This window comes from Brevundimonas viscosa, from assembly GCF_900116065.1.
Taxonomy (GTDB): domain Bacteria; phylum Pseudomonadota; class Alphaproteobacteria; order Caulobacterales; family Caulobacteraceae; genus Brevundimonas; species Brevundimonas viscosa.
This window is the reverse complement of sequence record NZ_FOZV01000001.1, coordinates 329771-385860: the sequence shown is the minus strand read 5'-3', so window position 1 is coordinate 385860 and position 56090 is coordinate 329771. Positions and strand designations below refer to the sequence as shown.

Sequence of the window (56090 nt, the reverse complement as noted above, 5' to 3'; positions counted from 1 at the left end):
GCCAGAAGTTGTCGATCGTGCCGTCGCGGTTGAACCCCGGCGACGGGATGCGGTCGCGCGACTCGACGATCTCCAGCGCCTGCCGGTGCAGGGTGTCGAAGCGGGGATCGCCGCGCAGCACGCCGAGCGAGCGCTCGTTGTGCGCCTCGACCCAGGCCATGGCCCGCTCGCCCTCGATGTCCTCCAGCCAGATGTACGGGTCGGTCGCCTCGGAGCTGGCGAAGCCGCCGGCGGGCGCGGCCGACGAGGCCGGGGACGAAGTCTGGGCCATGGCGACGCTCGACAGGCAGGTGGTGGCGAGAAGCGCGGCGAGCGCGGCGGCGGTGCGGTTCATGCGGAGGTCCCCGACGGAAGGTCGGCCGGCACCTTACCCGGGGGCGGCAGGGCGGCAAGCCGGCCGCGGCGCAGGTTACGGTTTTGTCATCTCGGGCGCGCCGGGCGAGGGCGGAAGGGCGGGTCTGCGCCCTCAGTTTCCCTCGTCCGGAATGCACAGCGTCTCGCCGCAGGCCTTGCAGTGCACCGCGTCCGGGTCGTGCTTCTGGAGGCCGCACACGGGGCAGGGGAAGCGCACCTTGTGCGGCCGGACGAGAGTCTGGGCCAGCCGCACGAACAGGGTGATGCCCGACAGCATGATCACGATCGACAGCACCCGCCCCCAGGCGCCCGGCAGGGTGATGTCGCCGTAGCCGGTCGTGGTCAGGCTGGAGACGGTGAAGTAAAGCGCGTCGAGGTAGCCGTGCACCTCGGTGTGGTAGCCCCGGAAGGTGGTGTAGACGAAGCCGGTGGCCACGAAGACGAAGGTCACCAGCGCCGCCAGCGCCCGGGTGATCTCCTCCACCCGGGTGTCGTCGTACTTCCGCCCTACCGTTCGCCAGAAGAAGTCGGAACTCAGCAGGGTCCACAGGCGCAGCATGCGCAGGAAGCCGAAATTGTAGAGCCAGGCCGGGAACAGCAGGGTGGCGAGGATGAACAGGTCGATCCACGTCGACGGGCGCTTCAGCCAGTCGCGGATGTTGGTCCACGCCAGGGCCCGCGCCGCCATATCGGCGGCGAGGAAGGCGGCCACCAGATAGTCCAACACATAGAAGGCCCAGCCGGCCTCGCGCAGGATCGGGGCGGCGAGGAAGAAGGCGATGATGATGAAGTCGACGACGATCACCGCCAGTCGGAAGCGCACCGCCGCCGGCGAGCCGCCGTGGTAGAGGTAGCGCATGCGGGCGCGCAGGCGCAGGCCTTCCGGCTTGTCCGGCGTCCCGTTCTGCATGGCTTTCGGTCGACCCATGGCGCAGCGATAACGCGCGTCGCTCGCCCGAGGAACCGGCAAACGCTATATCGGCCCGGATGACCCGTCCCTTCCTCAAGATGAACGGCGCCGGCAACGACTTCGTCGTGGTCAATGCGCTGGAGACGCCGTTCACGCCGACGGCGGAGCAGGCGCGCGCCATTGCGGACCGCGCCACAGGCCAGGGCTGCGACCAGCTGATCGCCATCGAGCCGTCCGACCGCGCGGACGCCTTCATGCGGGTGTGGAACGCCGACGGCGGCGTGGTCGAGACCTGCGGCAACGCCCTGCGCTGCGTCGGTCAGGTGCTGATGCAGGCGACCGGAAAGGACCGCGTGATCATCGACACCGCCGCCGGCCCGACGGTCGCCGCGCGCGCCGCCGACGGACAGGTTCGCGTGGATATGGGTCCACCCCGCCTGGGCTGGGACGAGATCCCGCTGGCCGAGGAGATGGACACGCGCGGCATCGAGCTTCAGGTCGGCCCCATCGACGCGCCCTTGGTGCACACGCCCGGCGCCGTCTCCATGGGCAATCCGCACGTGGTCTTCTTCACCGACCGCCTCGACGACGGCTTCGTGCGCGCGACCGGCTCGCTGATCGAACACCACCCGCTGTTCCCCGAGGGGGTCAACGTCGGCTTCGCCCACGTGCTGGCTCCCGACCACATCCGGCTGCGGGTGTGGGAGCGCGGGGCCGGCCTGACCCGGGCCTGCGGCACCGGGGCCTGCGCCGCCCTCGTCGCCTGCGCCCGCCGCGGCCTGACCGGCCGTTCGGCTGCGGTGGACGTCGACGGCGGCCGCCTGTTCATCGACTGGGACGAGGCGACGGGTCACGTCCTGATGACCGGCCCGGTGGAGCTGGAGCGCACCGGCTCCCTCGAGCTGTGAGCCTCGAGGTCCTCACCTTCGGCTGTCGTCTCAACGCGGTGGAGAGCGAGGCCATGCGGGCGCAGGCCGAGGTCGACGGTCTGGCCGACGCCGTGCTGGTCAACACCTGCGCCGTCACCGCCGAGGCGGTGCGTCAGGCGCGGCAGGCCATCCGCCGGGCCCGTCGCGAGCGCCCCGGCGCCCCGATCCTCGTCACCGGCTGCGCCGCCCAGACCGAGCCGCAGACCTTCGCCGCCATGCCCGAGGTGACGCGGGTGATCGGCAACGCCGCCAAGGCCGCCCCGGGCGTCTACCGCCCCGACCCCGCCGCGCCTCGCGCCGCGGTCGGCGACATCTTCCTGACCCCCGCCGCGCCCGCCGCGGCCCGCCCGCTGAAGGACCGGGTTCGCGCCCACGTCGCCGTGCAGACCGGCTGCGACCACCGCTGCACCTTCTGCGTCATCCCTTACGGCCGCGGGAACAGCAGGTCCGTGCCCGCCGGAGCGGTCGTGTCGCAGGTTCGGGACATGGCCGCGCAGGGTGTGAAGGAGGTCGTCCTCACCGGCGTCGACCTGACCAGCTGGGGCGCCGACCTGCCGGGCCGCCCGCCGCTCGGCCGGCTGGTGCGCCGCATCCTGACCCACGTGCCGGAACTGCCCCGCCTGCGCCTGTCGTCGATCGACGCGGCCGAGATCGACGACGAGTTGCTGGCCTGCTTCGCCGCCCACGAGCGGCTGACGCCCTACCTTCACCTGTCGCTGCAGCACGGCGACGACCTGATGCTCAAGCGTATGAAACGCCGCCACCTGCGCGCCGACGCCCTGCGGCTGGTCGAGCGGGTCCGGGCGGCTCGCCCGGACGTCGCCTTCGGCGCCGATCTGATCGCCGGCTTCCCCACCGAGAGCGAGGCGGCCTTCGACAATCTGGTTTCGCTGGTGGAGGCCGCGGATCTCGCCTTCGTCCACGTCTTCCCGTTCAGCTCCCGCCCCGGCACGCCGGCGGCCCGCATGCCCCAGCTGCCCCGGCCGGAGATCAAGGCCCGGGCCGCGGCGCTGCGCGAGGCCGCCGACCGCGCCCTCGTCCGCCACCTCGACCGCCGCCTCGGCGTCGAGGTCGAGGCCCTCGTCGAGAACGGCGGCCTCGCCCGCAGCCCCGACCACACCCCGGTCGCCTTCGCGGGCGACCCGGGCACCCTCGTCCGCCTCGCTCCCGCCGCCCACGACGGTCGCCGCCTGCTCGCTTGACGCCGTCCCCGTTACGGCCGGCATCGTTGGTTCATCACGAAGGACACGAAGGAATCACGAAGAACACCAAGAGAGCGCGACCCTTTCCGCCGCCCGCGGGCCGCAGGCCCGCAATCGGATTCGATGGCGTCGTCCTGCGGCCGCCGCAGATCCAACCGGCCCCTTCGTGTCCTTTGTGATTCCTTCGTGTCCTTCGTGATGAACCCGCGGCGCCAGACCGTCTCCCGGCGCCGGGAGTTAATGTTTAAGTCCCCTATCTCACGCGCATCGCCCCCTGTTTTCTCTCAGAAAACACCGGCAGGCAGCGTCATTTCCCCGCCATGGGAAGAACCGCCCCCACACTGCTCCCATCCCGTCGGTGGGGAGGGCGTCGGATCCACGACCTCGACGACGGCGGGCTGTGGTCGAGCGATGAAGCCGGGGCGAAGGGCAGTCCCGGGGTCCTCGTCGGCAGGGAGTGGATCCTGCCGCTTGCTCGCCGCGCGCCAATGGATTGCGGACTGCTGTCGGCGTCTCAAGAGCGCCGTCATGTCCGCCCCGCGTCGGGCCCGGCAACGGTCCCGGCGGAGATCCGGCTAGGCTCGAATAGCAGGGCCGCCAACCGGAGAGCGCGCGATCCAACGACTGCGCGGGGCGTCAGTCTCGTCGAAACGGTAACCAACTCACAGACCGGGCGAGGCCCGGCGCCCCGCGCCCTTCCCACCCTCACCGCTTCCCTTCGGAAGCGGCGACGCCCCATGCCTTCCCCTCGCCGGGAAGGCGCGAGACGGTCTTTGACAATCAAAGGAAGCTGTACGGATCGACGTCGACGTTCAGCCGCACCGAAGCGGGGATCCTCACCCGACCCAGCCAGGTCCGCAGGAAGGCCTGCAGGTCGACGTCCCGGTCGGCGCGGACCAGCAGACGTTTCCGGCGGCGGCCCCGCACCAGGGCCAACGGCGCGTCGGCGGGCCCGTACACTTCCAGCCGTTCGGCGTTGGGGATGGCCTCGGCCAGATCGCGCGCCGCCTTCTCCACCGCCTGCGGGTTCTCGCTGGACAGGATCAGCGCCGCCAGACGGCCGTGCGGCGGCAGGGCGGCCGCCTCGCGCTCTGCCATCTCGGCCTCGACGAAGGCGTCGCGATCGCCGGCGGCCAGCGCCTGCAGCACCGGATGCTCGGGCGTCCACGTCTGCAGCAGGGCGCGGCCCGGCCGCTCCGCCCGCCCCGCCCGGCCGGTCGCCTGGGTGAGCAGCTGGAAGGTGCGCTCGGCCGCCCGCAGGTCGCCGCCCCTCAGCCCGAGGTCGGCGTCGACCACCCCGACGAGGGTCAGGTGGGGGAAGTTGTGGCCCTTGGCCGCCGCCTGGGTGGCGACGAGGATGTCGATCTCCCCCCCGGCCATGCGCTGGATCAGCTCGCGCGCCGACCGTCCGTCCGGCACGGTGTCCGAGCTGAACACGGCGGTGCGCGCCTCGGGGAACAGCTGGCGCACCTCCTCCTCGACCCGCTCGACGCCGGGCCCCACCGAGACCAGCGAATCCTCCGCCCCGCAGGACGGACACGTCTTCGGCCGCGGCATGGAGAAGCCGGTCAGGTGGCAGACCAGCCGGCCGGTGTAGCGATGCTCGACCAGCCAACTGTCGGTGTCCGGCGCGGTCAGCCGGTGGCCGCACGCCCGGCACAGAACCACGGGGGCGTAGCCGCGCCGGTTGAGGAACAGCAGGGTCTGCTCCCCCTTCAGCAGGGCCTCGCCGATCGCCTCGCGCAGCGGCTGCGACAGCCAGGTCTGCGGATCGGGCGGGCATTCGCGCAGGTCCACCAGGCGGATCTCGGGCAGCACCGCCGCCCCGTGCCGAGCCCCCAGCTTCAGCCAGCCGTAGCGACCGTGCCGCGCGTTCCACAGCGTCTCCAGCGAGGGGGTCGCGGAGGCGAGGACGACGGTCGCCTCCTCGATCCGCGCCCGCGCCACGGCGAGGTCGCGCCCATGGTAGACCAGTCCCTCCTCCTGCTTGAACGAGCCGTCGTGCTCCTCGTCGACGACGATCATCCGCAAGCGGACGAACGGCAGGAACAGGGCCGAGCGGGCCCCGACCACGATGTTGCAGCGCCCGGCCCGCACCGCCTCCCACACCTGCCGCCGGCGCGGCGGGGCGACGCCGGAGTGCCATTCGGCCGGCGCGGCGCCGAAACGGGCGGCGATGCGTTCGATCACCGCCTGGGTCAGGGCGATCTCGGGCAGCAGGATCAGGATCTGGGCCTCGGGATCGGCCTTCAGCGCCCGCGCCGCCGCCTCCAGATACGCCTCCGTCTTGCCCGAGCCGGTGACCCCGTCGAGCAGGAAGGGGGCGAAGCGGCCCGTGGAGATCGCCTCGGCCAGCGCCGTCGCCGCCGCCGCCTGGTCGGGATTCAGCGCCGCCGGGGCATGGTCCGGGTCCGGACGATCGAAGGCCGCGGCCGCCGCGATCTCGACGACCTCCAGCACGCCTTCGTCGACCAGTCCCTTGACCACACCCGCCGAGACGCCAGCAGCGCGGGCCAGCTCGGCCGCCGCAAGGGACCGCTCCCCCAGCGCCTCGAGCGCCGCCGTGCGGGCCGCCGTGGGCCGCGCCGGCGAGCGCTCGCCGACCCGTCGCACCCGTCGCTCGGGACGGGGCCGGGGCGCGCGCAGGCCCTTCAGCGCCGCCGCCGCCATCTCGCCCGGGGCGCTCAGCGTCCAGCGCGCCGCCCATTCGACGAAATCCACGGTCCGGCCGGGCAGGGCCGGCTCGTCCAGCCGCTCGGCCACCGCCTTCAGCCGCCGGTTCGATCCTGTGGTCTCGCGCACCTCCGAGACGATGCCGCGCACCAGCCGCGGCCCCAGGGGCACGGCCGCCTGGTCGCCGCGGGCCAGATCGAGGCCCTCCGGGACCTCGTAGTCGAAAGCCTCGGGCACCGGCAGGGGGATCAGGACGGAGGCGACTTTCACCGGCGGCTCCGAAGGGCTAGAAGCCCGCGCATGAAACTCTTCCTCGACACCGCCGACGTCGCCGTCATCCGGGACATGGTTCCCACCGGAATGGTGGACGGCGTCACCACCAATCCGTCGCTGATCGCCAAGTCGGGCCGGAACATCGCCGAGGTCATCGCCGAGATTTGCGCCCTCGTCGAGGGCCCGATCTCCGCCGAGGCCGTGGCGACCGATTTCGAGACCATGGTCCGGGAAGGCGACAAGCTCGCCGCCATCGCCCCCAACGTGGTGGTCAAGCTGCCCCTGACCTGGGATGGCCTGCGCGCCGCCCGCGCCTTCGCCGACAAGGGCATCCGGACCAACGTCACCCTGTGCTTCTCCGCCGCCCAGGCCATGCTGGCCGCCAAGGCCGGGGCCACCTTCATCTCGCCCTTCGTCGGCCGGCTGGAGGACCACGGCGCCGACGGCGTGGCGCTGCTGGAGGAGATCCGCACCCTCTACGACATCCACGGTTTCGAGACCGAGGTGCTGGCCGCCTCGCTGCGCAACCCCTCGCACGTCTCCGCCGCGGCGCTGGCCGGCGCCGACGCCGCCACCATCCCGGCCGACGTTTTCAAGGCCCTGGTCAAGCACCCGTTAACCGACAAGGGGCTTGATGCCTTCCTGGCGGACTGGGGCAAGACCGGTCAGTCCATCCTGTAAAGCCGCCTCGGGGAGAGGTCTTCGTGAGCGCATCGCCTGACCTCTCCGCCGACGCCCCGGCCGAACCGCACTGGCCGGAGATCCGGGCCTGGCTGCAGGCCAATCCGCAGACCCTGCTCGACGACCGCTCCCTGCTGGAGGAGATCGGCCTGAAGCCGCACGGCCGCAACGTGGTCGACTTCGGCCGCGCCGCCCTGACCCGGCTCGAGGCGGCCGCCGAGCGCGAGGCCGACGCCCGCAAGCGCATCGAGGCCATCGCCCGCGCCAACTTCGCCGCCCAGACCCAGACCCACGTCGCCGCCCTGGACCTGATGGAGGCGCGCAACCTCTCGGACCTCGCCCGCCGCCTCGACGCCGTCGCCCAGGGCCGCTTCGGCCTCGCCGGCGCGGCCGTGGCGCTGGAGAAGCCGGGCCCGGCCCCGTTCGGCTGGAAGGCGCTGGAACCGGGGCGGGTCGACGCCCTGCTCGGCGAGCACGGCCTGGCCTGGCTCGGGCCGCATTTCGACGGGCTCAACCTGTTCGCCGGCGCTGCGGACGAGGTCCGCTCCGTCGCCCTGATCCGCATGACCCCGCACTTCCCGGGCTCGGAGCCCGCCGCCCGCGCCGGCCTGTGCGCCTTCGGCTCGACCGAAGAGGACGGCTTCACCCCGACCATGGGCTGCGAACTGGTCGCCTTCATCGCCCGGGTGGTCGAGCGCACGGCCGAGCGATGGCCGATCCTCAACTGACCGCCGACGAGGCGCTGGCCGCCTGGCTGGCGCACCTCGCCCACGAGCGCCGGCTGTCGCCGCGCACGCTCGAGGCCTACGGCCACATCGGCCGGCTCTACCTCGCCTTCCTCCAGCAGCACCGCGGAGAGGCGCTGCGGCTCGCCGACCTCGGAACGGTGACGGCGGCCGAGGTGCGGGCGCATCTCGCCGCCCGGCGCTCCGGCGACCGCCCGCTGAGCCCTCGCTCGCTCGGCCAGACCCTGTCGGCGATCCGCACCTTCCACGGCTTCCTCGACCGTCGTCTCGGCGTCTCCGCGCCCCAGCTGGCCCTCGTCCGGGGCCCGCGGCCCAGGGCCACCCTGCCGCGGCCGGTCAGCGAGGACCAGGCCCGAGGTTTGCTGCAGGAGACGGAGGCCGACCCGGACGTCGAACCGTGGGAGGCCGCCCGCGACCGGGCCGTGCTGACCCTGCTCTACGGCTGCGGCCTGCGCATCTCGGAAGGCCTGTCGCTGATCCGCGCCGACGCGCCCTTGCCTGAGAGCCTGCGCATCACCGGCAAGGGCGGGAAGACCCGGCTCGTCCCTGTGCTGCCGGCGGTGCGCGAGGCGGTCGACGCCTACCTCGCCCTGCAGCCGTTCCCGCTGGCGCCCGGCGACGCCCTGTTCCGCGCCCGCCGCGGCGGGCCCTTGGGCCCGCGCCAGGTGCAGGCGGCGATGCAGCGGCTGCGCGGCCGCCTCGGCCTGCCCGCCGGCGTCACCCCCCACGCCCTGCGCCACAGCTTCGCCACCCATCTGCTCGGGGCGGGGGCCGACCTGCGCTCGATCCAGCAACTGCTCGGCCACGCCAGCCTGTCGACCACCCAGAAGTACACCGCGGTCGACGCCGCCCGCCTGCTCGACGCCTACGTGGCCGCCCACCCCCGGGCCTGAACGCCGGACTCGCCAGCCGGATCGATCCGCGCTTACAGTGTTCTCCGGAGCGCGCTGGGGGCGGCGTCGCTGGAGTCGAAACCGCATGCGCGGACTGGATCGTCGCCTGCTGCTGGCGGGTCTCGGAGCCGGAGCGGCCGCATCCGCCTGGCCGGCCCGGGCGCAGGATCCCGAGCCGTCCGCCGACGCGGTCCAGCCGGTCCAGCTGCTCGCCAACCTGTTCACCCGCGTCGGCGCCGCCGTGACCATCAACGGACGCGGTCCGTTCGTCTTCGTCATCGACACCGGCGCCGGCGCGACGGCGATCAGCGACACGCTCGCGGCCCAGCTCGAACTGCCGGCGCGGGAGCCCGTGCTGGTGCACGGCATCACCACCGCCACCCGAACCGAAAGCGTCGCCGTCGACCGGCTGTTGCTCAGCGGGCTGAGCTTCCGCGATCTGCGCTGCCCGGTGCTGCCTGCCGCCAACCTGGGCGCCGACGGTCTGCTCGGGCTCGACGTTCTCGGGCGCTTCCGCCTCAGCTTCGACGTGATGCGCCGTTCCGCCAGCCTCACCATTCGTGGCGTGCGCATCCTGATGGGCGGGGCGGACATGACCACCGGCACCCGGCTCCGGCGCGGCGGTCTCCGGTCGGCGCGCGGCCGCTTCGGCCAGCTGATCCTCACCCAGGTCACCGTGGAGGGCGTGCCCACGGCGGCCTTCATCGACAGCGGCGCCCAGTACTCGATCGGCAACACCGCGCTTCAGCGGGCGGTCGCCAGCCTGCGCAACGCCGACGGGCGACTCGCCCGCGTCGTGCCGCTCTATGGCGTCACCGGGCAGAGCCTCTCCGCCGATCTCGCCCGGGTGTCCGACCTTCGTCTCGGCGCCACCCGGCTCGGATCCACGCCGCTGCTCTTCGCAGACCTGCACTGCTTCCGGACCCTCGAGCTGGCCGACCGCCCGGCGCTTCTGATCGGCGCGGACCTGCTCGGGCGGTTCCGGCACGTGGTGCTCGACTTTTCCGACGGCACGGTCAGCTTCGAGGGCCTGCGCCGCCAAACCACCCGCACCATCGAGGACGAGCTGCGGCGCTGACCGGACGTCAGGCCTGCATGGTCCAGCCTTCGACCCCCATCGCCGCCTGGCGGACGGCTTCCGAGCGGGTCGGGTGCGGATGGCAGATGCGGGCGATGTCCTCCGAGGCGCCGCCGAAGGCCATGGCCACGCAGGCCTCGCCGATCATCTCGCCGGCCTGCGGGCCGAGGATGTGGACTCCGAGGATGCGGTCGGTCGCGGCGTCGGCCAGCACCTTCACGAAACCGTCGGTCTCGTGGTTGATCTTGGCCCGGCTGTTGGCGCTGAACGGGAACTTGCCGGTCTTGTAGGCGACGCCCGCCGCCTTCAGCTGTTCCTCGGTCTTGCCGACCCAGGCCACCTCGGGGGCGGTGTAGACGACGCTCGGGACCAGATCATAGTCGACGTGGCCCGCCTTGCCGGCGATCAGCTCGATGGCCGCGACGCCGTCCTCCTCGGCCTTGTGCGCCAGCATCGGGCCGTGGGTCACGTCGCCGATGACCCAGACGCCGCCGGCGTTGGTGCGGAAATGGTCGTTGTCGATGAAGCCGCGCTTGTCCGGCTCGATGCCCACGGTCTCGAGGCCCAGGCCTTCGGTGTAGGGGCGGCGGCCGATGGCGACCAGCACCACGTCGCCCTTCAGGGTCTCGGCCGCGCCGCCGGCCGCCGGTTCGACGGTCAGCTCGACGCCGTCCTTGCCGGACTTCGCGCCGGTGACCTTCGCGCCGAGCCTGAAGCTCATGCCCTGCTTGGTCAGGGCGCGCTGGAAGGCCTTGGCGACGTCGCTGTCCATGCCGGGGGTGATGCGGTCCAGATATTCCACCACCGTCACCTGCGCCCCCAGCCGGCGCCACACCGAGCCCAGCTCCAGCCCGATGATCCCGGCCCCGACCACGATCAGATGCTTCGGCACGGCCGGCAGCGACAGGGCGCCGGTGGAATCCACCACCTTGCCGTCCTCGAAGGCCACGCCCGGCAGCGGCGTCGGCTCCGAGCCGGTGGCGATGACGATGTTCTTCGCCGACAGGGTCGACTTCGAGCCGTCGGCGGCGGTCACCTCGACCTGGCCCGGCCCGGCGATCCGCCCGCGGCCCTTCACCCACTCGACCTTGTTCTTCTTGAACAGGAACTCGATGCCCTTGGTCAGGGCCCCGACGCTGTCCGCCTTCTGGCTCATCATCTGGGCGAGGTTCAGCTTCGGCGCGCCGACCTCGATGCCCAGCTTCGGAAACTCCTTCGCCGCCGCCTCGAACAGCTCCGAGGCGTGCAGCAGAGCCTTCGAGGGCATGCAGCCGACGTTCAGGCAGGTCCCGCCCAAGGTGTCCCGCATCTCGATGCAGGCGACCTTCAGGCCCAGCTGCCCGGCGCGGATGGCGGCGTTGTAGCCGCCGGGCCCGGCGCCGATGATGACGACGTCGTAGGGAGCGGCTTCGGCCATGGCTGTCTCTGGGCTGCGCATAGGGGGAAAGGCGGGCGGAACCTAACGGTCCCGCCGCGCCGGTCAACCGCGCGCGACGCCGCGCTCTTTCAGTAGGCGAACTGACCCGGCAGGCGCTTGCGGCGAATGCGCCGGCCCGCGACGATCACCAACAGGCCGAGCACCAGCAGGCCGCCGATCGTCAGCCACAGCGGGTCGAGCGGCAGGCCCGCCGTTTCACCGGCGGCCGACGCCACGGTCGCCTCGGGCGCGGTGAACAGGTCCGCCGGCGCGCGGCCGTCGATCGCCAGGCGCAGGGCGGCGTCGGCGAGGAAGCCGAGGAAATAGGCCACGGCCGCCTTCGAGCTGCCGGACCCGAGCATCAGGGCCGCCACAACGTAGAGGGCGATGGCGGCGACCAGTAGCGTCCACCACGGGACCACCCCGAACAGCGGCGCGCCGGCCTCGGCCGAGCTGCGCATCGCCTCGGCGTCGGCGGGGGCGCCCGTCCCCAGCAGCGGCGCGATCCACGGCCAGGCGAGCCAGCCGGCATAGGCCAGGACCGCCGTCACGACGACAAACCGAAGCAGTTTCATCACCACACTCCCCTTTCCCTCGTTAACCAACCTACACCGGGATCGGGGAGAGGCGATAGGCGCCTCAGGTCGCGTCAGGCAGGGTGATTGACACCTCGGCGCCCCCGCCCGGCGCGGCGTCGATCGAGAGCGTCCCACCCGACTGGCGGGCGAAGGCGTAGGCCTGCGACAGGCCGAGGCCGGCAGCGCCTTCGCGGGTCGTGAAGAAGGGCTCCAGGGCCCGCGCTGCGAGGTCCCGATCCATCCCGGGGCCGGTGTCCCGTACGCTGAGACGCAGGCCCCCTTCCAGCTGACGCTCGAGACGCACCGCGACGGAGCCGCGACCTTCCACCGCCTCGACGGCGTTCTGCGTCAGCGCCCGCACGGCGCCCTCGAAGGTGACCGGATCGATCCGCGCCATGGCGGGCTGGGCCGGCCCCTCGATCATCAGGTCGATCTCCGGACCGGCCAGGGCGCGGAGGCGGCTTTCCATCCCCCGCAGCAGCACCCCCGCATCGAGGACCTGCGACACAGGCTGGTCGTCGCCCTGGGCGAAGGCCGTCAGCCGCCGCGTCAGGACCTCTCCGCGCTGTCCGGCGGCCAGCGCGGCCTGTCCGAGGCGACGGACGCGCGCCGGGTCGTCCGCCTGCCGCAGCATCATGTCGAGGGCTCCGGTCATGACGCCCAGCAGGGCGTTGAAATCATGGGCGAGACCGCCGGTCAGCCGGCCCACGCTCTCGAGGCGGCGGCCGCCCTGCAGTTCCGCCTCGGCGTCGGCCTGCGCCCGAAGCGCGGCGGCCTGCGCCGCCTCCGCCTGCGCCCGGGCGGCGGCGGCTTCGGCCAACGCCGCGTCGGCCGTTCGGCGGGCGTCCTCGACCGCGGCCTCGAGTTCCGCCACGTCGGGGGACGGGGCGGCGACCGACGACGGCTCGGACGACGCTTCGCCGGAGACGATATCCACAGCCGCAGCCGTCGCTTCCGCCCGCTCGCCGGCCAGCAGCAGGGCGTCCGCCTCGCCGTCCGGAGCGGCGAGGGGCAGCATGGTCCAGCGGATGCGGCCATGAGGTCCGCTGTCCGACACGAAAGGATCGGCGTCTCCCGCAGGCGCGGCGAAGGCGGCGCGAAGCGCCTGACGGCCTTCCGCCCGCTCCTCCTCGGCGAGGAACAGATCTGCGAAGTCGCCCGCCGCCGCGTCGCGGCCGAGAACCGCAAGGGCGGTGCGGTTGGCGTCGCGCACTGCGCCGTCCCGCCCGACCACGACCAGAGCGCTGGAAGCGGCGTCGAACACCCGTCGCACGAGCTCGTCGGTGGGGTCGGCGCTCACCGCCTGCGGCGACGGTTCGGGCGTGCGCAGACCGTCGGCCTCGACGATCGCTGCGGTCGAGCCGGTGATCTCGCCCCATTCGTTCTCGATCGGCATGGCGGTGACCGCGACCAGCATCTTCTTCCGGGTCGCGGGGTTCGCCAGCAGGTGTTGGAAGCCCTTCACCGTCTGGCCCCGGAGGGCCCGCGCGCTGGGCAGCAGGTCGGGCGGGACAGGGCGTCCGTCGGGGAAGGTGATGCCCCACGTGGCGGAGTGGAAGCGCAGGCCGATCAGCTCGGCGTCGCGCCGGCCGAGCAACTGGTGGGCGGCGCGGTTGGCGAACACGAACTTGCCCTGCTTGTCGGTCTCCACGAGCGCCACCGGAATTGCATTCAGCGTCTCGAACAGCCGCTTCTGGGAGTCTTCGGCGACCCGCTGCACCAGATCCAGTTGTCCGGTGGCGTCGACGTGCCGGGAGCGGTTCTTCCACGCCAGCCACAGGGCTGTCAGGCCCACCAGCCAGCCGGCGGCCGCCAGACCTCCCAGAACCCACTCCCAGTTGATCTGGCCCTCGAGAAACATCCGACCTGACTGTCCCGTTCTGGCGCCCCGCGCCCCCGTGCGAAGGACATCCTGCAAGGGGCGAACCGGTCACCCCCGCTTTCGCCCCTCGCGCGACCTGCCGTGCGGCCCCGGCTCGCGTCCAGTGCGACCCGGCGACGCGCTCAGTGCCCGCCGGACGGGTACGGCGTGGTGGCGATCGAGCTGAACATGCCCGGGATGGCCTCGGCCAGTCCCGCCAGGATGAACTGGATCGCCAGGGCGCAGAGGATCAGGCCGAGCACCCGGACCACGATGGCCATGCCGACGTCCCCGAGAATCCGGCTGATCGGCCCGGTCAGCGAGAAGCAGACGAAGGACACCAGACCGGCGGCCGTGATGGCGACCAGCGAGGCCACCGTCGCGGCGGGTCCGATGCGCTCGGCCTCGCCGGCTTGGATGATGACCGCCGAGATGGCTCCGGGGCCGATCATCAGCGGGATGGCGAAGGGCACGATCAGGCGCTGGAAGCGCCGCTTGGCGTAGCCCCTGACGTCGCCCGCATCCGCCACGGCGTCGGCGTCGGCGAACATCTTGAGGAAGTCCTCGCGGGCCATGTCCAGACCGAGGAACAGCAGCAGGATGCCGCCGGCGATGCGGAAGGCGGCCAGCGAGATGCCGAAGAACTGCAGCAGCCCCAGGCCGGTGAAGAAGAAGAAGCCGAGGAACAGGACCGCAAACAGGCAGATCAGGGCCGAGACCGAGATCCGCTGCCGCAGGGTGGCCCCCGCCGTGGCGGCGGCGAAGATCGGCAGGTTGCCGATCGGGTCGACCAGCGCGAACAGGGCCACGAACAGGTTGACCCCCAGATCGACCGCGTCCATGTCCTGACCTCGCCCCCAATTCAGCTGCGCCCATAAGGGCCGAGGCGCGTCCGCGCGTCCACCCCAAAGGCGAATGGAGACCGCCGATGACGCCCGTGACCGCCGACCCGCGCCTGATCGTCGGCCTCGACCTGCCGTCGATCGACGCCGCCCGCGAGATGGTCGAGCGGCTCGACAGGGCGGTCAGCGCCTACAAGATCGGCCTGACCCTGCTGGCGCGGCCCGGCGGGGTGGCTTTCGCCCACGAGCTCCGCGCCCGGGGCAAGACGGTGTTCCAGGACTGGAAGCTCCACGACATCGGCGCCCAGGTCGAAGGCGCCGCCCGCGCCGTCGCCGAGGGCGGCTGCGACCTTCTCACCGTGCACGCCGAGCCGCAGGTGATGCGCGGCGCTGTCCGGGGGCGGGACGCCGCCGGCTCCGACACGAAGCTCCTCGCGGTGACGGTGCTGACCAGCCTGTCCGACGCCGACCTGACGGAGATCGGCTACGGGGCCGGTGCGGCGGACCTCGTCGCGCGACGCGTGCGACAGGCGCTGGACTGCGGCATGGACGGCGTGGTCTCCAGTCCGCTGGAGGCGGAGAAGGTCCGCGCGATGGCCGTCTCCGCCGGCCGGCCCGGTTTCCTCGTGGTCACGCCGGGGGTCCGGCCTGTCGGGGCCGAGCTCGGCGATCAGCAACGGGTGGCGACCCCGGAGGCCGCCCTGCGCGCCGGAGCCAGCCACCTGGTCGTGGCCCGCCCCGTCGTCGCGGCCGCAGACCCCCGGCTGGCGGCTGCGGCGATCACAGCCTCGATCAGCGGCGTTTCCGTCTGACGTCAGCCGCGTTCGCCGGGCTCCTGACGGTACTGTTGCCGCGGCGGATGGCTGCGACGCGGACGATCCGGCCGGTGCGAGCGCGGACGCTCGTGCCGGGGCGGTTCGTAGCGCGGCGGCTCCGGCAGGTAGGGCGGCGGGTAGGGCGCCGGCGGCCGATCGCCATCGCAGCCGCAACCTCCGCGCCGGTCGTAGCCCTCGACCCGATAGCCTTCCTCCCACGCGCCGTAGGCCTCGGAGGATTCGTAGGTCTCAAGGGATTCGTAGGCGGTGGATTCGCGTCGCGCGCTGTAGCCGTAGCGGCCCCCGCGGTCGTGGTCCTCGAAGCGGTAACCGCACCATGAAGGCCGGAGTTCGTCGCGCCCGAAGCCGGTGACGACGTAGCCGAACGGCGCCGAGGGGCAGGCCGGGCCCAGCGTCTCGATCGGTCCGTAGTACACGGGCCCGCCGACGTAGCCGCCGAAGTCTCCCCCGTAGCCGCCGCCGACGTAGACGACCCCGCCCCCGGCATGGCCCCGTCGGACCGTCCCGACATCGAAGGTCCGGGCGCTGACGAAGGAGCGCGCGGAGGCAGCGGCGACGGCGCGGGCGCTCGCATTGGCGTTGAGGTTGACGTTGATGTTGGCGCCGCCGTGGCAGCAGGGCGCCGGCGGTGGAGGCGGAGGCCGGTGACCGCACCCGCCGCCGCAACCGCCGCGAGGGTCGCCCGCGAAGGCCGACCCGGCGAAGAGCACGAGGAAGGCGGCGCCGGCCGCGGCGGTGAGCGTACGCATGTCACGGACTCCGTTTCAGGAGCCGTTATCCGCCTCTCGCTCCGGAAGGCGCGGCCTTGCACCGAGGGCGGGAGACGCCGGCGCAGGTTTCGCCTCTCAGCGTCCAAATTGACCGCGCCGAGCTCAGCGGTCGTAGAGGTACACGTCGCCGCAGTCGCAGCCGCGACGTCCGTCGGCCCGCCAGCCGCGCCGGGCCGAGGGGTGACGGTCGTCGTCGTAGCCCCATTCGTCGCGGTAGCCCGGCCACGGCCGTTCGGTCCCGCGGCCGGTCGGCCCGCGGTAGCCGCCGTGCCGTCGCCAGTCATGCCCGTAAGCGCGGCCGTAGCCGTAGCCCGGGCCGTAGCTGTAACCGTGGCCCGGGGCGCGGCCCGGCACGAAGACCCGCGGGCGCTCGTGGCGGCCGTCAGCCCAGCGACCGGTCCCGACATAGGCGCGGGTTTCCACCTCGGACAGCGGAGTCCCGCCGACCGGCCGGCCCCAGGCGTCGAGATAGACGGGCTGTCCCCAGGACGGCGCGAAACTCTGGGCCCGGGCGGCGCCCGCCGGGTCCAGCAACGCCAAGGCGAGGGCGGCCAGGCCGGCTGCGGTGAGCGAACGGTTCATCGGCGAGCTCCTGGAAACGGACAGGGTTAACGCCGTTCGCCCGCCTTCGTTCGCTCAGAAGTCGACGGCCAGTCCCTTCTTCTCCCAGTCGCCGTAGCGCGTCGGCTCCGGACCGCGCGGGCCGCCGTGCTCGACCGGCAGGGGCGCGCGCCCGGCCGCCGCCCGCCGCTCGGCGGCCTCCAGCAGCGCGCGGCGCGCGGCGTCGCTCAACGGTCGCTCGGGCGTGGCGTGCGGCACGTCGGGGTTCAGGCGCGCCGCAGGCGGTTCGGTCGGGGTGGGATGATCGGTCACAGCGTCCTCCGCTTGAGCCGCAGCGTTGTGAATCACAAATTGGGCCTTCGCCAGCCCGGCGCCAGTGCTTTCGACCCGAGCGACGATGAACCACCTGAAGACTTTCGCCCTTCTCGCCGTCCTGACCGCCCTGTTCATGGGGATCGGCTACATGATCGGGCGGGTGCCCGGCATGCTGATCGCCCTTCTGTTCGCGGGCGGCATGAACCTGTTCAGCTACTGGAACGCCGACAAGATCGTGCTGCGCATGTACCGCGCCCAGCCGGTCGACGAGAGGCATCCGAACGCGGTTGTCCGCACCTATGTCGCCGACGTTCTGCAGATGGCCCGCGACGCCGGCCTGCCGCGGCCGAAGATCGCCATAATCCCAAGCGATCAGCCCAACGCCTTCGCCACCGGCCGAAATCCGGAGAACGCCGCTGTCTGCGCCACCACCGGCCTGCTCGACATGCTGACGCGCGAGGAGGTTCGCGGGGTGATGGCGCACGAGCTGGCGCACGTGAAGAACCGCGACACCCTGACCATGACGGTGACCGCGACCATCGCCGGCGCCATCGCGGCGCTCGCCAATTTCGCGCTGTTCTTCGGCGGCGGCGACGACCGCGAGCGGCCGGGCGGGCTGATCGGAACGCTGGCGCTGATGATCCTGGCCCCGATGGCCGCCGGCCTGGTGCAGATGGCGATCAGCCGGACGCGGGAATACGACGCCGACCGGGTCGGGGCCGAGATCGCCCGCGATCCGCACGCCCTGGCCTCCGCCCTGCAGAAGATCGAGGCCTACGCCAGGCGGATCCACAACCCGACCGCCGAGCGCAATCCGGCCTCGGGCCAGCTGTTCATCATCAATCCGCTGGCGGGGCGCGGCGCCGACAACCTGTTCTCGACCCATCCGAACACCGGAAACCGGGTGCGGGCGCTGACGGAACTGGCGATGAAGATGGGCGGCGGCGCACGTCCCGCTCCGTCCCCCGCGGCCCCGACCTTCGCCGCGGCCACCTCGGTCCCGAGCGCCGGCCACCCCCGCGGCCCCTGGGGCTAGGCGGCGGTCGAGAGCGCCGCGAGAACGGCCTTGCCGTAGCGGTCCAGCTTGGTCTGTCCGACGCCGGGGATGTGGCCGAGCGCGTCGAGCGTGCCGGGCTCGGCCATCGCGATCTCCAGCAAGGTCCGGTCCTGGAAGATGACGTAGGGCGGCACGCGCTGTTCGACCGCCCGTTCGCGGCGCCAGGCGCGCAGCGCCTCGAAGCGGGCGCGGACGTCGGCGTCGAGGGTCTCCAGCGCGGCGTTGCGGCCGGTGCGGGCGCGCGGGGCCGAGACCCGCGCCGGCGTCAGGCGCACCTCCACGGTCCGCTCGCCGCGATAGACGGCGCGCACCGCGGACGGGTCGCCCAGCCTCACCAGCGGCTTGCCTTCGTTCGGGTCCTCGACCAGCAGTCCCTCGAACATCAGGTGGTCGAGCACGTCGCGCCAGGTGTGCAGCGGGGCCTCGGCGCCGATCCCCCAGGTCGACAGCGCCGTCTCCCACGGCTGGACGTCCCTGGTCTTGCCCAGCAGGTGATCGATCACCCGACCACGGCCGAAGCGTTCACCCAGCCGCTGCACCGCGGCCAGCGCCTTCTGGGCGTGGACGGTGGCGTCGAACATGGCCGGCGGGTCCTGGCAGATGTCGCAGACGCCGCACGGTTGCGCCTCCGCCTCGCCGAAGTAGCGGCGCACCGCCTGCGGGCGGCAGACGGCCCCGTCCAGCATGGCGAACAGCTGGCGCACCTTGCGCACCTGCGCCGCCTTGACCTCCTCGGCCATCGGCCGCCCCTCGAGCCGGCGCAGGCTCCAGGCGATATCCGACGGGCCGTAGAGGGTGATCCCTTCCGCCGTTTCGCCGTCCCGACCGGCGCGGCCGATCTCCTGCCAGTAGGTCTCCAGCGAGCCCGGCGGGTCGGCGTGGATGACGAAGCGCACATCGGCCTTGTCGACCCCCATGCCGAAGGCGATGGTCGCCACCATCACCGCCCCGTCCTCGGCCAGGAACCGCTCGAGCCGCCGGTCGCGTTCGCGGGCGTCCATACCGGCGTGGTAGGCGATGGCGTTGGTCCCGGCCTCCTGCAGCGCCTGCGCCACCCGCTCGCAGCCGTCGCGGCTGCCGCAATAAACCACACCGGACTTGCCGCGCCGCTCGCGCACCAGGGCGATCACCGCCGCGTCGGTCTTCGCGCGCGAGCCGCTCTCCTTGCGCACCGCCGAAAGCTGCAGGTTCGGCCGGGCGAAGCTGTCGACCAGCACCTCCGCCCCCTCCAGCCGCAGCGAGCGGACGATGTCCTCGCGCGTGCGGGCGTCGGCGGTGGCCGTCACCGCGATGCGAGGCGTGCCCGGAAAGACCTCGGCCAGTCGCCCGAGGGTGCGGTAGTCGGGGCGGAAGTCGTGGCCCCACTGGCTGACGCAGTGCGCCTCGTCGATGGCGATGAGGCTGAGCGGCAGCTCGGCCAGACGGTCCAGCATGGCGCCGGAGGCGAGCCCTTCCGGCGAGACGTAGAGCAGGTCCAGGTCGCCGGCCCGCGCGGCGCGCCAGATGGCCGAGCGATCCTCGAGCGAGACGCCGGAGTCGAGCCGGGCCGCGCGCACGCCCTGCTGCTTCAGCGCCTCGACCTGGTCCGTCATCAGGGCGATCAGCGGCGAGATCACCAGGCCGAGGCCGGGTCGCAGGAGGGCGGGAACCTGGTAGCAGACCGACTTGCCGCCGCCGGTGGGCAGCACCGCCAGCACGTCGCGGCCGGCGAGCACCTCCGCCACGACCGCCGCCTGCAGTCCGCGGAAGTCGGGGTGGCCCCAGACCCGCTCCAGCGTCGCCCGCGCCTCGGCCAGGGTCGGCTGCGGCGGGGCGAGGGTCGAGTCGGCGAACATGCGGGCCTTGTGCCTCATTTGTTCCCGGGTGTCAGCCGCTGGCCGGTTGTCCCCCTTCGCGGCGGGCACTAGGAACGGAGCCGAACCCCCGGATACCCGCATGCCCGACATCACCGACAAGCAGACCTTCTCCGACGACGACGCCCGCGACTTCCACCGCGTGCCGACGCCGGGAAAGATCTCCATGGCTCCGACCAAGCCGATGGCGACCCAGCGCGACCTGTCGCTGGCCTATTCGCCGGGCGTGGCCGTGCCGGTGCTCGACATCGCCGTCGATCCCGACAAGGCCTATGACTTCACCTCCAAGGGCAACCTGGTGGCGGTGATCTCGAACGGCACCGCCATCCTCGGGCTCGGCAACCTCGGCCACATGGCGTCCAAGCCGGTGATGGAAGGCAAGTCGGTGCTGTTCAAGCGCTTCGCCGACGTCGACAGCTTCGACATCGAGGTCAAGACCACCGATCCGGCCGAGTTCATCACCGTGGTGAAGAACATCGGCGACACTTGGGGCGGCATCAATCTGGAGGACATCAAGTCCCCGGAATGCTTCGAGATCGAGAGCCAGCTCCAGGACCTGCTCGACATCCCGGTCTTCCATGACGACCAGCACGGCACGGCGATCATCTCCACCGCCGGCCTGATCAACGCCTGCGAGATCGCGGGCAAGAAGCTCGAGGACATCAAGGTCGTGCTCAGCGGCGCCGGGGCGGCCGGCCTGTCGTCGATCGGTCTGATGAAGGCCGCCGGGGTGCGCCACGAGAACACGGTCATCGTCGACCGCGACGGGGTCGTCTATCGCGGCCGTCCGGGCGTCGACCAGTGGAAGGCGGCCCACGCCACCGATACGCCGCTCCGGACCCTGGCCGAGGCCATGGTCGGCGCCGACGTCGTCATCGGCCTGTCGGCCAAGGGCGCCATCACGAAGGAGATGGTCGCCTCCATGGCGCCCAATCCGATCATCTTCGCCATGGCCAATCCGGACCCCGAGATCACCCCGGAGGACGTGCAGTCGGTCCGCTCCGACGCCATCATCGCCACGGGCCGGTCGGACTATCCCAACCAGGTCAACAATGTGCTGGCCTTCCCCTACCTGTTCCGCGGCGCGCTGGACGTGCGCGCCCGGCAGGTCAACCACGAGATGAAGGTCGCCTGCGCCCAGGCCCTGGCCGCCCTGGCCCGCGAGGACGTGCCCGACGAGGTCGCCGCCGCCTATCGGGGTCGCAAGCTGAGGTTCGGCCGCGACTACATCATCCCGACGCCGTTCGATCCGCGGCTGATCTGGTACATCCCGCCCTTCGTGGCGAAGGCCGCCATGGACACCGGCGTGGCGCGCAAGCCGATCGAGGACATGGACGCCTACCGCGCCTCGCTGCGTCGCCGCCTCGACCCTTCGGCCGCCCTGATGCAGAACATCTCGGCCGCGGTGCGCGCCGCCCCGAACAAGCGGGTGGTCTTCGCGGAGGGCGAGGAGACCTCGGTGATCCGCGCCGCCTGGGCCTTCAAGCAGGCCGAGCTCGGCACGCCGATCCTGATCGGCCGCGAGGAGCTGATCCGCCAGAACGCCGCCGAGGCCGGGCTGAACTTCGACGACCTCGGCATGGAGATCGTCAACGCCCGGGTCTCCGAGCACAACGCCGAATACACCGACTGGCTGTACGAGCGCCTGCAGCGTCGCGGTTACCTGCGCCGCGACGTGCAGCGGATGATCAACCAGGACCGCAACTATTTCGCCGCTACGATGTGCGCGCGCGGCGACGCGGACTGCATGGTCACCGGCGTGACCCGCAACTTCAACATGGCCCTGCGCGAGGTGCGTCGGGTTCTGGACGTGAAGGAGCGGATGATCGGCCTGTCGGTGCTGCTCGCAAAGGGGCGGACCCTGTTCGTCGCCGACACCTCGATCCACGAGCTGCCGAACGCCGCCGAGCTGGCCGAGATCGCGGTGCAGGCCGCCGAAACGGTGCGCAAGCTGGGCAAGACGCCGCGCGTCGCCTTCCTCAGCTACTCAAGCTTCGGCAACCCGCCCGGCGACCGCGCCGAGAAGGTGCGCGAGGCGATCCGCATCCTCGACCAGCGCGGCGTCAGCTTCGAATACGAGGGCGAGATGCCGCCGGAGCTGGCCCTCGATCCCGACGCCCGGGCCGCCTATCCGTTCATGCGCCTGACCGGCCACGCCAATGTGCTGGTCATGCCGGCGATCCACTCGGCGGCGATCTCCACCCGACTGGTGCAGGCCCTGGGCGGCGCCACGGTGATCGGCCCGCTGCTGGTCGGGCTGGAGAAGTCGGTGCAGATCGTCTCGTTGGGGGCCTCGGTCAACGAGATCCTCACCGCCGCCACCTTCGCCGCCTACGAGGAGGGCGCGGCGGCGGACGAGTGAGGGATCAGGAGGGCCGGGCCTCGGTCGCTTCGGCGTCCAGCTCCCCCTTGCGGGCCTCGGCCCGGGCGTCGATCTCCGGCTGGCGCCGGGCGATCATGAAGGCGAGCGCGATGGCGATCACCCCGATCACCACCGAATAGACGAAGAAGGTGGCATAGCCGGCGCCCAGCGATACCGGAGCCACCCCGGCGATCTCGGCGCCCTTCGCCAACGCCCCCTCGGGCAGGCCGGCGAACATCGGGCGGAACAGGGCTGTGAAGCCACCGGCCTCGGCCATGCGGGCCGAGCCTTCGACGATACGCCCGCTCTGCGAGGCGATGATCTTGCCGAAGATGGCGTAGAGCGAGCTGAACAGGGCGTACTGGGTGGCGGTGAAGCCCGCCGCCGTCAGGCTGGACATGTAGACGATCAGCGCCGTGCCCGCGAAACCGGTCGCGAAATTGTCGATGGTGATCGCCCCGTACAGCGCCGCCATGCTCGCGCCCTGGGTGGCCAGCCAGATGAAAACGAGGTTCGACAGCGGGCTGGCGAAGACGCCGATGACCATGGTCCGCAGGATGCCGAGCCGGCTGACCGCCCACGCGCCGGCCGAGATGCCGGCCAGCGACGCCACCACGCCGTAGACCTTTCGCACCTCGGCGATCTGGGTCAGCGAGAAGCCCAGGTCGATGTAGAACGGGTTCATCAGGTTGAGGACGAAGTCCGACAGCCGGTACATGCAGATCAGAGCGAGGATCAGCAGGCCGAACCTGACCCCGAACCGGCCGAAGAACTCCCCCAGCGGCTGGCCGTACGCGCGCCGCAGATAGACCCCGGGCCGGGTCGGGGCGCCCGGGAGGGGCACGCAGGCGAGGGCGATCAGCCCGAGGCCGGCGATGACCGCCGGAAACTGGATAAAGATGCCGGTCTCCCGGGCCTCCCAAGTCGCCTTGAACGCTTCGGCGGCCTCCGCGGACTGGCCGAACCAGCCCATGACCGCGTTCAGGAAGGTCGCATTGGCGGCGAGGCCGGATCCCGCCAGCAGGGCTCCCAGCAGGATCAGCAGCAGTCGCCCAATCCATTCGGCCGTCTCCAGCGCCGGCCGGGCGGCCATGTCTTCCGTGTAGCGAAGCGGCGGGCGGGCGGCCTTCTCGCGCGGGGCCAGAAGGGTGGCGCCGACCGCGATGATCATGCAGCCAGCCATGATGGCATAGGAGAAGTTCCAGCCGTAGTGGTCCGCCAGCACCAGCGGCAGGGCGCCGGAGGTAATCATGGCGATGCGGTAGCCCCATTGGTACGCCGCGGCCATGGTGCCGTAGAAGGTCTCGTCGACCACCTCGATGCGCCAGGCGTCGATGGCCACGTCCTGGGTGGCGCCGAAGAAGCCGACCATCACCGCCAGCAGCGCGACCTGGCCCAGATTGAGGGCGGGGTCGGAGCCGGCGATCAGCCAGAGTCCGAGCACGATCAGCACCTGCATCAGCGCCATCCACGAGCGGCGCTGGCCGAGAAGCGGCTCCAGGAAGGGAATCTTCACCCGGTCGACGACCGGCGCCCAGACGAACTTCAGCGCATAGGACAGGGTGGCCAGGGCGAAGACGCCGATGGTTTGCAGCGACAGTTCGGACTGGCGCAGCCAGGCGGACAGCGTGTCGAAGATCAGGAAGAAGGGCAGGCCCGCACCCGCGCCCAGAAACAGCATCACCAGCACGCGCCGGTCGCGCAGCGACTTGATGAAGTCCCAGGTCGTCTGCTTCTTCGCGGCGGCTTCAGCCATGGACGCGTCCCTTGGCGGCGACGCCCCCTGCGCCCCGCTATCCGGCGGCGACCTTGGCGCGGACTTCGCGGTTCGTCCAGCGGGTCAGGGCCGCGCGCAGGGCGGCCAGCTCCAGCGGCTTGACCAGATGGTCGTCCATCCCCGCCTCGAGGCAGGCCTTGCGATCCTCGGCGAAGGCGTTGGCGGTGAGCGCGACGATGGGGGTCGTGTCGCCGCGGCCGCGCAGCTGGCGGGCGGCGGTCGGGCCGTCCATGCCGGGCATGCGCATGTCCATGAACACGAGGTCGTAGCGGGCCCGTTTCATGGCCTCGAGCGCCTCGTGGCCGCTGGCGGCGGTTTCGACGGCGCAGCCCTCGCGCTTGAGCAGGGTGGAGGCCAGCAGGGCCCCGACGGGATTGTCCTCGACCAGCAGCACCCGGGTGCCGGAGAAGCGGCCGGCGACAACGCGGTCGTCGTCCGGCGGCGGCGGCGGCGGCGCGCCGGGCCGCTCGCTTCGCAGCGCGCCGGCGGCGGCCAGCACCCGCTCGGCGAGGGAGGCCCGCCGCAGCGGCTTGATCAGGTAACCATGGAACCCGGCCGACCGGTAGCGGGCGATCAGGTCGCGCTCGGAGGGCTTGAGCAGGATGATGGCGCGCCGGCCGGCGGGCGCGGCGGCGAGCCCGCAGCCCGGCGCGCGAGCGGCGTGGTCGACAAGCGCCACGGGAGCGCCCCGCGCGATCCGGCCCCCCGAGGCTTCGACCTGGGCCACGGCGGCCGCGGCGACGAACGGGTCCGGGGAGATCACCTCGACCGTATGACCCTCGAGAGAGGCGTCCCGCACCGCGCCCGGCGCGGCGGGGAAGGCCGCCTCGAAGCGGAAGCGGGCTCCCGGTCCGTCGGGCCGGCCGCCCACCGAGACCTTGCCGCCCATCGCCACGGCCAGCTTGCGGACGACCGCCAGGCCCAGACCGGCGCCCCCGAAGCGGCCGGCGTCCGAGGCGTCGACGTGGCCGAACTCCTCGAAAATGCGCTCGCGGGCCTCGGCGGGCACGCCGGGGCCGGTGTCGTCGACGATGAAGGCCAGCTTTGGCCGCCGGGCGGCGCCGTTGACGCGCTCGACGCTGATCCGCACCCCGCCGGATTCGGTGAACTTCACCGCGTTGCCGGCAAGGTTGAACAGCACCTGACGCAGGCGGCCCTCGTCGGCCAGCACGTCGGGCGCGTCGGCGGCCACCGACCAGGCGATCTCCAGCCCCTTGTCGTGCGCCTTCGGGCTGAGCAGTTCGGCCACGCCCCGGACCAGCGACTCGAGGCAGACGGGTGCGGCGTCGAACTCCAGCTTGCCGGCTTCCAGCCGCGCGTAGTCGAGCAGATCGTTGACCAGTCCCAGCAGGTGTTCGGCCGAGGTGCGGGCGCTGTCGAGGTAGGCGCGCTGGGCGCCGTCGAGACGGGTGCGCTGGAGCAGGCCGAGCATGCCGATGACGCCGTTCAGCGGCGTTCGCATCTCATGGCTCATCAGGCGCAGGAACTGCTGCTCCGCCGAGGGCTCCGTCGCCCGATCCGTCGTGTCTTCGCCCGTCTGACGTCGCGCCATGCCCACCTCCGGACGCGCAAGGTGCCGGGCGATCCCTTAAGGCCGGTTCAACCGGTCCGGTTAACCAAAGGTCGACGGCCGCCGCCTTCACCAGGCGGGGACGGACGCGGCCCGCCCGGGCGTGGTCTCCCCCTCTGCCGCCAGCGGCGGCCGGTAGATGAGGGCCTCGGCGACGTGGCGGCGCAGCACGCCGTCCGAACCGTCGAGATCGGCGATGGTGCGCGCCAGCCTGAGGGTGCGGGTCCAGCCGCGGGCGGTCAGGCCGCCGGCCTCGCCGGCCCGCATCAGCAGGGCGCGGCCGGGCTCGTCCGGCGTGGCGAAGCGCTCCAGCGCCTCGCCGGAGGCGCGGGCGTTGACGGTCTGGTCCCAGCCGGCCTCCGGGTCCAGCCCGGCCCCGCGCAGCCGCTCGGCCTGCATCGCCCGCGCGGTCGCCACCCGGGCGGCGGCCTCGGCCGTGCCCTCGGCGGGCGGCGGGAGGGCCATGTCCGAGGCGGTGACCGGCGGCGTCTCCACGGTCAGGTCGATGCGGTCGAACATCGGGCCGGAGATGCGGTTGCGATAGTCGCGCTGGCAGCGCGGAGCCTTGCCGCAGGCGCCCTTGCCCGGCCCGCCGACGCCGCAGCGGCACGGATTCATCGCCGCCACCAGCTGGAAACGGGCGGGGTAGCGCACATGGGCGTTGGCGCGGGCGACGACGATCTCGCCGGTTTCCAGCGGCTGGCGCAGCGAGTCGAGCGCCTGGGCCGAGTACTCGGGCAGCTCGTCGAGGAACAGCACGCCGTTGTGCGCCAGCGAGGCCTCGCCCGGTCGGGCGCGCAGACCGCCGCCGGTCAGGGCGGCCATGGAGGCGGAATGGTGCGGGCTGCGAAAGGGCCGGTCGCGGGTCAGGGCCCCGCGCTCGATCAGTCCGGCCACCGACCAGACCATCGAGGTCTCCAGCAGCTCCCTGGAGGTCAGCGGCGGCAGCAGGCCGGGCAGGCGCGCCGCCATCATCGACTTGCCCGACCCGGGCGGGCCGACGAACAGCAGGTTGTGGCCGCCGGCGGCGGCGATCTCCAGCGCCCGCTTGGCGCTCTCCTGGCCCTTGACCTCGCGCAGGTCCGGGACCCGGTCGCCGGAGCGCAGCGCCCCCGGCTCCGGCCGACGCAGGACCGTGGCTCCCTTGAAGTGGTTGACCAGGCCGATCAGCGAGCGCGGGGCCAGCACCGGGGCGTCGCCCGCCCAGGCCGCCTCCGGCCCGTTGGCCTCGGGACAGATCAGGCCCAGCCCCATGGCGTCGGCGGCGACCGCCGCCGGCAGGGTCCCGCCGACCGGGGCGATCCGCCCGTCCAGCCCCAGCTCCCCCACCGCCGCCCAGCCCGACAGGGCGTCCGGCGGGATCACCCCCATCGAGGCCAGCAGCGCCAGGGCGACGGGGAGGTCGAAATGGCTTCCCTCCTTGGGCAGATCCGCGGGGGCGAGGTTGGCGATGATGCGCATCGACGGCAGGGCCAGACCGATGCCGGCGAAGGCGCCGCGCACCCGCTCGCGGCTCTCCGCCACCGCCTTGTCGGCGAGGCCGACGATGGTGAAGGACGGCTGGTCCGCCGACAGTTGCTGGACCTGCACGTCCACCCGCCGGGCGTCCACCCCCTCGAACGCGACCGTCACCACGCTGGCGTGCATGGCTTCCTCCCGTCATCCGGAAGGGAACAAAACACGAACCAATGCGGGTTGCAAGAGCGGTGTTATGCGGCCCGCTTGCGCTCGATCACGTCCCACATCAGGGCTGCGGCGTCGACGCCGGTGAAGCGCTTCAGCTGCTGGGCGCCGGTGGGCGAGGTGACGTTGATCTCGGTCAGGTAGTCGCCGATCACGTCGATGCCCACGAAGATCAGGCCGCGTTCCTTCAGCGTCGGTCCGATGGCGGCGCAGATCTCGCGGTCGCGGGCGGTCAGCTCCACCGGGGCGGCGACGCCGCCGACGCGCAGGTTGGAGCGCACCGCGCCGGCGGCCGGGATGCGGTTGATGGCGCCGACCGGCTCGCCGTCGATGAGGATGATGCGCTTGTCGCCCTTCGACACCGCCGGAACGAATTTCTGGATCACCAGCGGGTCGCGGCTGGCGGCGGCGTGGATCTCGACCAGGGCCCCGAGGTTGGGGTCGTCGGCCTTCAGGCGCACGACGCCCGAGCCCGCGGCGCCGTGCAGGGGCTTCAGCACCACATCGCCGTGGCGGACGTGGAAATCGTCGAGCGCGACCGGATCGGCGCTGATCAGCGTCGGCGGTTGCAGGCCGGAGAACCGGGTGGCCAGCAGCTTCTCCGGCGCGGACCGGACCTCGGCCGGATCGTTCACCACCAGGGTGTGCGGATGCACCGTCTCCAGCAGGTAGGTGGCGGTGACATAGGCCATGTCGAAGGGCGGGTCCTGGCGCATCAGGATCACGTCGACGTCGGCGCCCAGGTCCAGCTTTTCCCAGTCGCCGAAGGCGACGTGGTCGCCCCGCCGCTGGCGCAGGGTCACCGGACGGGCGCGGCAGAACAGGCGGCCGTCCTCCAGCGCCAGGGTGCGGAAGTCGTACACCCAGACGGGGTAGCCGCGGTTCTGGGCCTCCATCGCCTGCAGCCAGGTGGTGTCGGACTCGATGTCGACGCCCTCGATGGGGTCCATCTGGATGGCGACTCGGAGCATGGCGGTCCTTCCGGCGGCGGGAGCTTGGCTAATGGGCGCCGCTGCGGGGCGGCGCAAGGTCAGTTCAGCTGCAGCCGCACCCGATCCATCGACATCCTGCGCTGCGTCTCGCCCGGATCGTCGAGGGTGCGGGCGCGGGAGAGGGCCTCCAGCGCCCCGGCCAGCGCCCCCTGCTTCTCGCGCGCCGAGGCCACGTCCAGCCACGGCCGATGGTCGTCGGGATCCAGCAGGGCGCGGCGCAGGGCCGACCGCTCGGCCCCTTCGTAGTCGCCGGCGCGCAGGGCGCGGGTGAACAGCACGTTCTGCAGCCGGATCAGCGCCTGCCGGTCGCTGACCGGCGCCATCAGCACGTCCAGCCGGTCGGCGACGTGCGGCGTCAGGCCCGCCCGCAGTGCGCGGCGGGTCAGTTCGGAGGGCAGCACCAGCCGGCCCTGGCTGAACGGGTCCAGCGCCACCGGGCCGTCCGGCGTCTCCACGCGCAACAGGAAGTGACCCGGAAAGTCGACGCCCTGCGCCTTGATCCCCGCCCGCCGGGCGGCGTCGAGATAGAAGACGGACAGGGTCGCGGACAGGCCGCGGCGGCGCTCGGCGACGTCGATGACGTCGGTGTTGCCGGGGTGGTCGTAGTTGAGCAGGTCGCCGTTCAGCCGCAGGTCGGCGGCCATGGTCTCGGCCAGCGCCTCGTCCGGGCCTTCGCCGCCGATGCGCTCCGCCAGACGCTCGCCGGCGTTGCGGGCCAGCACCCGCACCGGCTCCGGATCGCGGAAGGGATAGTCATGGATGGCGCAGGCGATGGCCGCCTCCAGCAGCGGGAAACCGCCGTCCTCGGCCTGTCCCGCCTCGGTCAGCACCGCCTCTGCGTCGTCGCGCGTCATCTCCGCTCCGGACCGGTCACGCCCCGACGATGACGCGGAAATCGTCCCGGGGCCAGCGCCACAATATCGATTCTCAATCTGTGACCCGCCAGCGCGGGTCGCTGGCGCAGCACCGACCGGCCGGCGGCCAACAGGCGTTCGTGCTGCGTCGGTCTGAGCGCGGTCAGGGCCAGCTCAAGGGTGGCGCGGCGCTTGACCTCGACCACCGCCAGCGTCTGGCCCCGGCGGGCGAGAATGTCGATCTCTCCCGCGCGGGTCTTCAGTCGGAAACCGAGGATCTGGTAGCCGCGCGCCATCAGGAAGGCGGCGGCCAGCCATTCCGACCGGTGGCCCAGCCGGTGCGACAGGGCCCCCAGCGCCACCCGCCACGGGCGGCGCGCGCGCACGACCCGGACCGGCCTCAGGCGCGGCGCGGGCCGGGCGGAGCTCACCGGCCCTGCAACTCCAGGGCCCGGCGGTACAGCGGCTTGCGGGGCAGGTTGAGCGCCTTCGACACCTCCGCCGCCGCCTCGCCCGGCGGCAGACGGGTCAATGCTTCCGACAGCGCCGCGTCGGCGTCGGCCTCGGAGGCGACCTCGGCCTCGCCCGGCCCGACCACGATCACGATTTCGCCCCTGGGCGCCTGACAGCGTGGGTCGGCGGCGAGCTCGGCCAGCGTCCCGCGCACGCATTCCTCGTAGAGCTTGGTCAGCTCGCGGGCGACGGCGGCCGGGCGGGGGCCGAGCACGGCCGCCATGTCGGTCAGGCTGTCGGCCAGCCGCGGGCCGCTCTCGAAGAAGACCAGCGTCTGACGGCCGGGACGCAGCTCCTCCAGCGTCGTCCTCCGGGCCCCGGACTTCGGCGGCAGGAAGCCGGCGAACAGCACCCGGTCGGCGGGCAGGCCGGCGATGCACAGGGCGGCCAGCAGGCTGGACGCGCCCGGAACCGGATGCACCGGCAGGCCCTCGGCGATGGCGGCGCGCGCCACCACGAAGCCGGGATCGGAGACCATGGGCGTGCCGGCGTCGGACACCAGGGCGACCACCGCCCCTTCCTTCAGCCGCTCGACCGCCAGTTCGGCGGCGCGGGCCGCGGCGTGGTCGTCGCAGCGCTCCAGCTTCGCCTTGAGGCCGTAGGCCGACAGCAGCTTGGCCGTGACGCGCGTGTCCTCGGCCAGCACCAGATCGGCCGCGGCGAGCACGTCGAGCGCCCGCAGGGTCATGTCGCGCAGGTTTCCGATCGGCGTCGCCACCAGGTAAAGCCCCGGCTCCACCGGACGCGGCGGGGGAACGGTCGGCGGGAAGACAGCGGCGTCGGGCATCGGCGGGACCGTGCCAGCCGGGGGGGGCGCACTCAAGGGCGGGAAGAGCGCGTCAGGTCAGCAGCGCCTTCAGGACGCCGTCGAGCACCGGGCGACCGCGCGCCGTGGCGGCGACCCGGCGGCCGGTGCGGACGAGGAATCCGTCGGCCAGCAGATCCGCCAGCGGTGCCCGATCCGGACTACGGCCCAGCGTCTCAAGATCGGCCAGCGCCGCACCCTCCACGGTGCGCAGGCCGAGCAGCACCCGCTCCTCGGCGGCCTCGGCCGGCGACAGGGCCGTTCGCTCGCTCCACGGCGTCCCGGCCGCGACGCCGGCGATGTAGTCGGAGATGCCCCGGCAGGCGACGGTGGCGGTTCGCGTCCCGTCGAGGGTCAGGCGGCCATGCGCGCCGGGGCCGACGCCGAGATAGTCGCCGCCGCGCCAGACATGGAGGTTGTGGGCCGAGCGGGCGGCGATCCCGCGGGCGTGGTTGGAGACCTCGTAGGCCTCGAAGCCGGCGGCCTTGAGCACCGTCTGGGTGGTCTCATACAGAGCGGCGGCCAGGTCCTCGTCGGGCGGAACCAGGGTCCCCCGCCGGAAGGCGCGGCCGAAGGCGGTCTCGGGCTCGATGGTCAGCTGGTAGGGCGAGACGTGCTCGAAGCCGAGGTCGAGCGCCTCGCGCAGCTCGGCGGTCCAGGCGGCCACGGTCTGGCCCGGGCGGGCGTAGATCAGGTCGATGGACAGGCGCGGGAAGGCGCGGGCGGCCACCGCCACGGCCCGGCGCGCCTCGTCGGCGGAATGGTTGCGACCGAGACGGGCGAGGGCGTCGTCGTCCAGCGCCTGCACCCCCATCGACAGGCGATTGACCCCCGCGGCGGCCAGGGCGGCGAAGCGGTCGGCCTCGGCGTCGGTCGGATTGGCCTCGAGGCTGATCTCGATGTCGCCGGTGGACGGAAACAGGGACCGGGCGCGGGCGACGACGGCCGCCACGGCCGCCGGGTCCATCAGCGACGGCGTGCCGCCGCCGAAGAAGACCGAGGCCAGCCGTCGCGACCCCGTCAGGGCCGCCTGGGCCTCCAGGTCCCGGAGGATGGCCTCCGCCAGCCGCGCCTGTTCCTCCACGCGCCCCCGGTCGCGCACGACGTTGAAGTCGCAGTAGGGGCAGATGCGGCTGCAGTACGGCCAGTGGACGTAGAGGGCGACGTCGCTGGCGGGGTGGGAGGGCATGGGAGGGCGCGGCGGCTGGTGGCTGGTGATTGGCGGCTGGTGATTGGCGACGGTGGTGTTCTGAAGGCGGAGCCGGCGCTTCGGGGTCGACCCGGGCATGAACAACTATCCACCAGCCACCAGCCACCAGTCACCAACCACCCATCACCCCTCCATCAGGGCCGCTCTCAGCTTCGCGAACGCCCGCGCCCGGTGACTGATCGAATCCTTCAGCGCCGGGTCCATCTCGCCGAAGGTCTCTCCATGGCCGTCCGCAACGAAGATCGGGTCGTAGCCGAAGCCGCGCTCTCCGCGCGGCGGGAAGGTCAGGGTTCCGTCGACGCGGCCCTCGACCACCACCGCCGGACCGTCGGGCCAGGCCACCGCCAGGGCCGAGGTGAACCACGCTCGCCGATCGTCGGAGCCGGTCTCCTCCAGCCGCTCCTCGACCCGGCGCATGGCGTGGGCGAAGTCCTTGTCCGGCCCGGCCCAGCGCGCCGAGAAGATGCCCGGGGCGCCGCCCAACGCCGCCACGGACAGGCCGGAGTCATCGGCCAGCGCCACCTCGCCGGAGCGATCGGCGGCGTGGCGGGCCTTCAGCAGGGCGTTGCCGGCGAAGGTGGTCTCGGTTTCGTCAGGCTCGGGCAGATTCAGGCTCCCGGCGGTGACCACCGCGTAATGTCCGTCCAGCAGCGCCTCGATCTCGCGCGCCTTGCCGGCATTGTGGGTCGCGGCCACGAGCCGCATCCCTTTGACAAGCTTCAACATTCTGGCCTCAGGCGTCGCTGTTACGTTTCATTGCACAAGTTTAATATCGTTAAACGATATGTAACGTGATTTTCCGCGGGGCAGGGTCTATCTATTATCTCACGAACGGAGGCCGCGCCGTTCCTTGATCCAAGGCAAAGCCGGACGATCATTGCAGCGGTAACGGACAACCGGGGCAAAAACGCCCCTTCTCAGGACTGACGGAGAAAGACGATGCACACCATGAACGCTTCCTACTTCATCGAAAAGGTCGGCCACGGCATTCTGAACGCCTTCCTGCTCGCCGCCATGCCGACCGCCCTGGTCGCCACGATCGTCCAGTTTCTGTGATCTTCCTGCTGGCCATCGCAGGAGCTTTGACGATCTGCATGACAAACGCGATGAATAAGACCGCGCGAGGGTTCGCCGGACCCCGCGCGGCGATCGCGCCCCGACTTCCGGCCTGAGAGGCCACACGCCCATGCGCTTCCCGAAGACGTCATCGCTCGGGATCCGCCTGCCTTCCGTCCGGACCGCCGCCCTGCCGGCGCTGGGCCCCGGACCCATCACCCGCCTGCTCGGCGTCGCCCTCGGGGCCGCCTTCTGGGCCCTGGCGATCGCCACCTGCGCGGTGGTCCTGGCCTTCATCTTCACCACCTTCGTGCCGCTCGGCCCGCTCGGCCTGACCGTCACCGCCGGCGACGAGGGCACCAGCGTGCCCGTGCCCCGCGCCTACGTCCTGTTCGCCCTCGGCGCCATCATCGCCTACCTCGGCGGCTTCGCCCTGATCCTGCGCAATCTGCGGGCCATGGTGCACACCCTGCGGATCGGCGATCCCTTCCACCCCGACAATGTCAGCCGGCTGAAGCAGATCGGACTGACCCTGGCCACCGTCACCGGCGGCGCCTGGATCGGCCAGACGCTGGTGTCCCGGCTGGTGCGCGGGGCGCTGGAGCCGCCCAGCCTGTTTGATCTCGTCACCCCGGCGTTCTCCGTGCTGGTCGTCTTCGTGCTGGCCCAGGTGTTCCGTGAAGGCGCCCGCCTCCGCCGCGAATCCGAACTCACCATCTGAGCCGCCGCCTTCCGACCCGCCCGGCGCCGGTATAGAGAACTTGCCATGGCCATCCGCGTCCAGCTCGACCGCATCCTTCTCGAACGCCGCATGTCGCTCACCGAGCTGGCGGACCGCGTCGGCGTGACCCTGGCCAATCTGTCGATCCTGAAGACCGGCAAGGCGCGGGCCATCCGCTTCACCACGCTCGACGCCCTGTGCCGCGAACTGAACTGCCAGCCCGGCGACCTGCTGGTCTGGGCGCCCGGGCCCCAGGATCCGGGCTCCGACGAAGACCTCGACGGGAACGATCCGGGCTCGAAATGAGCCGCCGCGACGACCTCACGCCGGAGGATCGCCGCATCTGGGCCCGGGTGACCGGCACGGTCACGCCGGCGAAGCCGAGCAAGGCCCCCCGCATCGCGCTCGCCGCGCCGGGCGAGACGCCGCCCGTCCCGCGGACCGCCGCGCCGCCCGCCAGGACGCCGATGCGGCCCGCGTCGGTCGCCCTGCCGGCCACCGCGCCGCCGACGCACCGCGTCCGCGGCCATCCCGAGGAACTGGAGCCGCGCCGCCAGCGTCGCCTGTCGCGCGAGCGGGATCCCATCGAGGCGCGCATCGACCTGCACGGCTACGGCCGTTTCCAGGCCCAGGACGCCCTGACCGCCTTCCTGCTGGGGGCGCAGGCGCGGGGCTATCGGGCGGTGCTGGTGATCACCGGCCAGGGCCGGCGCGGCGGCTCGGGCGTGATCCGCGCCTCGGTCCACGAATGGCTGCAGGCTCCCGCGCTGCGCGGCGTGGTGTCCGGCTTCGCTCCCGCCGCCCGCCACCACGGCGGCGACGGGGCGCTCTACGTGACGATCAGGCGGGGGTGAGCCTCAGCCCCGCGTCCTGCGCCAGCTTCTCCAGCGACGTCATGGGCCGCGGCCCCCAGTGCGCGATGACCTCGGCGGCCGCCAGCGAGCCGAGCTTGCCGGCGTCCTCCAGCGACAGGCCGCGGGCGAGGCCCAGCAGGAACCCGGCGGCGTACTGGTCGCCGGCGCCGGTGGTGTCGACCACCTTGTCGACCGGGCAGGCGGCGACCTCGACCCGCTCCGCTCCGCCGTCGCCGAACACCACCGACCCCTTGGCGCCCCGCGTCACCGCGGCGATGTCGACGATGCGACCGAGGTGGGCGGCGGCGTGGTCGAAGTCCTCGGTCTCGAACAGGGCGTGAAGCTCGGCCTCGTTGGCCAGGACGATGTCGGCCGAAGCCTCGATGAACTGCAGCAGTTCGGCGCGCCAGCGGTGGACGACGAAGCTGTCGGACAGGGTGATGGCGACCTTCCGGCCGGCGGCGTGGGCGGCGGCGGCCGCCGCCTCGAAGGCGGCGCGCGCCGGGGCCGGGTCGAACAGATAGCCCTCGAGATAGACGATCTGCGAGCCCCCGATCAGGTCCGCATCCACGTCGGCGACGGTCAGCTGGTTGGCGGCGCCGAGGAAGGTGCACATGGTGCGCTGACCGTCCGGCGTGACGTTGATCATGCACACGCCGGTGGCCGCATCCGCCAGCGGCGGGGTGGCGAAGTGGACGCCGACGGCGTGGATGTCGTGGGTGAAGACCCCGCCCAGCTGGTCGTCGGCGACCTTGCCGATGTAGGCGGCGCGGCCGCCGAAGCTGCCGACGCCGGCCACGGTGTTGCCGGCCGAACCGCCCGACGCCTCGACCCCGGCGGCCATGGCGGCGTAGAGGGCGGCGCTGCGGTCGGCGTCGACCAGCTGCATCGAGCCGGGGGTCAGCCCCTGGGCCGCGAGGAAGGCGGGGTCGCAGGGGGCGAGGACGTCGACGATGGCGTTGCCGACGGCGCAGACGTCGAAGGCGGCGGGAGCTGGAGCTTGGGTCATGGCGGGCCCTTAGCGGCTGGGACCGGCCCGCGCCAGCCTTTCCGCTGGACATATAACGATGTCCTTATATGGCAGGGCTGTCCAACCGGAGCGCCCTGTGACCGAGATCGCCGTCCTCACCCCCGATCCCGCCGACCCGTCCTTCGCCGGCCAGTGGCCGGGCGTGCTGGAGCGCCTCTCGGAGGCGCTGGCGACGGCGGGGCTGGCGGCGCGGCCGAACCCGTGGACCGCGCACGTGGAGGACGCCTCCGGCCTGCGCGGCTTTCCGCTGGTCCTGCCGCTGATCGCCTGGGGCTATCACCGCGATCACGATCGCTGGCTGCAGGCCTGCGCTACGTGGCAGGCGGCGGGCGTGCGGATGCTGAATCCGCCGTCGGTGCTGGCGTGGAATTCGGACAAGTCCTACCTCGGCCGGCTGGCGGAGAAGGGCGTGGCCGTCCCGGAGACGATCTGGGTCGAGGCGGTCGCACAGGCCGATGTCGACGCCGCCTTCGACCGGCTGGGCGCCGAGACCCTCATCGTCAAGCCGCGCGTGTCGGGCGGGGCGTGGAAGACCCTGCGCCTGTCGCGCGGCGACCGGCTGGCCGACGCTCCGGACGAGCCGGCCATGGTCCAGCCCTATCTGCCGTCGATCGAGAGCGAAGGCGAGACCAGCCTGCTGTTCTTCGGCGGCGCCCTCAGCCACGTGGTCAACAAGCGGCCGGCGGCGGGCGAGTTCCGCATCCAGACCCAGTTCGGCGGCCGCTACGTCGCCCTGGCCGAGCCGCCGCCGGGGGCGCTGGAACTGGCCCGGGCGACGCTGGCGGCCATCGACGAGGACCTGCTCTACGCCCGCATCGACATGGCGCAGGGGCCCGACGGGGAGTGGCTGCTGATGGAGGCCGAACTGATCGAGCCGGACTTCTATCTCGGCTCCGCGCCGCAGGGCGGGGCGCGGTTCGCGCAGGCGGTGAAGGCGCGCCTCTAGGCAGCCTCGCCCAGCGCCTGCAATCCGGCCCGCGACGGGCACAGGTCGCTGATCACGCACGCGCTGCACTTCGGCTTTCGCGCCGTGCAGACGTAGCGGCCGTGCAGGATCAGCCAGTGGTGGGCCTTGGGCAGCCAGTCCGCCGGAACGACCTCGTGCAGCTGGGCCTCGACCTTGTCGGGGGTCGAAGCGTTGGCCAGTCCCAGCCGGTGCGAGACCCGGAACACATGGGTGTCGACGGCGATGGCCGGCTCGACGCCGAGTTCGTTGAGCACCACGCTGGCGGTCTTGCGGCCGACGCCGGGCAGGGCCTGCAGCGCCTCGCGGGTCATCGGGACCTCGCCGCCATGCTGCTCCAGCACGATGCGGCTGAGGGCGATGACGTTCCTCGCCTTGTTCCGGTAGAGGCCGATCGAGGAGATGTAGGGGATCAGCCCCTCCTCCCCCAGCGCCAGCATCTTCGCCGGGGTGTCGGCGACCTTGAACAGCCGGTCGGTGGCCCGGTTGACGCCGACGTCGGTGGCCTGGGCCGACAGGGCGACGGCGACCACGAGGGTGAAGGGGCTGGTCCAGTTCAGCTCGGTCTTCGGATCGGGCATCACCCCCGCCAGGCGCGCGAAGATCGCCCGCACCCGATCCTCGTCCGGCGGCCAGCGCAGCACCGGGACCATGGGGCCGGTGAGGACGGCGGGGCGTTTGGGCGCGGCGGCTTTCGGGCGCCCGGGGCGGGTCTTGGGAGCAGGTCGGGCCATCGGCTTTCCTGTTGGGCCGGGTTGGGGAACGCCAGGGTCGGGCCTCGCCGCCGGACAGACGGGCGCGGACTTTCGGACCTCAGCCCCCGTCCGACCACACCGTCTTGTACAGGTCGAAGCGGCGGTCGCGCAGGTTGCGGACCGTGCCCTGCGACTTGGCCCACGCCAGGTCCGACAGGTCGAGATCGGCCACCGTCACCGTCTCGACGTTCTCGCTGGCCTCGGCCGCCACGCCGTCCCGCGCGAACGGAAAGTCGCACGGCGTCAGGATGCAGGACTGGGCGTACTGGACGTCCATGTTCTCGACGTTCGGCAGATTGCCGACATTGCCCGACAGGGTGACGTAGCACTGGTTCTCGATGGCCCGCGCCGCCGAGCAGTAGCGCACCCGCAGATAGCCCTGCCGGTTGTCGGTGCAGAATGGCACGAACAGCAGCCGCGCGCCCTCGTCGACCAGCCGCCGGGCCAGCTCCGGGAACTCCGAGTCGTAGCAGATCAGCACTCCGATCGGGCCGCAGTCGGTCGGGATGGCGTGCACCCGGTCGCCGCCCTTGATGTTCCACCAGTGGCGCTCGTTCGGGGTCGGGTGGATCTTCTCCTGCTCGTGCACCGAGCCGTCGCGCAGGAAGACGTAGGCGACGTTCTGGATGTCCCCGTCCCCGGTCCGCGTCGGGTGCGAGCCGCCGATGATGTTGATGTTGTACTCGACCGCCATCTTGCGCAGCGCCTCGACGAAGCGCGGCGTGTAGCGGGTCAGGGCCTCGATCGACTCCACCGGAGTCAGCTTCTTGGACTCCAGCGACAGCAGCTGCAGCGTGAACAGCTCCGGGAAGACCACGAAGTCCGAGCGGTAGTCCGAGGTCACGTCGACGAAATATTCGACGTTGGAGATGAACTCCTCGAAGCTGGCGACCTTGCGGGCCTGCAGCTGCACCGTCGCCACCCGCACGGTCTCCTTGACCGCGAAGGCCGCGCCCCGCCCGTGCGTCTCGGCATAGTAGGGGTTGCGCCAGACCATGTGCGCCGCATGGCCCATCGAGGCCGTGTCCGAGGTCAGATAATTCTCCAGCACCCCGATCGGCTCGAAGCCCGAGCGCATGTGAAAGCCGATCACCGGGTCGTTCAGCTTGCGGGCCGTGACCGCGTCCAGATACTCCCGCGCGTCCGGATAGGCCGCCTTGCGCCGCGCCAGGCCCGGCATCCGCCCGCCGAAGACGATGCCCTTGAGGTTCTGCGCCTCGCACAGGTCGCGCCGCGCGTCGTACAGCCGCTGGCCGATGCGCAGCCGCCGCCGGTCGGGGTCGACGCACACCTCCATGCCGTAGAACCACTCGCCCAGCGGATCGTGGCGCGCCGCATAGCCGCCACCGGTGATCTGGCCCCAGGTGTGCGGCGACATGGCTGTCGCCTCGTCGATACGGAAGCCGGCGGCGTAGCCGACGATCTCGCCCTCGTACTCCACGACGAACTGGCCGTCCGGATAGGCTGCGATCTGGCCCCGCAACATCCCCGGGGTCAGCGCCGGCATGTCCTTGTAGACCTTGGAGACCAGGACAGAGATGGCGTCGAGATCCGCGACCCTGGCGTTGCGGATGGTCAGGACGGCGGGTTTGGCGGGTTTCTCCATACCCCGTGAAATGCACGGACGCGTCGGCCGATCAACCCGTGCCGCCGCTTTCCCCGACGCGATCCGAACGGCCAGGGCGGGAAGCTCTTGCGGGGGCGAGGCTCAGTCGTCGCGCGGGCGCGCGGCCACGCCTTCGATGGCGGGCCCCGCCAGCCACGTCGCGGCGGCCGACTTCACCTCCTCCAGCGTCATCTCGCGATAGTCGACTTCCCAGTCCAGGGCGTCCTGCAGCTGCTGCGGATCGCGCGCCGAACCGTTGAGCACCCGGTACCACCAGCTGTTCGTGGCGCGGTCGTCGTCGATCCGCGCCAGAATCGGCTCGCGGGCGTTGTCGAGGTCCGCCTGGCTGAGCTGGCCCGCCGCGCTCGCGGCCACCACGCGACGCACCGCTTCGCGGACCCGCTCGACATCTCCGGGAGAGGTGACGACCTGGACGCTGAGGGCGCCCTGGTCGCCGCCGTCCTCGAAGTTAAGGCGGACCGCCGGACTGTAGGCGGCCCCGAGCGCCTCACGCACCTCGTCGCGGACCTTGTCCTGAAGGATGGTGCGCAGCAGTTCCAGCGCCCGCTGTTCCCGCCGACGGGCGGGGTCGGCGACGAACAGCGGCCAGCTGGCCATGAAGACCGCCTGGTCCGGCGCCCCCTCATGAATCGCATCGACGATCGGCCGCGCGTCGCCATAGCGCAGCAGAAAGGCTTCGCCGCCCGCCCCGGGGCCGCGACTGCGCGGAGGCAAGGCGCCGAAGGTCGTCGCGGCGAGGCGGATAATGTCGTCTTCGGCCATGTCCCCGACGATGGTGACCTCCAGCGGCGCTTCGATGAGAACGGGCCGATAGAGGCGTTCGAAGTCGGCGGCCGTCAGGCCTTCCATGAACTCCCGATCCGGCAAGCCGCGGGGACTGCCCGGTGCGACGGCCTCGAGCACGGCGAGCGACAGGACGCTGGCGGGCTGGGTGCGATAGGCGCGGTAAAGGAAGTCGACGGCCTGTCTGCGTTGCCCGGCGAAATCGTCGCGGAAGCCGGGGTCGGTGAGCATCGCCGCCGTCAGCTGCAGCTGGGTCTCCAGATCGGCGGGCCGCGTGGAGGCGTGAAGCTGAAAGACGTCGGCCTCCATCTGAACGCCCAGGTTGAGCCTCCGATCGGGAAAGAGCTCCTGGATCTCCCGGAAGCTGTGTCGACCCAGACCGCCGCGGTAGACGAAGTGGGCCCCGAGAGACGCGATCTGGTAGTCCTCGTCGGGCACGCCGCTTCGTCCGTGGCCCAGTTGCACGGCCACCTGGACCAGATCCCGGGTGTGGCCGATCGTCTTGACGTTCAGGATTACGCCGTTCTCGAAGCGGACCCTTGTGAACCCGGGGGTGGGAACGATCTCGCGCGAGGCGATCGCGCCAGCGGGGCCGAAGTTCGCATAGGCCCACACGGCGGCGGCCTCCGCGGACGGGCGGGCTGTCGGCGGCGGTCCATCCATCACCTCCCGCCACACCTCGCGGATGCTTTCGGCGGAGGGCGGTTCAGGCATCCGCACCGAAATCAGGGGATCGGAAGCGTTCCAGGCCGCGGCGAAGTCGGCGCGGATGTGGTCGGCGTCGATGCCCGCCACCACCCGGTCATAGATCGAGACCGTCTCCGGGGGGCTGACGAAGCCGGCCGGATCGAGGCCGTGAAGCGGAAGGCTGGACGCCAGGGCGTCGACCAGGGTCTGCGAGTAGCGATCTTCGGCCTGCTCGACCGCGCTGGCGTTGGCGCTCTTCTGGGCCGCCACGATGCGGGCGATCTCGCGATCCTCGACCCCGTGGGTCTCCAGTCGGCGGACTTCCTCGAGCGCCGTGACGAGCCCTTCACGCCAGTCCCCGCCGACGGCCGGGGTCATGTTCAGGCACAGGGCGTTGGCCTCGCGGGACCAGGGCGACCAGGCCACCGCGGCCCCCGCAAACGGGGCGTCCACGCCCTGGCTCAGCAACTCGAGCCGGCGATTCAGTATCCCCATCCAGAGACCGCGGGTGATGAGGGTGCGGCGCCGTTCAAGGCTGTCAGGTTCCAGGCTCGCCCACGGCGAAAGCCGGCAAAGGCCGATGCTGGCCGCGAGGACGGCGTCGGGATAGACCAGAACGTCGAGCGGTCGTTCGAGGTCGAAGGGCGTCGCCGGCGCCCGCGTCATCGGCCCGGTCGGCGCGGCCCAGTCGTCGAAGGTCTGGCGCACCCGGTCCTCGAGCGCGTCGAGCGGCAGGTCGCCGACCGCCACCAGCACGGCGTTGTCGGGCCGGTACCAGGCCCGATGGAACGCTGCGAGCGCCGTCCGGTCGATCGCCCGGATCGTTTCCGGCGTGCCGATCGGCGGCCGGACCAGGCTGCGGGCCTCCGGCGCGGCGAAGGCTTGGTAGGCCTCCCACCAGGTCATGGCCGGGCCCAGGCGGGCGCTGTATTCGGCCAGCACGACGCCCTGTTCCCGGGCGACGGCGGCCTCGGTCAGCAGGACCCCGTCGCCGACATCCCTCAGCCAAGCGAACGCGAGGTCCAGGGCTTCCTCGTCCGCCCGGGGCAGGTCCAGTTTGTAGGTCGTTGCGAAGAGGGAGGTGGAGGCGTTCTGGTCGCGACCGAATGCGACGCCGGCTTCCGCGAACCGGCGCGACAGTTCGCCTTCGGCCAGATTCCGCGTGCCGTTGAAGGCCATGTGCTCGAGGAAGTGGGCCACGCCGCGATGGGCCTCGGGCTCCTCGTAGCTGCCGACGTCGAAGCGCAGCCGGATCGACAGCCCTCCGGCCGGTCGGTCGTTGCGCATCAGGGCGTATCGCAGGCCGTTGGGCAGGACGCCCTGCCGGACCGACGGGTCGGTCGGGACGAGCTGGCGGGCCGGGGGGGTCGCCGAGACCGGCCCCGCCAGACCGATCCAGGCCCCTGTGACAAGCGCGACCGCCGCCGCCTTCCACCTGATGGTCATCCAGACGCCCCGCCGCTCAACAACTCACACGCGAGAGGTTAGCTCGCGCCTCTCCTGCGGGGAAGCTGCCGCTTGGGCCGGGCGGCGATCCGGGCTAGGTGCCCTCAGGTCGCCCGCGGTGTAGAGGCGACCGCAGTGACCCGGAGTTCCCCATGCTGATCCACCTCTCCTCCTGGCCCGAGATCGACGCGCGGCTGAAGACCACGAAGACGGTGGTGGTGCCGATCGGGTCGAACGAGCAGCACGGGCCGACGGGCCTGCTCGGCACCGACTGGCTGTGCCCCGAGATCATCGCCCACGCCGCCGAGAAGCAGGACGGGTCGCTGGTGGTGGCGCCGACCTTCAACATCGGCATGGCCCAGCATCACCTGGCCTTCGCCGGGACCATCAGCTTGCGGCCGTCGACCTTCATGGCCGCGATCACCGACTGGGTCTCGTCGCTGGGGCGCCACGGCTTCGAGCGGATCTATTTCCTCAACGGCCACGGCGGCAACGTCGCCACCATCGAGGCCACCTTCGCCGAGATCTACGCCGAATGGAGCTTCGTCGAGGAGCGGCCGCCCTTCGCGCTGAAGCTGCGCAACTGGTGGGACCTGCCGGGGGTGCACGCCTTCTGTTCGCAGATGTTTCCGACCGGCCACGGCATGCACGCCACGCCGTCCGAGATCGCCGTGACCCAGGCCGCCTATCCGCACCTGGTCAAGACGGCGGTGATGGAGCCGAAGATCGCGCCGGTGGGGCCGATCCGCGACGCCCTCGACTATCGCGCCCGCTTCCCCGACGGCCGCATCGGCTCGGACCCGCTGCAGGCCAGCCCGGAGAAGGGCCGGCAAATCATCGACGCTGCGGTCCCGGCCCTGCTGAAGGACGTGGCCGAGTTCTCGGCCGAGGTCTTGCCGTAGCCATCGGCGCGGCGCACGGTCTTCGCATGAGCCACGCCCGCCACGCCGCCCGCACCCATCGCGCCAGTCAGGAGCTGATCGCGGCTTCCGGCGACGTCGTCGCCCGCCGTCTCGAGATCATGGCCGAGGCGGTCCGCGACCCCCTGAAGGCCGACTATCCCGAACTGCTCCTGATGGGATCCGAGAAGGTCGAGGCCCTGTCCGCCTCGGCGGCGGTCGGCGCCTCGGGCGTGATGGCGGCGGCGGACGCGGCGGGGCGCATCGCCGCCCGCGAGCGCGCGGCGGCGCGCAAGGCGCTGACGGCCATGACCGCGGCCGCGACCCCGGCGGAAGCCCTGAACGCGCAGGGCCTGTGGGCCCTCGGCGCCTGGAACCGCGCGGTCCGCGACAGCTGGGCGTTCGGGGCGGCCATGCTCAAGCTGCAGGCCGACATTGTCCAGCCTGTCCACGCGGCGGCGACCGCCAACGCCCGGCGGCTGCAGCGCCGGGCCTGAACGGCTGTATCGCCCTTCTTCTCTTTCCACCTGCGATGTAGTGGAAATCCATCCGCCGATGTGGCGCTTGTATCCGCCTACCGGAACGGGGGCTCGTCGAAGGCCCGCAGCTTGCGCGAGTGGAGCCGCTCGCCCTCGGCGCGGAGCAGGTCGACGGCCTGGATGCCGATCTGCAGGTGCTCGGAGATCGATCCCTCGTAGAAGCGGTGGGCCTGCCCCGGCAGCTTGATCTCGCCGTGCAGCGGCTTGTCCGACACGCACAGCAGCGTCCCGTACGGCACCCGGAAGCGGTAGCCCTGGGCGGCGATGGTGGCGCTCTCCATGTCGATCGCCACGGCCCGGCTCTGGTTGAAGCGCAGCGCCGATTTGGAATAGCGCAGCTCCCAGTTCCGGTCGTCGGTGGTCACCACCGTGCCGGTGCGCAGCCGTCGCTTGATCTCCTCGCCGGGCATGCCCGAGACCGACTTGGCGGCGTCGTAGAGGGCCCGCTGGACTTCGGCGATCGACGGGATCGGGATGTCCGGGGGCAGCACGGCGTCCAGCACATGGTCGTCGCGCAGATAGGCGTGGGCCAGCACATAGTCCCCGACCGTCTGGCTGTCGCGCAGCCCGCCGCAGTGGCCGATCATCATCCAGGCGTGCGGCCGGGTGACGGCCAGGTGGTCGCAGATGGTCTTGGCGTTGGACGGGCCGACGCCGATGTTGACCAGGCTGATCCCGTTCCAGCCCGGCGCGGTCAGGTGGTAGGCCGGCATCTGGTGCTTCTTCCAGGCCGACTCGGCGATGGCGGCCTCGGGATCGGGCGTGTCGCGGGTCACGATCACCCCGCCCGGAGTCGACAGGCTGTCGTAGCCGCTGTCCGGGTCCTGCAGCTGGGCCAGCGCCCAGCGCACGAACTCGTCGACGTACCGGTTGTAATTGGTGAACAAAATGTACGACTGGACGTGCTCCACCGGGGTCCCGGTGTAGTGGCGCAGGCGGGCCAGGGAGAAGTCGGTGCGCAGGCCGTCGAACTGGGCCAGCGGAAAGTCCTCGGCCACGTCGAACAGGCCGTCCGAGATCTCGTCGCCGATGTGGGCCAGGTCGGTGGTCGGGAAGTGCCGGGCGATGGCGGCGGTGTTCGATGGATCGAGACTGACGTCCGAACCATCCAGCACATAGGGGAAGGGGATCTCCTGCTGGGACGGGCGCACGTCGAAGGTGGCGCCGTAGTCCGCCTCCAGCAGCCGCAGCTGCTCGGTCAGATAGGGCCGGAACAGCTCCGGCCGGGTGACGGTGGTGGCGTAGATGCCCGGCCGCGACAGTCGCGCGTAGGCGCGGGTCGCCGGGTGCGCCGGGCGCTCTCCGAACCAGCTGACGCGCAGCTCCGGATAGGCGAACAGGCCCTGGGCGCGAGCCTCGGCGGGGGGGCGTTCGCCGGTGTCGAGGAAGGTCTTCACCGCCGCGCGCAGGTTGGCGACCGACTGGCGGTAGAGGGTTTCGAGGCGGTCCAGCGCCGCCTGTGCTGTCATCGTGTCTGTCATGGCCTCCCTTAACGGAGGACGACGACATTGGCGAGACGGCGGCTCAGGCCAAGGCGCGGCGCAGGAAGTCCGTCGCGTCCTCAAGCACCGGGGCCTTGTCGCGGAACAGGGGCGAGAAGGTCGCGATCAGGTCGGCGTGCGACAGGCCCTCGTAGAGTCGGGCCTCGCACTGGCCGCCGACCGCGCGCATCCGCTCGCAGAGGATCACCGTGTCCTCGGCGTGGACGACCCGGTCGGCCGTGCCGTGGCCGAGCCACAGCGGCGGGGCGTCCGGCCGGACGAAGGCCACCGGCTGGGTCAGCGTCGGGTCGGCGGCGCGGCCGAAGGCGTTGACCGAGGCGGGCACGTCGAACGGCAGGAAGTCGTAGGGCCCGGCCAGGCCGGCGGCGGCGCGGATCAGGTCCGGCGCCCCGGCGGCCTCCATGTACCGGCGGTCCAGGGCGATCATCGCGGCCAGATGGGCTCCGGCCGAGTGGCCGATGACGCCGAGCCGGGCGGGATCGCCGCCGTGATCCGGGGCCATCCGACCGGCGAGGGCCGCCGCCGCCGCGGCGTCCTCGATGAAGGCGGGGAAATGCACCCCGGGGACCAGCCGGTAGTCGGGAACCGCCACCACGAAGCCCTGCGCCGCCAGCGCCTGGGCGGCCCAGCCGTAGAGGGCCCGCTCGCCGCTGTCCCATCCGCCGCCGTAGAAGAAGACCAGCGTCGGCCAGCCCCGGGCGGGGGCCGCCCCCTCGGGCGCCCAGACGTCCAGTCGCTGGCGAGGGTCGGAGCCATAGGCGAGGTCCCGCGCCACGCGGCCGGCGCCGCGGTCGCGCGGGCCCAGGCTGTTGAGCAGGCCGAGCGGCGAGCAGGCCGCCGCGGCGGCGCCGAGCAGGGGAGCGAACAGGCCTCTTCGGGTCATGGCATCCCTACGTCCGGGGGCGGCGAGAGGATCACGCCTCGCACGGATTCCGGCGCGGGCTCAACCGCTCAGCGGGCCGAGGAGATCAGCGCGCCGCAATTGGCGTCCTCGGCCAGACCCGGGTCGACGAAGGGGAGCAGGGCGGCCAGCGGCGAGATCAGCGCCCCAAGCGCGGCTCCGAGGCCCAACTGCCCGGCCACCGCCCCGCCCTCGATGCCCACCTGAGGCCGGGTGAGTGGGCCCTGGACGGTGATCGGGGACCACAGGTGCACCAGACGCGCCTCCTTGGCCTCGCCGTCGATGCGAAGGTTCATGGTCTCCGAGCCGAGGTCGATCGTGCCCGACCCCCGGGCCAGCACCGGGGTGGTGTCGATGACGAAGGTCCGGGCTGTCGCCGTGCCGCCGGCGACGTCGAAGCTGGCCACGGCGCAGCGGATCTCGGAGGTCGATTGGTCGCCGCCCAGCAGCTTGAACAGGCCGGCCGTGGCGTTGATGCCGAGCAGTTCGGCGAAGGCGGCGCGCATCCGGCCCTGCGGCACGACGAGGCTGAGCGTGCCCTTCGAACCGGCGGCGAAGTCGCGGATCGAGGCGCCCGGGCCCTCGAGGCGGGCGCGTCCCAGGGCGCTGCCGCTCACCGTCGGCGCGCCCCCGCGAGCCGGGATGATCGACTCCAGTGGATAGCCGCGCAGGCGCAGGTCGACGGCGCTGTAGGGCGTGTCGCGGGTCGCGTTGATCTTCGCCGTGCCGCGCAGTTCGCCTCGGTTGAAGGTGAAGGCGATCGGGTCGAGGTCGAGCACGCCCGACTTCAGCTGCGCGCCGATGTCGACCTGGCGGACATCCAGGGTGTTGCGCTTCACCCGCGCCGCCCGGTAGCGCAGCTCGCCGTCCATGACCCGCAGGCGCTCGACGTTCAGCGGCGCGTCGGGGAGCAGTCGGCCCGGGCGGCCGGAGCTGACCCGGCTGTCGCCGCCGCCGGTCACCCGGGTTTCAGCGCCCAGGACGGCCGCGAGGTCGTCGATGTCCAGCAGGCGCGACCGCAGGTCCGCCTCGACCCGGCGCCGGTCCCCGGCCTTGTCGACGACGAGGTCTCCGGACAGATCCGAGGAGCCGACCCGCCCGGAGAAGTCGGCGAAGGTGAAGCGGGCGTCGTCGCGGGTCAGCCGCCCTTCGAGGCGGTAGGGCGGCGTGTTCGGCGTGGTGATGCCGGTCAGCAGGTAGACGTCGGCGAGGTCGCGTCCGCGCAGGCTCAACTCGGCGGTGAACTGGCCGAGATCGAACGGCCGGGTGATGGAGCCGTCGGCGACCATGCGCGTGCCTGCGCCGTTCACCTCGGCCTGGAAGCCATAGGGCCGGTCGCGGCGGACGTTCAGGAAGGGGCCGCCGCGCACCTGCACGGTCAGGGGCGTGCCGTTCACCGTGCCCTCGCCCTCGAGCCGGAAGCCCGCCTCTCCGTCCGTGCCCTCGCGGGCGTCGACGGTCGCCTCGAGGCGGATGTTCCGGCCCTGCTCGTCCAGCGAGATGCGGCCGTCGCGGATGATAAGCCGCTGGATCGGCGGCAGCTTCAGCCCCTCGCCAGTGTCGGGCGCGTCGGGGTTCAGGGCCCAGCTTCTGCGCCCGTCCTCGGTGGAGATCAGCACCGCTTCCGCGCGGGCGACGGCCACCCGCGGCATCTCGATGCGGCCGGCGAACAGTGAGCGCAGGCGCACCGAGGCCTGAAGGTCGCCCACCTGCAGCGTGTCGCGTTCGCGGGCCCAGTCGGGGCCGCCGATACGGACGTCGCGCACCTGCATCGAGGGCGTCCAGCTGAACAGATGGACATCCAGATCACCGTTCAGTTCGATCTGGCGATCATAGCGCTCGGAGGCCCACCGCCCGATCGGGCCGCGCAGCAGGTTCCAGTCGAAGAAGGCGAGGAACAGGAGGACGGCGGCGATCAGCGCCAGGGTCACGCTGGCGGCGATCTTCTCCGCGCGGCCCGGTCGACGGGCCGCGGCGTAAACCGGGTCGTTCGCCACGATCCAGTCGCGCCAGCTGCGCAGCCGTGCGCCGGCCGGAACTAGGGCGCGCTCACGGACAACGAGCCATTTCCGGTTTTCCTTCAAGGGGTTCTGCACGAGGCGCTGCTCCCTGGCGGGGGAAGAACGCGCAACGTCCGGTAAGGCTCAATCCGGCGGCCCTCGCCGGCATTGTTAAATTTCATACTTCAATCCGTCGCATAATCTTTACATTCTGCGGGACGGGCGCATTCTTCGCTCCGGGAACCGATCAATTCCGGATGCTGAGGAGGTCTGCCATGAAGCTTTCACGTGCTTTCGTCGGCGGCGTCGCCGCCCTGTTCGTCGCCTCCGCCGCCGCCGCCGCTGGCGCAGAACAGGCGCCCCGCCAGGCACCGGAGCGCGCATCCGGGGCGCGCGGCGTGGTGGTCTGCGCCCAGGATGCGGCTTCGCGGCGGGCCTTCGTGCGCCGTTACGGCGAACGTCCGGTGTTCATCACTGCCCGGGAGGCCCGCCAGGTGCGACGCGACGCGCCAGCCTGGCAGGCGCCCCGCTGCATGACCGAGCAGGAGCATGTCCGCTACGAGAGAGCCGCCACGGTGGCCCGGGCCCGGGACCCTCGCGAAGAGTCCTGATCGGAATTGAATGAGGGGCGCTCCACGGGAGCGCCCCTCTTTTCTGGCGACCGGAGACGGTTCAGTCCGCGGGGCGCAGGTGCCGCTCCAGCCAGCCGAACACCTCGGTGTGCCACTGCAGGCTGTTCGCCGGCTTCAGCACCCAGTGGTTCTCGTCCGGGAAGACGATCAGACGGCTGTCGATGCCCTGGCGCTGCAGGGCGGTGAAGGTCGACAGCGACTGCGAGGTGGGGATGCGGAAGTCCAGGTCGCCCTGGATCACCAGCATCGGGTCGCGCCAGTTCTGCACGTGGTTGGCCGGGTTGAACTGCTGGTAGCCGCGCGGATTCTCCCACGGCGTGCCGCCGTTCTCCCACTCGGTGAACCACAGCTCCTCGGTGGCGAAGCCCATGTTGAAGGTGTCGAATACCCCGTCGTGGTTGACGAGACAGTCGAACTCGCCCGGCCAGTTGCCGGCGATCCAGTTGACCATATAGCCGCCGTAGGAGGCCCCGAGGGCGCAGGCGTTGTCGCCGTCGAGGAAGTCGTAACGCGACTGCGCGAAGGCCCAGCCCTTCTGCAGGTCCTCCAGCGGGCGGTCGCCCCAGTGCTGGCTGATCGAGTCGGTGAAGGCCTGGCCGTAGCCGGTCGAGCCGTGGAAATCGATCATCACCACCGCATAGCCGGCCCCGGCGTAAGTCATCGGATTCCAGCGGTACGACCAGCTGTTGCCGAACGAACCCTGCGGTCCCCCGTGGATCAGGAAGGCGACCGGGTACTTGCGGCCCTCGACATAGTTCGACGGCTTGATGACGTAGCCGTGCACCGTCTCGTTATTCCAGCCGGGGAAGCTGAACTGTTCGGCCTCGCCGAAGGCCAGGCTGTCGAGCTGCGGATTCACATTGGTGATGCGGACCGGCATCTCGCGGCCGAGGAAGGTCTTCACATACAGCTCGCTCGGCCGGGTCAGGCTGTCCTGTGCGAGAACGAAGCCGGAGGGCGTCTGCTGGAAGGCCGAGACGTGGCCCTCGCCGGTCACCGGGGTGACCACGCCGTTGCGCGTGTCGATGGCGAAGAGTCGCGTCTGACCGACGTCGCCGGCGGTGGTGTAGAGGGTGTTCCCGTCTTTCGACCATTGCAGGGTGTCGGCCGAGCGGTCCCAGTTGGCGGCGATCTGGCGTACCTGGCCGGTGTCCAGGTCGCGCAGGAAGACGCCGTACTTGTCAGCCTCGAAGCCGGGCCGCGCCATGGCCCGGTAGGCCAGGGTGCGACCGTCGGGCGAGAACACCGGGCCGGTGTCCCAGGCGTCATTGTCGTCGGTCAGGTTGGTCAGCCGGCCGGGCTCGGCCAGCGACACCTGGTAGAGGTCGAAATTGGTGCTCCACGGCTCCGAGCGACCCGCCTCGCGGGCCGAGAAGACCAGTCCCTGCCCGTCGGGGGTGAAGGTGAACTCGCTCTCGTCGCCGAAGGGCTTGGAGGGGACGTCGCCGTCGAGGTTCCGGGTCGCCCAGACCGGTTCGCCCGAACCGTCGGCGTTGACGACGAACAGGTGGTTCTGCGTGCCGTCGTTCCAGGTGTCCCAGTGGCGCACGAACATCCGGTCGTAGACCATGCCGGTCGATGGATCGTCGGCGACCGCCTTCTGCCGGTCGACCGTGCAGGCGAGATCGCCGCAGCTCGGAAACACCGCCAGCGAGACGGCCACCTTCGAGGCGTCGGGGCTCAGGCGGTAGGCGTTGACGTCCAGCGGCAGGCGCGTGACCTGCACCGGGCTCGTCCCGTCGGCGTCGGCCCGCCAGACCTGGCTGGACCCCGAACGGCCGGACAGGAAGTACAGCTTGCCGTCGCCGCCCCAGCGGGCGGTGTTGGCCCCGCCATCATTGATGGCCAGCCGGCGCGGCTCGCCCGGGTTCTGCAGGTCCATCATGTAGAGGGCGCCCGAGCGGCGATTGGCCTCCACGTCGGTGGTGGTGACGGAGTAGACCACCCAGCGACCGTCCGGGGACACCTGCGGATCGCCCAGCCGGTTGGCCGTGATCATGGCCCGGTAGTCGAAGGCCTGCTGCTGCTGCTGCGCGGTCGCCGCGGCGGGGACCGGCGCGGCGGGCGACTCAGCGAGGGCGGGGAGGGCGGCCCCCAGCAGAGACACGGCGCTCAGGCTGGTCAGAAGGCGGGACATTCGGGACATTCGGGCTTCCTCTGCAGGCGAATTCTCTCGGGGCGAAGGCGTGGCGCCGTCCCGTCCGGGCGTCAATGGCGAGGGTTGCTGCGGACGCTTGCGGAGCATCGCAGGAGCGGCGACAACCGTTTTGAATGACCGCCGAAACCTTCATGCCCGACGCCCGGCCGGAGCCGCACATCTGCGATGTGCTGATCGCCGAGCGCGCGCCGCGGCTGACGACATCGCCATTCTGGCCGGTGCTGCGGCCGGCGCTCTACCGCCTGCTGAACTACCACCACGCCGTGCGGATGGCCGATGCGGTGAGGCCGCTCTCCGGGGCCGAGGCCCTGGCCTACATGAGCGACCTGCTGGACCTGAAGGTGTCGGCCCTCAACGCCGACCGGATCCCCGCCTCGGGTCGCTGCATCGTGGTGGCCAACCATCCGACCGGCATCGCAGACGGCATCGCCGTCTACGATCTGGTCGCCGCCCGCCGCGACGACGCCGTCTTCTTCGCCAATGCCGACGCGCTGCGGGTCTCGCCGCGGCTGGGCGAGGCCGTGATCCCCGTGGAGTGGGTGGTCGCGAAGCGCACGCGCGAAAAGACCCGGGCCACCCTCCAGGCTGCCCGGGAGGCCTTCGAGGCCGAGCGCTGCGTCGTGATGTTCCCTGCAGGGCGGCTGGCGCGGGTCGCGAAGGACGGATCGGTCATCGATCCGGAGTGGGCCCCCACGGCGGCGTCGCTGGCCCGAAAGTACGAGGCTCCGGTCATCCCGATCCATGTGTCGGGGCCCTATTCCCGCCTGTTCCACGCCTTCGACCGGGTGTCGCAGGAACTGCGCGACGTCACCCTGTTCCACGAGCTGCTCAACAAGCGCCGCAAGCCCTTCCACCTGAAGGTCGGCAAACCGATCTCCCCGGCCCGGCTCGACATCGACGCGGGCAAGGCGACCTATGCGCTCAAGGCGTTCACCGAGCGGGTGCTGCCCGGCCAGCCGGACGCCGACTTTGCCTGAGACCGTGTTCGACCTTCCGGACGCCGACGCCACCGGCCGCCTCGGCGCCGCGATCGCGACCCTGTTGGGGCGGGGCGAGACGGTGCTGCTGTACGGGCCGCTGGGCATGGGCAAGTCGACGCTGGCCCGGGGGCTGATCCGCGCCCTGACGCGGCCGGACGAGGACGTGCCGTCGCCGACCTTCACCCTGGTCCAGTTCTACGAAGGCGAGCCGCCGGTCGCGCATTTCGATCTCTACCGTTTGACGCGTCCGGAGGAGGCGTCGGAGATCGGCCTGGACGAGGCGCTGGACGAGGGCTGCGCGGTGATCGAATGGCCCGAGCGCCTGGGCGACGATCCGGCCGCCTGGCTGGGACCGGACCGGCTGTCGGTCACGCTGGCCGAGGCGGGCGGCGGGCGGCGTGCGACCGTTTCTGGCGCAGGGGCGTGGGAAAGCAAGGTGATGGACCTGCATGTCTGACCGTGAACAGCTGCGCCGCGACTTCCTCACGGCCGCCGGGCTCGGCGAGGCCGCGCGCGCACCCCTGCCCGGCGACGCCTCGACGCGCCGCTACGAGCGGCTGACCACGCCGGCCGGGGCCACGTTGATGCTGATGGACCAGCCGCCGGCCGCGGAGTCCCGGCCCTGCGACCCTTCCTGGCGTCCGGAGCAGCGCCACGCCGCCGGCTGGAACGCCGTCGCGCGTCTGTCGGCCGGCCGGATCGAGGCCTTTGCGGCCGTGGCCGAGCACTTCCGCCACGCAGGCCTGTCGACGCCCGAGATCGTGGCGGTCGACGCCCCGCATGGCCTGGCGGTGATCGAGGATCTCGGCGACGATCTTTTCGCGCGGGTGATCGCCGGGGGCGAACCCCAGGCGCCGCTCTACCTGGCGGCGGTGGACGCCCTCGCCCGGCTGCACATGGCCGCCGTGCTGCCCGAGGTCATGCAGGGGCCGGCCGGCGACTGGCCGCTGCTGACCTACGACGCGGTCGCCCTGCAGGGCGGGGCGGACCTGTTCATCGAGTGGCTGCCGCAGCTGCACCCCGACCTCGACTTCGGGCCGGCGGCGCGGGAGGAGTGGCGCGCCGCCTGGTCGCCCGTCGTGGCCATGGGCGAACAGAAGGCCTGGACCATCGCGCACCGCGACTATCACGCCGAGAACCTGATCTGGCGGCCGGATCGGGTCGATCACCGCCGCGTCGGGCTGATCGACTTCCAGGACGCGGTGCTGGCCCACCCGGTCTGGGACCTCCACTCCCTGTTGCAGGACGCCCGCCGCGACGTGCCGCGCGAACTCGAGGCGGTCGCCTTCAACCACTACTGCGAGGTGATGATGGTCGACCGCGAGTCCTACTGGCGGGACTACGTCGCCCTCGCGGCTCTGAACGAGGCGCGGATCCTCGGGGTTTTCGCGCGGCTGATTGCCCGCGACGGCAAGCCACGGTATCGCCAGTTCATGCCACGGGTGTGGGACCACCTGAACCGGAACCTCGGCGAGCCCGGCCTCGAGGCGGTGTCGGCGTGGTTCACCCGGCATGTCCCGCAAGAGAGACGAGCATGACGCCGAAGACCGCCATGGTGCTGGCCGCGGGCCTCGGCACGCGCATGCGTCCGCTGACGGACGACCGGCCCAAGGCCCTGGTCGAGGTCGGGGGCAAGGCGCTGGTCGACCATGTCCTCGACCGGCTGGCCGCCGTGGGCGTGGAGCGGGCGGTGGTCAACGTCCACTGGTTCGCCGACCGGCTGGAGGCCCACCTCGCCGCCCGCGGCCGGGGCCCCGGGATCGCCATATCCGACGAGCGGGCGGAGCTGCTGGAGACCGGCGGCGGGCTCAAGAAGGCCCGCGCCCTGCTCGGCGAGGACCCGGTCTTCGTCGCCAATATCGACAGCGTCTGGATCGATCGCGGCGACGCGCTGAATCAACTCGCGCGCCTGTGGAATCCGTCAATCATGGATGCGGCGCTTCTTCTCGCGCGGCGCGAGGGCTCGATCGGATTCGAGGGCGACGGCGACTTCTTCCTGGAGGAAGACAGTCGGCTGGCGTTCCGGGGCGACGCGCCGGCAGCCCCCTTCGCCTACATGGGTGTGCACATCTGCCGGCCCGACTACGTCGCCGCCGGCCCCGAGGGGCCGTTCTCGCTGAGCGCCCTTTGGCGCCGGTCCGCTGCCGGCGGCCGTCTTTACGGCTGCGTCCTCGACGGGGACTGGATGCACGTCGGCGATCCCCAGGCCCGTGACGCCGCAGAGGCGCGGCTGGCGGGGGAATGAGCGGGCGCTTCGACCCCTTCGCCGGCGAGGCCCCGCGCTGGTGCGCCATCGAGGCGCGGCGTCCCTTTCTCGAGGACCTCGCCGCCGGCGTTCTCGACTGGCTCGGCGAGCGGCCGCCGGAGACGCTGTCCGACGCGGTGGTCCTGCTGCCCAACCGCCGCGCCGCCCGGGCCTTTGGCGCGGCGCTCGCGAAGGCCGCCGGGGGCCGGCCGGTGCTGCTGCCGCAGGTCCGGCCGCTGGGCGACCTGGAAGAGGACGAACCGCCGTTCGCCCCGGGCGAGGTCGGCCTCGACCTGCCGCCTGCGATCGCGCCGCTGACTCGCCGCTTCGAGATGGCGCGGATGATCGTCGAGCGTTTCGACTCCGCCCTGACGCCGGTGCGCGCCCTCGACCTCGCCGACGCCCTCGGCGCCTTCCTCGACTCCTGCCAGCTGGAGGAGATTCCGGAGCCGCAGCGCGTCGCCACCCTCGTCGAGGGCGAGATGGCCGAGCACTGGCGGCGTTCGGCCGAGTTCCTCGGCCTGGCGGTCGAGGCATGGCCGGCGCGGCTCGCGGAGCTCGGTCTGGTGGATCCTGCCTGGCGTCGCGCGACCCTGCTGCGCCGCCTCGCCGAACAGTGGGACGCTCGCCCGCCGGAGCAGCCGGTGATCGCCGCCGGCTCGACCGGCTCCGTGCCTGCCGCCGCCGCCGTTCTGGGGGCCGTGGCGCGCGCCCCGCGGGGCTGCGTCGTCCTTCCCGGCCTCGACTTCGAGCTGGACGAGGCGGTCTGGGCGCAGATCGATGCGGACAATGAACAGCACCCGCAGCGGGCCCTGAAACGGCTGCTCGAGCGCCATGACGTTTCCCGCGACAGGGTGCGACCATGGTTCCGGCCGCCGGAGGAGGATGCCTTCGCCCGGCGCGGCCGCGCCCGCCAGCGCCTGATCAACGAGGCGCTGCGTCCCGCCGACGCCACCGGCGACTGGCGCGCGGCGATCCGCGACCTCCGCGCCCGGGCCGCCGAAGCGGGGGCGGCGGGAGATCCCATCGCCGAAGGGCTGGAGGGCCTGTCCATTCTCCCCGTTCGGCACGAGGAGGAGGCCGCCGCCGCCATCGCCCTGATGATGCGCGAGACGCTGGAGACGGCGGGTCGCACCTGCGCCCTCGTCACGCCGGACCAGGAGCTGGGCCGCCGCGTCGCGGCGCGGCTGGAGCGCTGGGGCGTGGTCGCGGACGCCTCCGCCGGCCATCCGCTGGAGCGCATGCCGGCCGGGGTGCTGGTCGGCCTGTGCGCGCGCTGGATCGCCGATCCGACGGACCCGCAGACCCTGCTCGGCCTGCTCAAGCATCCGCTGGTCCGGCTGGACGCCGGAGAACCGGACCTGCCGCGGACCGCCGCCGCCCTCGAGCGGTTCGGGCTGCGGGGGCCGCGCCCGGCGGACTTCGATCGCCTGCTGCTGAGGCTGGAGCGGGCGGCGGCGCCGGACCGGGACGTTCGGGCCCGATCGGAGAGCCACGTCGCCCGCATCGCGGCCGCGCGCGGCCTGGCCGTGCGCCTTCGCGAGCTTGTCGAACCCGTCGCCGTCCGGCTGGCCCCGGGCGCTTCCCTGGACGTCGCCGCGCGCGAGCTGACCGGGCTTGTCGAACGCCTCGCTGGACAGGAAGCCTGGGCCGGTCCCGATGGGGAGGCGGCGGCGCAGACCTTGTCGGCGCTGATCGAAGGCGGGGCGTCGCTGGGGATGATCGGGGCCGGCGATCTGGTGGATCTCATCGGCGAACTGCTGGCGGACGCGGTGGTCCGCACGGGCGGGGCCACCCATCCGTCGCTGCGCATCCTCGGCGCCATCGAGGCGCGGCTGGTCCGCGCGGACCGGATGATCCTGGCCGGGCTGGAGGAGGGCGTCTGGCCGCAGGCGGCGTCCACCGACCCCTTCCTGTCGCGACCCATGCGGGCGGCGCTGGGCCTGCCTCCGCCCGAACGGCGCATCGGGCAGAGCGCCCAGGACTTCATCCAGGCCGCCTGCGCGGGAGATGTGGTGCTGGTGCACAGCGAGCGCCGCGGCGGCCAACCGGCCGTGCGCTCGCGCTGGCTGTGGCGGCTGGACATGCTCACCCGAGGCGCGGACGCGCCGGAGACGCCCGTGCGGATCGCCGCCCCGCGAGGCGTGATCGAGTGGACCCGTGGGCTGGACGCGCCCGCGAGCCGCACGCCCGCCTATGCGCGTCGCCCTGAGCCCACGCCCCCGGTCAGCCGTCGTCCGCGGGCTTTGCCGGTGACCTCGATCGAGCGCTGGGTGCGGGATCCGTACGCCGTTTACGCCGAGCGCATCCTCGGCCTGAAGAAGCTGGACCGGCCCGGCGAGTCGGCGGAGGCCCTGGCCCGCGGCACGGCCATCCACGCGGCCGTCGAGCGCGTCGTCCACACCTGGCCCGGCGTCTTGCCGGAGGACTGCGCCGACGAGATCGAGCGCTTCCTGCACGACGCCCTCCTGGATGCGGGCTTCGGCGATGCGGCCATGGCGCGTGAGCGGCCGCTCGCCCGCAACTGCGCCCTGTGGCTGGAGCGCTTCGAGCGCGAGAGGCGCGCCCGGGGCGCCACCCTGCTGATCGAACAGAAGGGCGAGATGACCTTCGAGGCGCCGGGCGGCCACTTCACCCTCACCGCCCGCGCCGACCGGATCGAGCTCGACGCCCACGGCGCCGCGGTGATGGACTTCAAGACCGGCCCGGCGCCCAC

The 56090-nt window shown here is 72.0% G+C and carries 49 protein-coding genes (2 of these 49 running past the window's edge); 21 read left to right on the top strand and 28 right to left on the bottom strand.

The annotated features are described in order from the left end of the window. Both BM333_RS01865 and BM333_RS01860 read right to left on the bottom strand, forming a co-directional pair. Nucleotides 1-334, bottom strand: the 5' end (the start) of a protein-coding gene (locus BM333_RS01865) for a prolyl oligopeptidase family serine peptidase (protein WP_092306700.1). It extends 1853 nt beyond the left edge of the window; only the first 334 of its 2187 coding nucleotides appear in the window; its start codon is at nucleotides 332-334; the stop codon falls past the left edge of the window. A gap of 132 nt (nucleotides 335-466) precedes the next feature. Then, nucleotides 467-1282: a potassium channel family protein gene (locus BM333_RS01860; RefSeq protein ID WP_245777109.1), complete on the bottom strand. Its 816-nt coding sequence runs from the start codon at nucleotides 1280-1282 to the stop codon at nucleotides 467-469. A gap of 59 nt (nucleotides 1283-1341) precedes the next feature. Here BM333_RS01860 and dapF point away from each other — a divergent pair, with 59 nt between their 5' ends. Continuing rightward, the gene (dapF, locus tag BM333_RS01855; protein WP_092306696.1) at nucleotides 1342-2172 is read left to right on the top strand and encodes a diaminopimelate epimerase; all 831 of its coding nucleotides are present in this window, start codon (nucleotides 1342-1344) and stop codon (nucleotides 2170-2172) included. Next, complete coding sequence (gene mtaB / locus BM333_RS01850) at nucleotides 2169-3395, top strand: tRNA (N(6)-L-threonylcarbamoyladenosine(37)-C(2))-methylthiotransferase MtaB (protein ID WP_092306694.1); 1227 nt, start codon at nucleotides 2169-2171, stop codon at nucleotides 3393-3395. Before dapF ends, mtaB begins: the two co-directional genes overlap by 4 nt. Before the next feature lie 780 nt (nucleotides 3396-4175). Here mtaB and BM333_RS01845 read toward each other — a convergent pair. Then, a complete protein-coding gene (locus BM333_RS01845) occupies nucleotides 4176-6338 on the bottom strand; it encodes a primosomal protein N' (protein WP_092306692.1) in 2163 nt (720 codons plus the stop codon). Between the two features lie 30 nt (nucleotides 6339-6368). On the opposite strand from BM333_RS01845, the gene fsa reads away from it, so the two are divergent. The 4 genes from fsa to BM333_RS01825 all read left to right on the top strand — a co-directional run bounded on the left by fsa (nucleotide 6369) and on the right by BM333_RS01825 (nucleotide 9739). Further along, complete coding sequence (gene fsa / locus BM333_RS01840; protein WP_092306690.1) at nucleotides 6369-7022, top strand: fructose-6-phosphate aldolase; 654 nt, start codon at nucleotides 6369-6371, stop codon at nucleotides 7020-7022. A 23-nt stretch (nucleotides 7023-7045) separates the two neighbouring features. Beyond that, the gene (locus BM333_RS01835) at nucleotides 7046-7750 is read left to right on the top strand and encodes a DUF484 family protein (RefSeq protein WP_245777108.1); all 705 of its coding nucleotides are present in this window, start codon (nucleotides 7046-7048) and stop codon (nucleotides 7748-7750) included. Beyond that, entirely contained in the window at nucleotides 7732-8661 is a 930-nt protein-coding gene (locus tag BM333_RS01830) for a tyrosine recombinase XerC (protein WP_092306688.1), read from the top strand. Before BM333_RS01835 ends, BM333_RS01830 begins: the two co-directional genes overlap by 19 nt. A gap of 85 nt (nucleotides 8662-8746) precedes the next feature. Next, on the top strand, nucleotides 8747-9739 hold the full coding sequence (locus BM333_RS01825) for an aspartyl protease family protein (protein ID WP_092306686.1): 993 nt from the start codon (nucleotides 8747-8749) through the stop codon (nucleotides 9737-9739). 7 nt (nucleotides 9740-9746) lie between these two features. Here BM333_RS01825 and lpdA read toward each other — a convergent pair whose 3' ends face one another. The 4 genes from lpdA to BM333_RS01805 all read right to left on the bottom strand — a co-directional run bounded on the left by lpdA (nucleotide 9747) and on the right by BM333_RS01805 (nucleotide 14437). Continuing rightward, the gene (gene lpdA, locus BM333_RS01820; RefSeq protein WP_092306684.1) at nucleotides 9747-11156 is read right to left on the bottom strand and encodes a dihydrolipoyl dehydrogenase; all 1410 of its coding nucleotides are present in this window, start codon (nucleotides 11154-11156) and stop codon (nucleotides 9747-9749) included. A gap of 89 nt (nucleotides 11157-11245) precedes the next feature. Next, entirely contained in the window at nucleotides 11246-11731 is a 486-nt protein-coding gene (locus BM333_RS01815; RefSeq protein WP_092306682.1) for a hypothetical protein, read from the bottom strand. A gap of 64 nt (nucleotides 11732-11795) precedes the next feature. Next, complete coding sequence (locus tag BM333_RS01810) at nucleotides 11796-13595, bottom strand: PAS domain-containing sensor histidine kinase (RefSeq protein WP_092306680.1); 1800 nt, start codon at nucleotides 13593-13595, stop codon at nucleotides 11796-11798. 143 nt (nucleotides 13596-13738) lie between these two features. Continuing rightward, on the bottom strand, nucleotides 13739-14437 hold the full coding sequence (locus BM333_RS01805; protein WP_092306678.1) for a MarC family protein: 699 nt from the start codon (nucleotides 14435-14437) through the stop codon (nucleotides 13739-13741). A gap of 95 nt (nucleotides 14438-14532) precedes the next feature. Here BM333_RS01805 and pyrF point away from each other — a divergent pair, with 95 nt between their 5' ends. Continuing rightward, nucleotides 14533-15249, top strand: coding sequence for an orotidine-5'-phosphate decarboxylase (gene pyrF / locus BM333_RS01800; RefSeq protein ID WP_177221791.1), 717 nt, complete (start codon nucleotides 14533-14535; stop codon nucleotides 15247-15249). A 2-nt stretch (nucleotides 15250-15251) separates the two neighbouring features. On the opposite strand, the gene BM333_RS01795 is transcribed toward pyrF, so the two are convergent. The 3 genes from BM333_RS01795 to BM333_RS01785 all read right to left on the bottom strand — a co-directional run bounded on the left by BM333_RS01795 (nucleotide 15252) and on the right by BM333_RS01785 (nucleotide 16916). Next, entirely contained in the window at nucleotides 15252-16022 is a 771-nt protein-coding gene (locus BM333_RS01795; protein ID WP_092306673.1) for a hypothetical protein, read from the bottom strand. A gap of 123 nt (nucleotides 16023-16145) precedes the next feature. Further along, complete coding sequence (locus tag BM333_RS01790) at nucleotides 16146-16625, bottom strand: hypothetical protein (RefSeq protein ID WP_092306671.1); 480 nt, start codon at nucleotides 16623-16625, stop codon at nucleotides 16146-16148. A gap of 54 nt (nucleotides 16626-16679) precedes the next feature. Continuing rightward, nucleotides 16680-16916 carry a DUF1674 domain-containing protein gene (locus BM333_RS01785; protein WP_245777107.1) on the bottom strand — a complete coding sequence of 79 codons (237 nt, stop codon included), beginning with the start codon at nucleotides 16914-16916 and terminating at the stop codon, nucleotides 16680-16682. Between the two features lie 85 nt (nucleotides 16917-17001). Between BM333_RS01785 and htpX the strand changes: the two genes are divergently transcribed. Continuing rightward, a complete protein-coding gene (gene htpX, locus BM333_RS01780; RefSeq protein WP_092306669.1) occupies nucleotides 17002-17955 on the top strand; it encodes a zinc metalloprotease HtpX in 954 nt (317 codons plus the stop codon). Here the strand turns inward: htpX and recQ are convergent. Next, nucleotides 17952-19829 carry a DNA helicase RecQ gene (recQ, locus tag BM333_RS01775; RefSeq protein ID WP_425425111.1) on the bottom strand — a complete coding sequence of 626 codons (1878 nt, stop codon included), beginning with the start codon at nucleotides 19827-19829 and terminating at the stop codon, nucleotides 17952-17954. The two genes, htpX and recQ, sit on opposite strands and share 4 nt — an antisense overlap. Nucleotides 19830-19911: 82 nt before the next feature. Between recQ and BM333_RS01770 the strand changes: the two genes are divergently transcribed. Further along, nucleotides 19912-22191: an NADP-dependent malic enzyme gene (locus BM333_RS01770; protein WP_092306667.1), complete on the top strand. Its 2280-nt coding sequence runs from the start codon at nucleotides 19912-19914 to the stop codon at nucleotides 22189-22191. Nucleotides 22192-22195: 4 nt separating this feature from the next. Here BM333_RS01770 and BM333_RS01765 read toward each other — a convergent pair whose 3' ends face one another. From BM333_RS01765 to rdgB, 9 genes are all read right to left on the bottom strand, one after another. After that, nucleotides 22196-23947 (bottom strand): AmpG family muropeptide MFS transporter, encoded by a 1752-nt coding sequence (locus BM333_RS01765; protein ID WP_092306664.1) that lies wholly within the window; start codon nucleotides 23945-23947, stop codon nucleotides 22196-22198. 37 nt (nucleotides 23948-23984) lie between these two features. Next, complete coding sequence (locus tag BM333_RS01760) at nucleotides 23985-25520, bottom strand: response regulator (protein WP_092306662.1); 1536 nt, start codon at nucleotides 25518-25520, stop codon at nucleotides 23985-23987. Nucleotides 25521-25607: 87 nt separating this feature from the next. Further along, complete coding sequence (locus BM333_RS01755; RefSeq protein ID WP_092306660.1) at nucleotides 25608-27185, bottom strand: YifB family Mg chelatase-like AAA ATPase; 1578 nt, start codon at nucleotides 27183-27185, stop codon at nucleotides 25608-25610. Between the two features lie 62 nt (nucleotides 27186-27247). Further along, complete coding sequence (gshB, locus tag BM333_RS01750) at nucleotides 27248-28192, bottom strand: glutathione synthase (RefSeq protein WP_092306658.1); 945 nt, start codon at nucleotides 28190-28192, stop codon at nucleotides 27248-27250. Between the two features lie 59 nt (nucleotides 28193-28251). Further along, entirely contained in the window at nucleotides 28252-29067 is an 816-nt protein-coding gene (locus tag BM333_RS01745) for a SirB1 family protein (RefSeq protein ID WP_092306656.1), read from the bottom strand. Then, the gene (locus BM333_RS01740) at nucleotides 29064-29453 is read right to left on the bottom strand and encodes a YraN family protein (protein ID WP_425425114.1); all 390 of its coding nucleotides are present in this window, start codon (nucleotides 29451-29453) and stop codon (nucleotides 29064-29066) included. The genes BM333_RS01745 and BM333_RS01740 overlap by 4 nt, the downstream gene beginning before the upstream one ends. Nucleotides 29454-29494: 41 nt before the next feature. Beyond that, nucleotides 29495-30367, bottom strand: a complete 873-nt coding sequence (rsmI, locus tag BM333_RS01735) for a 16S rRNA (cytidine(1402)-2'-O)-methyltransferase (RefSeq protein WP_092306654.1) — start codon at nucleotides 30365-30367, stop codon at nucleotides 29495-29497. Between the two features lie 52 nt (nucleotides 30368-30419). Further along, complete coding sequence (gene hemW / locus BM333_RS01730; protein WP_092307557.1) at nucleotides 30420-31574, bottom strand: radical SAM family heme chaperone HemW; 1155 nt, start codon at nucleotides 31572-31574, stop codon at nucleotides 30420-30422. A 144-nt stretch (nucleotides 31575-31718) separates the two neighbouring features. Then, the gene (gene rdgB, locus BM333_RS01725) at nucleotides 31719-32321 is read right to left on the bottom strand and encodes an RdgB/HAM1 family non-canonical purine NTP pyrophosphatase (protein WP_092306652.1); all 603 of its coding nucleotides are present in this window, start codon (nucleotides 32319-32321) and stop codon (nucleotides 31719-31721) included. Between the two features lie 460 nt (nucleotides 32322-32781). Between rdgB and BM333_RS01720 the strand changes: the two genes are divergently transcribed. From BM333_RS01720 to BM333_RS01710, 3 genes are read left to right on the top strand one after another with little or no spacing between them, the layout of a single operon-like run. Beyond that, complete coding sequence (locus tag BM333_RS01720; RefSeq protein WP_245777106.1) at nucleotides 32782-33372, top strand: DUF2975 domain-containing protein; 591 nt, start codon at nucleotides 32782-32784, stop codon at nucleotides 33370-33372. Nucleotides 33373-33417: 45 nt separating this feature from the next. Beyond that, a complete protein-coding gene (locus BM333_RS01715; RefSeq protein WP_092306650.1) occupies nucleotides 33418-33678 on the top strand; it encodes a helix-turn-helix domain-containing protein in 261 nt (86 codons plus the stop codon). Continuing rightward, nucleotides 33675-34226: a Smr/MutS family protein gene (locus BM333_RS01710; protein ID WP_092306648.1), complete on the top strand. Its 552-nt coding sequence runs from the start codon at nucleotides 33675-33677 to the stop codon at nucleotides 34224-34226. Before BM333_RS01715 ends, BM333_RS01710 begins: the two co-directional genes overlap by 4 nt. Here the strand turns inward: BM333_RS01710 and BM333_RS01705 are convergent. Next, nucleotides 34213-35235 carry an adenosine kinase gene (locus BM333_RS01705; protein ID WP_092306646.1) on the bottom strand — a complete coding sequence of 341 codons (1023 nt, stop codon included), beginning with the start codon at nucleotides 35233-35235 and terminating at the stop codon, nucleotides 34213-34215. The genes BM333_RS01710 and BM333_RS01705 overlap by 14 nt on opposite strands. Nucleotides 35236-35332: 97 nt before the next feature. Between BM333_RS01705 and BM333_RS01700 the strand changes: the two genes are divergently transcribed. Next, nucleotides 35333-36202, top strand: coding sequence for an ATP-grasp domain-containing protein (locus BM333_RS01700; protein WP_092306644.1), 870 nt, complete (start codon nucleotides 35333-35335; stop codon nucleotides 36200-36202). Here the strand turns inward: BM333_RS01700 and nth are convergent. The 3 genes from nth to BM333_RS01685 all read right to left on the bottom strand — a co-directional run bounded on the left by nth (nucleotide 36199) and on the right by BM333_RS01685 (nucleotide 41518). Next, on the bottom strand, nucleotides 36199-36954 hold the full coding sequence (gene nth / locus BM333_RS01695; protein ID WP_092306642.1) for an endonuclease III: 756 nt from the start codon (nucleotides 36952-36954) through the stop codon (nucleotides 36199-36201). The two genes, BM333_RS01700 and nth, sit on opposite strands and share 4 nt — an antisense overlap. 79 nt (nucleotides 36955-37033) lie before the next feature. After that, nucleotides 37034-38581 carry a bifunctional GNAT family N-acetyltransferase/carbon-nitrogen hydrolase family protein gene (locus BM333_RS01690; RefSeq protein WP_092306640.1) on the bottom strand — a complete coding sequence of 516 codons (1548 nt, stop codon included), beginning with the start codon at nucleotides 38579-38581 and terminating at the stop codon, nucleotides 37034-37036. A 102-nt stretch (nucleotides 38582-38683) separates the two neighbouring features. After that, nucleotides 38684-41518, bottom strand: coding sequence for a M16 family metallopeptidase (locus tag BM333_RS01685; protein ID WP_092306638.1), 2835 nt, complete (start codon nucleotides 41516-41518; stop codon nucleotides 38684-38686). A gap of 152 nt (nucleotides 41519-41670) precedes the next feature. Here BM333_RS01685 and BM333_RS01680 point away from each other — a divergent pair, with 152 nt between their 5' ends. Continuing rightward, nucleotides 41671-42420, top strand: a complete 750-nt coding sequence (locus tag BM333_RS01680) for a creatininase family protein (RefSeq protein ID WP_092306636.1) — start codon at nucleotides 41671-41673, stop codon at nucleotides 42418-42420. A 26-nt stretch (nucleotides 42421-42446) separates the two neighbouring features. Further along, nucleotides 42447-42914: a hypothetical protein gene (locus BM333_RS15850; RefSeq protein WP_092306634.1), complete on the top strand. Its 468-nt coding sequence runs from the start codon at nucleotides 42447-42449 to the stop codon at nucleotides 42912-42914. Nucleotides 42915-42991: 77 nt separating this feature from the next. Here the strand turns inward: BM333_RS15850 and BM333_RS01670 are convergent, their stop codons facing one another. From BM333_RS01670 to BM333_RS01660, 3 genes are all read right to left on the bottom strand, one after another. Then, nucleotides 42992-44437: an AMP nucleosidase gene (locus BM333_RS01670; protein ID WP_092306632.1), complete on the bottom strand. Its 1446-nt coding sequence runs from the start codon at nucleotides 44435-44437 to the stop codon at nucleotides 42992-42994. Between the two features lie 43 nt (nucleotides 44438-44480). Then, nucleotides 44481-45341: an alpha/beta hydrolase gene (locus tag BM333_RS01665; protein ID WP_092306630.1), complete on the bottom strand. Its 861-nt coding sequence runs from the start codon at nucleotides 45339-45341 to the stop codon at nucleotides 44481-44483. A gap of 68 nt (nucleotides 45342-45409) precedes the next feature. Continuing rightward, the gene (locus BM333_RS01660; RefSeq protein WP_092306628.1) at nucleotides 45410-47455 is read right to left on the bottom strand and encodes an AsmA family protein; all 2046 of its coding nucleotides are present in this window, start codon (nucleotides 47453-47455) and stop codon (nucleotides 45410-45412) included. A gap of 179 nt (nucleotides 47456-47634) precedes the next feature. On the opposite strand from BM333_RS01660, the gene BM333_RS01655 reads away from it, so the two are divergent. Then, complete coding sequence (locus tag BM333_RS01655) at nucleotides 47635-47970, top strand: hypothetical protein (protein ID WP_092306626.1); 336 nt, start codon at nucleotides 47635-47637, stop codon at nucleotides 47968-47970. Nucleotides 47971-48031: 61 nt separating this feature from the next. On the opposite strand, the gene BM333_RS01650 is transcribed toward BM333_RS01655, so the two are convergent. Continuing rightward, nucleotides 48032-50137 carry an alpha/beta hydrolase family protein gene (locus tag BM333_RS01650; RefSeq protein WP_092306624.1) on the bottom strand — a complete coding sequence of 702 codons (2106 nt, stop codon included), beginning with the start codon at nucleotides 50135-50137 and terminating at the stop codon, nucleotides 48032-48034. 125 nt (nucleotides 50138-50262) lie between these two features. Here BM333_RS01650 and BM333_RS01645 point away from each other — a divergent pair, with 125 nt between their 5' ends. The 5 genes in view from BM333_RS01645 to addB are tightly spaced (at most 14 nt apart) and all read left to right on the top strand, a layout consistent with a single transcriptional unit that may run on beyond the window. Continuing rightward, nucleotides 50263-51126: a GNAT family N-acetyltransferase gene (locus BM333_RS01645; protein WP_092306622.1), complete on the top strand. Its 864-nt coding sequence runs from the start codon at nucleotides 50263-50265 to the stop codon at nucleotides 51124-51126. Nucleotides 51127-51130: 4 nt separating this feature from the next. Continuing rightward, complete coding sequence (tsaE, locus tag BM333_RS01640; protein WP_245777105.1) at nucleotides 51131-51586, top strand: tRNA (adenosine(37)-N6)-threonylcarbamoyltransferase complex ATPase subunit type 1 TsaE; 456 nt, start codon at nucleotides 51131-51133, stop codon at nucleotides 51584-51586. After that, nucleotides 51579-52667, top strand: a complete 1089-nt coding sequence (gene amgK / locus BM333_RS01635; protein WP_092306618.1) for an N-acetylmuramate/N-acetylglucosamine kinase AmgK — start codon at nucleotides 51579-51581, stop codon at nucleotides 52665-52667. The genes tsaE and amgK overlap by 8 nt, the downstream gene beginning before the upstream one ends. Nucleotides 52668-52681: 14 nt before the next feature. Next, on the top strand, nucleotides 52682-53374 hold the full coding sequence (gene murU, locus BM333_RS01630) for an N-acetylmuramate alpha-1-phosphate uridylyltransferase MurU (protein ID WP_092307553.1): 693 nt from the start codon (nucleotides 52682-52684) through the stop codon (nucleotides 53372-53374). Next, a protein-coding gene (gene addB / locus BM333_RS01625) for a double-strand break repair protein AddB (protein ID WP_092306616.1) crosses the window boundary here: on the top strand, nucleotides 53371-56090 show its 5' portion. Its footprint extends 373 nt past the window's final position; the window shows 2720 of its 3093 coding nt (coding positions 1-2720); the start codon lies at nucleotides 53371-53373; its stop codon lies off the right edge, out of view. Before murU ends, addB begins: the two co-directional genes overlap by 4 nt.

What these genes read in the sequence shown, in the direction of transcription:
- BM333_RS01860 (WP_245777109.1), bottom strand. Translation starts at nt 1,282, where the DNA reads ATGGGTCGACCGAAAGCCATGCAGAACGGGACGCCGGACAAGCCGGAA.
- dapF (WP_092306696.1), top strand. Translation starts at nt 1,342, where the DNA reads ATGACCCGTCCCTTCCTCAAGATGAACGGCGCCGGCAACGACTTCGTC.
- fsa (WP_092306690.1), top strand. Translation starts at nt 6,369, where the DNA reads ATGAAACTCTTCCTCGACACCGCCGACGTCGCCGTCATCCGGGACATG.
- BM333_RS01830 (WP_092306688.1), top strand. Translation starts at nt 7,732, where the DNA reads ATGGCCGATCCTCAACTGACCGCCGACGAGGCGCTGGCCGCCTGGCTG.
- BM333_RS01825 (WP_092306686.1), top strand. Translation starts at nt 8,747, where the DNA reads ATGCGCGGACTGGATCGTCGCCTGCTGCTGGCGGGTCTCGGAGCCGGA.
- lpdA (WP_092306684.1), bottom strand. Translation starts at nt 11,156, where the DNA reads ATGGCCGAAGCCGCTCCCTACGACGTCGTCATCATCGGCGCCGGGCCC.
- BM333_RS01815 (WP_092306682.1), bottom strand. Translation starts at nt 11,731, where the DNA reads ATGAAACTGCTTCGGTTTGTCGTCGTGACGGCGGTCCTGGCCTATGCC.
- BM333_RS01810 (WP_092306680.1), bottom strand. Translation starts at nt 13,595, where the DNA reads ATGTTTCTCGAGGGCCAGATCAACTGGGAGTGGGTTCTGGGAGGTCTG.
- BM333_RS01805 (WP_092306678.1), bottom strand. Translation starts at nt 14,437, where the DNA reads ATGGACGCGGTCGATCTGGGGGTCAACCTGTTCGTGGCCCTGTTCGCG.
- BM333_RS01795 (WP_092306673.1), bottom strand. Translation starts at nt 16,022, where the DNA reads ATGCGTACGCTCACCGCCGCGGCCGGCGCCGCCTTCCTCGTGCTCTTC.
- BM333_RS01790 (WP_092306671.1), bottom strand. Translation starts at nt 16,625, where the DNA reads ATGAACCGTTCGCTCACCGCAGCCGGCCTGGCCGCCCTCGCCTTGGCG.
- htpX (WP_092306669.1), top strand. Translation starts at nt 17,002, where the DNA reads ATGAACCACCTGAAGACTTTCGCCCTTCTCGCCGTCCTGACCGCCCTG.
- recQ (WP_425425111.1), bottom strand. Translation starts at nt 19,829, where the DNA reads ATGAGGCACAAGGCCCGCATGTTCGCCGACTCGACCCTCGCCCCGCCG.
- BM333_RS01770 (WP_092306667.1), top strand. Translation starts at nt 19,912, where the DNA reads ATGCCCGACATCACCGACAAGCAGACCTTCTCCGACGACGACGCCCGC.
- BM333_RS01765 (WP_092306664.1), bottom strand. Translation starts at nt 23,947, where the DNA reads ATGGCTGAAGCCGCCGCGAAGAAGCAGACGACCTGGGACTTCATCAAG.
- BM333_RS01760 (WP_092306662.1), bottom strand. Translation starts at nt 25,520, where the DNA reads ATGGCGCGACGTCAGACGGGCGAAGACACGACGGATCGGGCGACGGAG.
- BM333_RS01755 (WP_092306660.1), bottom strand. Translation starts at nt 27,185, where the DNA reads ATGCACGCCAGCGTGGTGACGGTCGCGTTCGAGGGGGTGGACGCCCGG.
- gshB (WP_092306658.1), bottom strand. Translation starts at nt 28,192, where the DNA reads ATGCTCCGAGTCGCCATCCAGATGGACCCCATCGAGGGCGTCGACATC.
- BM333_RS01745 (WP_092306656.1), bottom strand. Translation starts at nt 29,067, where the DNA reads ATGACGCGCGACGACGCAGAGGCGGTGCTGACCGAGGCGGGACAGGCC.
- rsmI (WP_092306654.1), bottom strand. Translation starts at nt 30,367, where the DNA reads ATGCCCGACGCCGCTGTCTTCCCGCCGACCGTTCCCCCGCCGCGTCCG.
- hemW (WP_092307557.1), bottom strand. Translation starts at nt 31,574, where the DNA reads ATGCCCTCCCACCCCGCCAGCGACGTCGCCCTCTACGTCCACTGGCCG.
- rdgB (WP_092306652.1), bottom strand. Translation starts at nt 32,321, where the DNA reads ATGTTGAAGCTTGTCAAAGGGATGCGGCTCGTGGCCGCGACCCACAAT.
- BM333_RS01720 (WP_245777106.1), top strand. Translation starts at nt 32,782, where the DNA reads ATGCGCTTCCCGAAGACGTCATCGCTCGGGATCCGCCTGCCTTCCGTC.
- BM333_RS01715 (WP_092306650.1), top strand. Translation starts at nt 33,418, where the DNA reads ATGGCCATCCGCGTCCAGCTCGACCGCATCCTTCTCGAACGCCGCATG.
- BM333_RS01710 (WP_092306648.1), top strand. Translation starts at nt 33,675, where the DNA reads ATGAGCCGCCGCGACGACCTCACGCCGGAGGATCGCCGCATCTGGGCC.
- BM333_RS01705 (WP_092306646.1), bottom strand. Translation starts at nt 35,235, where the DNA reads ATGACCCAAGCTCCAGCTCCCGCCGCCTTCGACGTCTGCGCCGTCGGC.
- nth (WP_092306642.1), bottom strand. Translation starts at nt 36,954, where the DNA reads ATGGCCCGACCTGCTCCCAAGACCCGCCCCGGGCGCCCGAAAGCCGCC.
- BM333_RS01690 (WP_092306640.1), bottom strand. Translation starts at nt 38,581, where the DNA reads ATGGAGAAACCCGCCAAACCCGCCGTCCTGACCATCCGCAACGCCAGG.
- BM333_RS01685 (WP_092306638.1), bottom strand. Translation starts at nt 41,518, where the DNA reads ATGACCATCAGGTGGAAGGCGGCGGCGGTCGCGCTTGTCACAGGGGCC.
- BM333_RS01680 (WP_092306636.1), top strand. Translation starts at nt 41,671, where the DNA reads ATGCTGATCCACCTCTCCTCCTGGCCCGAGATCGACGCGCGGCTGAAG.
- BM333_RS15850 (WP_092306634.1), top strand. Translation starts at nt 42,447, where the DNA reads ATGAGCCACGCCCGCCACGCCGCCCGCACCCATCGCGCCAGTCAGGAG.
- BM333_RS01670 (WP_092306632.1), bottom strand. Translation starts at nt 44,437, where the DNA reads ATGACAGACACGATGACAGCACAGGCGGCGCTGGACCGCCTCGAAACC.
- BM333_RS01665 (WP_092306630.1), bottom strand. Translation starts at nt 45,341, where the DNA reads ATGACCCGAAGAGGCCTGTTCGCTCCCCTGCTCGGCGCCGCCGCGGCG.
- BM333_RS01655 (WP_092306626.1), top strand. Translation starts at nt 47,635, where the DNA reads ATGAAGCTTTCACGTGCTTTCGTCGGCGGCGTCGCCGCCCTGTTCGTC.
- BM333_RS01650 (WP_092306624.1), bottom strand. Translation starts at nt 50,137, where the DNA reads ATGTCCCGAATGTCCCGCCTTCTGACCAGCCTGAGCGCCGTGTCTCTG.
- BM333_RS01645 (WP_092306622.1), top strand. Translation starts at nt 50,263, where the DNA reads ATGACCGCCGAAACCTTCATGCCCGACGCCCGGCCGGAGCCGCACATC.
- amgK (WP_092306618.1), top strand. Translation starts at nt 51,579, where the DNA reads ATGTCTGACCGTGAACAGCTGCGCCGCGACTTCCTCACGGCCGCCGGG.
- murU (WP_092307553.1), top strand. Translation starts at nt 52,682, where the DNA reads ATGGTGCTGGCCGCGGGCCTCGGCACGCGCATGCGTCCGCTGACGGAC.